This window comes from Kitasatospora sp. NPDC023120 (assembly GCF_055560835.1).
The window spans coordinates 55,410-112,143 of record NZ_JBVHHY010000028.1; the positions used below are offsets into that span (position 1 = coordinate 55,410).

The 56,734-nt window shown below is 72.9% G+C and carries 51 protein-coding genes (2 of these 51 only partly in view); 37 read left to right on the forward strand and 14 right to left on the reverse strand.

All coding sequences use genetic code 11. From position 1 onward, the window contains the following. The 3 genes from ACZ3TI_RS32620 to ACZ3TI_RS32630 form a co-directional block, all read left to right on the forward strand. Nucleotides 1-666, forward strand: partial view of a TIR-like protein FxsC gene (locus tag ACZ3TI_RS32620; protein WP_465732628.1) — the final stretch only. It extends 825 nt beyond the left edge of the window; the window shows 666 of its 1,491 coding nt (coding positions 826-1,491); its start codon lies off the left edge, out of view; the stop codon is at nt 664-666. Next, nucleotides 663-4,670 carry an FxSxx-COOH system tetratricopeptide repeat protein gene (gene fxsT, locus ACZ3TI_RS32625; protein ID WP_465732630.1) on the forward strand — a complete coding sequence of 1,336 codons (4,008 nt, stop codon included), beginning with the start codon at nt 663-665 and terminating at the stop codon, nt 4,668-4,670. Before ACZ3TI_RS32620 ends, fxsT begins: the two co-directional genes overlap by 4 nt. An 82-nt stretch (nt 4,671-4,752) precedes the next feature. After that, a complete protein-coding gene (locus ACZ3TI_RS32630; protein WP_465732632.1) occupies nt 4,753-5,715 on the forward strand; it encodes a 2-hydroxyacid dehydrogenase in 963 nt (320 codons plus the stop codon). A gap of 40 nt (nt 5,716-5,755) precedes the next feature. Here ACZ3TI_RS32630 and ACZ3TI_RS32635 read toward each other — a convergent pair whose 3' ends face one another. The 3 genes from ACZ3TI_RS32635 to ACZ3TI_RS32645 form a co-directional block, all read right to left on the reverse strand. Then, nucleotides 5,756-6,610 (reverse strand): alpha/beta fold hydrolase, encoded by an 855-nt coding sequence (locus tag ACZ3TI_RS32635; protein ID WP_465732757.1) that lies wholly within the window; start codon nt 6,608-6,610, stop codon nt 5,756-5,758. 23 nt (nt 6,611-6,633) lie between these two features. After that, entirely contained in the window at nt 6,634-7,587 is a 954-nt protein-coding gene (locus tag ACZ3TI_RS32640; protein ID WP_465732634.1) for a DUF4231 domain-containing protein, read from the reverse strand. Nucleotides 7,588-7,782: 195 nt separating this feature from the next. Then, on the reverse strand, nt 7,783-8,547 hold the full coding sequence (locus ACZ3TI_RS32645; RefSeq protein ID WP_465732636.1) for a sugar isomerase domain-containing protein: 765 nt from the start codon (nt 8,545-8,547) through the stop codon (nt 7,783-7,785). 221 nt (nt 8,548-8,768) lie between these two features. Between ACZ3TI_RS32645 and ACZ3TI_RS32650 the strand changes: the two genes are divergently transcribed. Further along, nucleotides 8,769-9,461, forward strand: a complete 693-nt coding sequence (locus ACZ3TI_RS32650; protein ID WP_465732638.1) for a metal-dependent transcriptional regulator — start codon at nt 8,769-8,771, stop codon at nt 9,459-9,461. A 420-nt stretch (nt 9,462-9,881) separates the two neighbouring features. Here the strand turns inward: ACZ3TI_RS32650 and ACZ3TI_RS32655 are convergent, their stop codons facing one another. Then, nucleotides 9,882-10,592 (reverse strand): bifunctional DNA primase/polymerase, encoded by a 711-nt coding sequence (locus tag ACZ3TI_RS32655; RefSeq protein WP_465732640.1) that lies wholly within the window; start codon nt 10,590-10,592, stop codon nt 9,882-9,884. A gap of 306 nt (nt 10,593-10,898) precedes the next feature. On the opposite strand from ACZ3TI_RS32655, the gene ACZ3TI_RS32660 reads away from it, so the two are divergent. Continuing rightward, nucleotides 10,899-12,275 (forward strand): transcriptional regulator, encoded by a 1,377-nt coding sequence (locus ACZ3TI_RS32660; RefSeq protein WP_465732642.1) that lies wholly within the window; start codon nt 10,899-10,901, stop codon nt 12,273-12,275. A 177-nt stretch (nt 12,276-12,452) separates the two neighbouring features. Continuing rightward, nucleotides 12,453-13,658, forward strand: coding sequence for a hypothetical protein (locus ACZ3TI_RS32665; protein ID WP_465732644.1), 1,206 nt, complete (start codon nt 12,453-12,455; stop codon nt 13,656-13,658). 27 nt (nt 13,659-13,685) lie between these two features. Here the strand turns inward: ACZ3TI_RS32665 and ACZ3TI_RS32670 are convergent, their stop codons facing one another. Then, nucleotides 13,686-14,987: an ABC transporter substrate-binding protein gene (locus ACZ3TI_RS32670; RefSeq protein ID WP_465732646.1), complete on the reverse strand. Its 1,302-nt coding sequence runs from the start codon at nt 14,985-14,987 to the stop codon at nt 13,686-13,688. A gap of 254 nt (nt 14,988-15,241) precedes the next feature. Here ACZ3TI_RS32670 and ACZ3TI_RS32675 point away from each other — a divergent pair, with 254 nt between their 5' ends. Both ACZ3TI_RS32675 and purU read left to right on the forward strand, forming a co-directional pair. Beyond that, nucleotides 15,242-15,676: an SCO4402 family protein gene (locus ACZ3TI_RS32675; RefSeq protein ID WP_465732648.1), complete on the forward strand. Its 435-nt coding sequence runs from the start codon at nt 15,242-15,244 to the stop codon at nt 15,674-15,676. A gap of 173 nt (nt 15,677-15,849) precedes the next feature. After that, nucleotides 15,850-16,716, forward strand: a complete 867-nt coding sequence (gene purU, locus ACZ3TI_RS32680; RefSeq protein ID WP_465732650.1) for a formyltetrahydrofolate deformylase — start codon at nt 15,850-15,852, stop codon at nt 16,714-16,716. A 27-nt stretch (nt 16,717-16,743) separates the two neighbouring features. On the opposite strand, the gene ACZ3TI_RS32685 is transcribed toward purU, so the two are convergent. Both ACZ3TI_RS32685 and ACZ3TI_RS32690 read right to left on the reverse strand, forming a co-directional pair. Then, nucleotides 16,744-17,952: a zf-HC2 domain-containing protein gene (locus ACZ3TI_RS32685; RefSeq protein WP_465732652.1), complete on the reverse strand. Its 1,209-nt coding sequence runs from the start codon at nt 17,950-17,952 to the stop codon at nt 16,744-16,746. Continuing rightward, nucleotides 17,949-18,524, reverse strand: a complete 576-nt coding sequence (locus tag ACZ3TI_RS32690) for a sigma-70 family RNA polymerase sigma factor (RefSeq protein WP_465732654.1) — start codon at nt 18,522-18,524, stop codon at nt 17,949-17,951. The genes ACZ3TI_RS32685 and ACZ3TI_RS32690 overlap by 4 nt, the downstream gene beginning before the upstream one ends. Before the next feature lie 579 nt (nt 18,525-19,103). Between ACZ3TI_RS32690 and ACZ3TI_RS32695 the strand changes: the two genes are divergently transcribed. Then, on the forward strand, nt 19,104-19,577 hold the full coding sequence (locus tag ACZ3TI_RS32695) for an ATP-binding protein (RefSeq protein ID WP_465732656.1): 474 nt from the start codon (nt 19,104-19,106) through the stop codon (nt 19,575-19,577). A gap of 419 nt (nt 19,578-19,996) precedes the next feature. Here the strand turns inward: ACZ3TI_RS32695 and ACZ3TI_RS32700 are convergent, their stop codons facing one another. Further along, the gene (locus ACZ3TI_RS32700) at nt 19,997-20,968 is read right to left on the reverse strand and encodes a GlxA family transcriptional regulator (RefSeq protein ID WP_465732658.1); all 972 of its coding nucleotides are present in this window, start codon (nt 20,966-20,968) and stop codon (nt 19,997-19,999) included. 121 nt (nt 20,969-21,089) lie between these two features. On the opposite strand from ACZ3TI_RS32700, the gene ACZ3TI_RS32705 reads away from it, so the two are divergent. The 4 genes from ACZ3TI_RS32705 (at nt 21,090) to ACZ3TI_RS32720 (ending at nt 24,737) form a co-directional block, all read left to right on the forward strand. Continuing rightward, a complete protein-coding gene (locus ACZ3TI_RS32705) occupies nt 21,090-22,544 on the forward strand; it encodes an MFS transporter (protein ID WP_465732660.1) in 1,455 nt (484 codons plus the stop codon). 10 nt (nt 22,545-22,554) lie between these two features. Beyond that, nucleotides 22,555-23,082, forward strand: a complete 528-nt coding sequence (locus ACZ3TI_RS32710) for a GNAT family N-acetyltransferase (protein ID WP_465732662.1) — start codon at nt 22,555-22,557, stop codon at nt 23,080-23,082. A gap of 169 nt (nt 23,083-23,251) precedes the next feature. Continuing rightward, on the forward strand, nt 23,252-23,596 hold the full coding sequence (locus tag ACZ3TI_RS32715; protein WP_465732664.1) for a DUF4229 domain-containing protein: 345 nt from the start codon (nt 23,252-23,254) through the stop codon (nt 23,594-23,596). Between the two features lie 37 nt (nt 23,597-23,633). Then, nucleotides 23,634-24,737: a LacI family DNA-binding transcriptional regulator gene (locus tag ACZ3TI_RS32720; RefSeq protein ID WP_465732666.1), complete on the forward strand. Its 1,104-nt coding sequence runs from the start codon at nt 23,634-23,636 to the stop codon at nt 24,735-24,737. A 158-nt stretch (nt 24,738-24,895) separates the two neighbouring features. Here the strand turns inward: ACZ3TI_RS32720 and ACZ3TI_RS32725 are convergent, their stop codons facing one another. Continuing rightward, nucleotides 24,896-26,110, reverse strand: a complete 1,215-nt coding sequence (locus tag ACZ3TI_RS32725; protein ID WP_465732668.1) for an MFS transporter — start codon at nt 26,108-26,110, stop codon at nt 24,896-24,898. Nucleotides 26,111-26,577: 467 nt separating this feature from the next. Here ACZ3TI_RS32725 and ACZ3TI_RS32730 point away from each other — a divergent pair, with 467 nt between their 5' ends. After that, on the forward strand, nt 26,578-27,912 hold the full coding sequence (locus ACZ3TI_RS32730) for a dicarboxylate/amino acid:cation symporter (protein WP_465732670.1): 1,335 nt from the start codon (nt 26,578-26,580) through the stop codon (nt 27,910-27,912). Between the two features lie 289 nt (nt 27,913-28,201). Here the strand turns inward: ACZ3TI_RS32730 and ACZ3TI_RS32735 are convergent, their stop codons facing one another. After that, nucleotides 28,202-28,405: a cold-shock protein gene (locus ACZ3TI_RS32735; protein ID WP_045692393.1), complete on the reverse strand. Its 204-nt coding sequence runs from the start codon at nt 28,403-28,405 to the stop codon at nt 28,202-28,204. A gap of 374 nt (nt 28,406-28,779) precedes the next feature. Between ACZ3TI_RS32735 and ACZ3TI_RS32740 the strand changes: the two genes are divergently transcribed. The 7 genes from ACZ3TI_RS32740 (at nt 28,780) to ACZ3TI_RS32770 (ending at nt 36,997) form a co-directional block, all read left to right on the forward strand. Beyond that, nucleotides 28,780-29,694, forward strand: a complete 915-nt coding sequence (locus tag ACZ3TI_RS32740; protein WP_465732673.1) for a menaquinone biosynthetic enzyme MqnA/MqnD family protein — start codon at nt 28,780-28,782, stop codon at nt 29,692-29,694. A 184-nt stretch (nt 29,695-29,878) separates the two neighbouring features. Further along, a complete protein-coding gene (locus ACZ3TI_RS32745; RefSeq protein WP_465732675.1) occupies nt 29,879-31,600 on the forward strand; it encodes a serine/threonine-protein kinase in 1,722 nt (573 codons plus the stop codon). A 73-nt stretch (nt 31,601-31,673) separates the two neighbouring features. Then, nucleotides 31,674-32,894: a cyclic dehypoxanthinyl futalosine synthase gene (gene mqnC / locus ACZ3TI_RS32750; RefSeq protein WP_465732677.1), complete on the forward strand. Its 1,221-nt coding sequence runs from the start codon at nt 31,674-31,676 to the stop codon at nt 32,892-32,894. 16 nt (nt 32,895-32,910) lie between these two features. Continuing rightward, nucleotides 32,911-33,720 carry an imidazolonepropionase-like domain-containing protein gene (locus ACZ3TI_RS32755; protein WP_465732679.1) on the forward strand — a complete coding sequence of 270 codons (810 nt, stop codon included), beginning with the start codon at nt 32,911-32,913 and terminating at the stop codon, nt 33,718-33,720. Between the two features lie 361 nt (nt 33,721-34,081). Further along, entirely contained in the window at nt 34,082-34,669 is a 588-nt protein-coding gene (locus ACZ3TI_RS32760; RefSeq protein WP_465732681.1) for a hypothetical protein, read from the forward strand. Nucleotides 34,670-34,786: 117 nt separating this feature from the next. After that, entirely contained in the window at nt 34,787-35,482 is a 696-nt protein-coding gene (locus tag ACZ3TI_RS32765; RefSeq protein WP_465732683.1) for a demethylmenaquinone methyltransferase, read from the forward strand. 204 nt (nt 35,483-35,686) lie between these two features. Beyond that, complete coding sequence (locus ACZ3TI_RS32770) at nt 35,687-36,997, forward strand: geranylgeranyl reductase family protein (protein WP_465732685.1); 1,311 nt, start codon at nt 35,687-35,689, stop codon at nt 36,995-36,997. An 88-nt stretch (nt 36,998-37,085) separates the two neighbouring features. On the opposite strand, the gene ACZ3TI_RS32775 is transcribed toward ACZ3TI_RS32770, so the two are convergent. The 3 genes from ACZ3TI_RS32775 to ACZ3TI_RS32785 form a co-directional block, all read right to left on the reverse strand. Continuing rightward, nucleotides 37,086-37,448, reverse strand: a complete 363-nt coding sequence (locus tag ACZ3TI_RS32775) for a MazG-like family protein (protein WP_465732687.1) — start codon at nt 37,446-37,448, stop codon at nt 37,086-37,088. Nucleotides 37,449-37,546: 98 nt separating this feature from the next. After that, nucleotides 37,547-38,260 carry a peptidylprolyl isomerase gene (locus ACZ3TI_RS32780; protein WP_465732689.1) on the reverse strand — a complete coding sequence of 238 codons (714 nt, stop codon included), beginning with the start codon at nt 38,258-38,260 and terminating at the stop codon, nt 37,547-37,549. Nucleotides 38,261-38,444: 184 nt separating this feature from the next. Further along, entirely contained in the window at nt 38,445-39,134 is a 690-nt protein-coding gene (locus tag ACZ3TI_RS32785) for a TetR/AcrR family transcriptional regulator (protein WP_465732691.1), read from the reverse strand. Between the two features lie 95 nt (nt 39,135-39,229). Between ACZ3TI_RS32785 and ACZ3TI_RS32790 the strand changes: the two genes are divergently transcribed. Together ACZ3TI_RS32790 and ACZ3TI_RS32795 are read left to right on the forward strand one after the other, a co-directional pair. Then, nucleotides 39,230-39,895, forward strand: coding sequence for a CatB-related O-acetyltransferase (locus ACZ3TI_RS32790; protein ID WP_465732692.1), 666 nt, complete (start codon nt 39,230-39,232; stop codon nt 39,893-39,895). A 173-nt stretch (nt 39,896-40,068) separates the two neighbouring features. Beyond that, nucleotides 40,069-41,034, forward strand: coding sequence for a DMT family transporter (locus ACZ3TI_RS32795; protein WP_465732693.1), 966 nt, complete (start codon nt 40,069-40,071; stop codon nt 41,032-41,034). 46 nt (nt 41,035-41,080) lie between these two features. Here the strand turns inward: ACZ3TI_RS32795 and ACZ3TI_RS32800 are convergent, their stop codons facing one another. Beyond that, nucleotides 41,081-41,656, reverse strand: coding sequence for a hypothetical protein (locus tag ACZ3TI_RS32800; RefSeq protein ID WP_465732695.1), 576 nt, complete (start codon nt 41,654-41,656; stop codon nt 41,081-41,083). A gap of 200 nt (nt 41,657-41,856) precedes the next feature. Here ACZ3TI_RS32800 and ACZ3TI_RS32805 point away from each other — a divergent pair, with 200 nt between their 5' ends. From ACZ3TI_RS32805 to nuoL, 14 genes are all read left to right on the forward strand, one after another. Then, nucleotides 41,857-43,047 carry a sensor histidine kinase gene (locus tag ACZ3TI_RS32805; protein WP_465732697.1) on the forward strand — a complete coding sequence of 397 codons (1,191 nt, stop codon included), beginning with the start codon at nt 41,857-41,859 and terminating at the stop codon, nt 43,045-43,047. Continuing rightward, on the forward strand, nt 43,044-43,739 hold the full coding sequence (locus ACZ3TI_RS32810) for a response regulator (protein WP_465732699.1): 696 nt from the start codon (nt 43,044-43,046) through the stop codon (nt 43,737-43,739). Before ACZ3TI_RS32805 ends, ACZ3TI_RS32810 begins: the two co-directional genes overlap by 4 nt. A gap of 621 nt (nt 43,740-44,360) precedes the next feature. Then, nucleotides 44,361-44,720 (forward strand): NADH-quinone oxidoreductase subunit A, encoded by a 360-nt coding sequence (locus ACZ3TI_RS32815; protein ID WP_030060100.1) that lies wholly within the window; start codon nt 44,361-44,363, stop codon nt 44,718-44,720. Nucleotides 44,721-44,832: 112 nt separating this feature from the next. Then, a complete protein-coding gene (locus ACZ3TI_RS32820; protein WP_363575516.1) occupies nt 44,833-45,387 on the forward strand; it encodes a NuoB/complex I 20 kDa subunit family protein in 555 nt (184 codons plus the stop codon). Then, on the forward strand, nt 45,384-46,097 hold the full coding sequence (locus tag ACZ3TI_RS32825) for an NADH-quinone oxidoreductase subunit C (RefSeq protein ID WP_465732702.1): 714 nt from the start codon (nt 45,384-45,386) through the stop codon (nt 46,095-46,097). Before ACZ3TI_RS32820 ends, ACZ3TI_RS32825 begins: the two co-directional genes overlap by 4 nt. Further along, nucleotides 46,097-47,449 carry an NADH-quinone oxidoreductase subunit D gene (locus ACZ3TI_RS32830; protein WP_465732704.1) on the forward strand — a complete coding sequence of 451 codons (1,353 nt, stop codon included), beginning with the start codon at nt 46,097-46,099 and terminating at the stop codon, nt 47,447-47,449. The genes ACZ3TI_RS32825 and ACZ3TI_RS32830 overlap by 1 nt, the downstream gene beginning before the upstream one ends. A 17-nt stretch (nt 47,450-47,466) precedes the next feature. Next, on the forward strand, nt 47,467-48,276 hold the full coding sequence (gene nuoE / locus ACZ3TI_RS32835; protein WP_465732759.1) for an NADH-quinone oxidoreductase subunit NuoE: 810 nt from the start codon (nt 47,467-47,469) through the stop codon (nt 48,274-48,276). Continuing rightward, nucleotides 48,276-49,637: an NADH-quinone oxidoreductase subunit NuoF gene (gene nuoF / locus ACZ3TI_RS32840; protein WP_465732706.1), complete on the forward strand. Its 1,362-nt coding sequence runs from the start codon at nt 48,276-48,278 to the stop codon at nt 49,635-49,637. The genes nuoE and nuoF overlap by 1 nt, the downstream gene beginning before the upstream one ends. After that, nucleotides 49,634-52,153: an NADH-quinone oxidoreductase subunit G gene (locus ACZ3TI_RS32845; RefSeq protein ID WP_465732708.1), complete on the forward strand. Its 2,520-nt coding sequence runs from the start codon at nt 49,634-49,636 to the stop codon at nt 52,151-52,153. Before nuoF ends, ACZ3TI_RS32845 begins: the two co-directional genes overlap by 4 nt. Beyond that, nucleotides 52,150-53,508 carry an NADH-quinone oxidoreductase subunit NuoH gene (nuoH, locus tag ACZ3TI_RS32850; protein ID WP_465732710.1) on the forward strand — a complete coding sequence of 453 codons (1,359 nt, stop codon included), beginning with the start codon at nt 52,150-52,152 and terminating at the stop codon, nt 53,506-53,508. The genes ACZ3TI_RS32845 and nuoH overlap by 4 nt, the downstream gene beginning before the upstream one ends. Before the next feature lie 6 nt (nt 53,509-53,514). Then, on the forward strand, nt 53,515-54,135 hold the full coding sequence (gene nuoI, locus ACZ3TI_RS32855) for an NADH-quinone oxidoreductase subunit NuoI (protein WP_465732712.1): 621 nt from the start codon (nt 53,515-53,517) through the stop codon (nt 54,133-54,135). After that, nucleotides 54,135-55,091 carry an NADH-quinone oxidoreductase subunit J gene (locus ACZ3TI_RS32860; RefSeq protein ID WP_465732761.1) on the forward strand — a complete coding sequence of 319 codons (957 nt, stop codon included), beginning with the start codon at nt 54,135-54,137 and terminating at the stop codon, nt 55,089-55,091. Before nuoI ends, ACZ3TI_RS32860 begins: the two co-directional genes overlap by 1 nt. Then, nucleotides 55,088-55,387: an NADH-quinone oxidoreductase subunit NuoK gene (nuoK, locus tag ACZ3TI_RS32865; RefSeq protein ID WP_465732714.1), complete on the forward strand. Its 300-nt coding sequence runs from the start codon at nt 55,088-55,090 to the stop codon at nt 55,385-55,387. Before ACZ3TI_RS32860 ends, nuoK begins: the two co-directional genes overlap by 4 nt. Before the next feature lie 14 nt (nt 55,388-55,401). Further along, nucleotides 55,402-56,734, forward strand: the 5' portion of a protein-coding gene (gene nuoL, locus ACZ3TI_RS32870) for an NADH-quinone oxidoreductase subunit L (protein WP_465732716.1). Its footprint extends 563 nt past the window's final position; 1,333 of the gene's 1,896 nt are visible here — the first part of the coding sequence; it begins with the start codon at nt 55,402-55,404; its stop codon lies off the right edge, out of view.

Consider the following 56,734-nt stretch of genomic DNA (forward strand, 5'->3'; position numbering starts at 1 on the left):
GAGTTCGACGACGAGGTCGCGTCGATCATCGACGGCAACGCCGAGGCCCCCGGCCTGCTGCTGCTCGACCGGTGGGCACTGCGCGACCCGCGCCGGCGCGAGCTGGTACGGCGCTTCGACCGCTCGGACGCCACCTGGGTGAGCGTCCTGGAGCCGTGGAACGCCGACGACCCGGAGTGCGAGGAATCCGCGGCCGAACTGGGCGAGTTGAGCGACGACACGCTGCGCATCTCCCGGCGCGCCAGCCGCCCTAGCTTCCTCGGCGTGACCGGCCCGACCGGGCTGCACTCGCTGGAGGACTTCGACGACGCGCTGCCCAGGGCCGCGATGAAGGCCAAGTACGCCTTCGAGGGCCGCACCAGGGCCGAGCCGGAGGAACCGCCGCCGCCCCGGCCGAGCCTGCGGGACGCGTTCCGGCGCGGGGGAGGCGGGTACGGACCGGACGGATCCGGGCCGGACCCCTTCGACCAGGACCAGGACCAGGACCAGGGCGACGGCCAGGGCAACGGCCGGCACCAGGGCAACGGCCAGGGCACCCAGAGCAACGGCAACAGCAACCGCACCGACAACCGCAACGACCCGTACCGCGAGCACCACCCGTACCGCGACGACGGCGATGACCCCGATGACGGGATGGCGCCCCTGGGAGGACGAGGAAACCGATGACCGAGAACCGCACCAGGAACCTCCGGCTCGGGGGCCTCACCGCCGCGGAGCTGGCCGCCCAGCGCGAGGCCGAGCGGCAGGCCGCGGAGCAGGACCGCAACGGCCGGATCATCACCTTCTACTCGTACAAGGGCGGCACCGGCCGCACCATGGCCCTCGCCAACACCGCCTGGATCCTGGCCGCCAACGGCTTCCGGGTGCTCACCGTGGACTGGGACCTGGAGGCGCCGGGCCTCGCCAAGTTCTTCCACCCCTTCCTCGACCCGGCCTCCCTCGCCGGCACCACCGGGATGATGGACCTGATCGCCGAGTACCGGGAGGAGGCGCTGCGCCCGGTCGAGCACGCCGAGGGCTGGCACCTGGACTTCGCCCGGGTGCACCCGCACGCGCTGTCGCTCTCCTGGCCGTACTTCCCGGCCGGCGGCAGCCTCGACTTCCTCTCCGCGGGCCAGTTCAACCGGGACTACTCCGAGGCCGTCACCCACCTCGACTGGGACATCTTCTACGACCGCTTCGACGGCGGGCAGTTCTTCGACGCCCTCAAGGCCGACATGGCCAAGCGCTACGACTACGTGCTGATCGACTCCCGCACCGGCCTGTCCGACATCGCCGAGATCTGCACCGTCCAGATGCCCGACGACCTGGTGGTCTGCTTCACCCTGAGCGACCAGTCCATCGACGGCGCCTCCCGGATCGCCCAGCACATCCACGACCGCTACCGCGACCGCGGCATCCGCATCCTGCCCGTCCCGATGCGCATCGACGAGGGCGAGAAGGAGAAGGCGGACGCCGGCCGGGCGCTCGCCCGGGTCCGCTTCGACGGCCTGCCCTCGGGCTACAACGGCGAGGAAATGGCCCAGTACTGGGGATCGGTGGAGATCCCGTACCGGCCGTTCTACGCCTACGAGGAGATCCTCGCGACCTTCGGCGACCAGACCGGCACCCCCACCTCGATGCTGGCCGCCTGCGAGCGGCTGACCTCGATGATCACCGAGGGTCGGGTCTCCGGACTGCCGCCGGTCGACGAGGCGGTCCGGCTGCGCTACGTGGACGCGTTCACCCGCCGCCGCCCGTCCGTGCCCGCCGACCTCTACCTCTCCTACGTGCCCGAGGACCGGATGTGGGCGGACTGGATCGAGTCCGTCCTCACCCGGGCCGGCTTCCGGGTGCTGCCCCGCGACCTCAGCGCCGGCACCGACCCGCGCGAGGAGACGGAGCGGGGCATCGACTCCGCGTTCAGGACGGTCGCCGTGCTCTCGCCCGCCTACCAGCGCTCCCCGCAGGCCCGGGCGCTGTGGGAGTCGGTGGTCAGCTCCGACCCCTCCGGCACCCGGCGCCAGCTGCTGCCCGTCCGGGTCGGCGACGTCCGGCTCACCGCGCCGTTCAGCAACCGCAACCCGGTCGACCTGGTCGGCCGCGACGAGGCGCAGTCGGTCCAGAGCCTGCTGCGCGCGCTGGGCCGCGGCGACGTGGCGCTCGGCGACGCGCCCAGCGGCGGGCCGCGCTTCCCCGGCAGCAAGCCCTCGGTGTGGGACGTCCCGCCGCGCAACCCCTCCTTCACCGGCCGCTCCGCCGTCCTGGAGCAGCTGCGCAACCAGCTGCGCGGCGGCATGGCGGCCGTCCTGCCGACCCCGCAGACCCTGTACGGGCTCGGCGGCGTCGGCAAGACCCAGGTGGCGCTGGAGTACGCCCACCGCTTCATGTCCGACTACGACCTGGTCTGGTGGATCGACGCCGAGCAGACCGAGCTGGTCGCCCCGGCGCTCGCCGAACTCGCCCGCCGACTGGGCCTGCGGGTCGGCGACTCGGTGACCGAGGCCGCCGAGGCCGCCCGGGAGGCGCTGCGCCGTGGCGTGCCCACCTCGCGCTGGCTGCTGATCTTCGACAACGCCGACGAGCCCGCCGAGATCCGCCGCTTCTTCCCCGGCGGCTCCGGCCACATCCTGGTCACCTCCCGCAACCAGGCCTGGACCGGGCACGCCGAGGCGCTGGAGGTCGACGTCTTCACCCGCGGCGAGAGCGTCGAGCACCTGTGCCGGCGTGCCCGCAGCCTCTCCCGCCCGGACGCCGACCGGGTCGCCGAGGCCGTCGGAGACCTTCCGCTGGCCGTCGAGGTCGCCGCCGCCTGGCTGGACACCACCGGCACGCCGGTGGAGACCTACGTCACCCAGCTGCACGCCGAGGCCGCCCGCGCGCTGGCCGTCGGCCGCCCCGCCGACTACCCCACCCCGGTCGCCGCGACCTGGAACGTCTCGATCGGACGGCTGCGCCAGCAGTCCCCGGCGGCGGTGCGGCTGCTGCAGCTGTGCGCGTTCTTCGCACCCGAGCCGATCTCGATGAACCTCTTCTACAGCGACCAGATGATCCGGGCGCTGGTGAAGTTCGACGCCGACCTCAGCGACAAGTTCATGCTGGGCAAGGTGATCCAGGCGATCGGCCGGTACGCGCTGGCCAAGGTCGACGCGGGCAGCAACAGCTTCCAGGTGCACCGGCTGGTCCAGGCGGTGATCCGGGCCGGGATGACCGCCGACGAACAGGAGGTCGCGGTCCACGAGGTGCACCGCATCCTCACCGGCGCCCGGCCCGTCCTCGGCGACACCGACGACCCGGCCAACTGGCCCGCCTTCGACGAGATCTGGCCGCACCTGTCGCCGTCCAAGGCGCACAACTGCGACGAGGCGGACACCCGCCAGCTGCTCATCGACCGGGTCCGCTACCTGTGGAAGCGCGGTGAGCTCGACCGCGCCCGCGACCTCGGCCACGCCCTGGACGAGGAGTGGACCCGCAAGCTCGGGGAGGACGACCGGCAGACCCTGCTGCTGCGCTTCCAGCTCGCCAACGTGCTCCGCTCGCAGGGCAGTTACGCCGAGGCGCTGGCGCTGGACGAGGCCACCCTGGAGCGCCAGCGGGCCCTGCTCGGCGAGCACCACCCGTACACCCTGATGACCGCCGGCTCGCTCGGCGCCGACCGACGGGCGCTCGGCCGGTTCCAGGCCGCGCTCGACCTCGACCGCGAGATCCTCGACCAGTTCCGCGAGCTGTTCGGCGACGACAACCCGCGCACGCTCTCCATGGCGAACAACCTGGCGATCGACTTCCGGCTGGTCGGCGAGAGCGAGTCCGCCCGCGAACTCGACCAGGAGACCCTCGACCGGCGCACCGCCGTGCTCGGCCCCAAGCACCCGTACACCCTCATCACCAAGTCCGCCCTCGCCCGGGACCTGCGCGAACTCGGCGACTACCGGGGCTCGGTGGAGCTGCTCCAGGAGGTCACCGCCGACTTCGGCGACGGGCTCGACCCGGGCCTGCCGGAGAGCCTGCGCAACGCCAAGTCGCTGGCCGTCTCGCTGCGCCGGATGGGCCAGCTCGCCGAGGCCCGCCGGATCACCAAGGAGACCTACGAGCGCTACCTGGAGCGCTACGGCGCCGACGCCCCCGACGCGCTCGCCTGCGCGCTCAACCTGGCCGCCGACCACAGCGCCTTCGGCGACAAGGAGGCCGCCCGCGACCTCTGCTCCACCGTCTTCGAGGGCCACCGGCGGCTGTTCGGCGACGAGCACCCGTTCACCCTGGCCTGCGCCAACAACCTCGGCATCTACCTGCGCGGCAGCGGCGACGTCCAGGGCGCCATCGAGCGCGGCCGGCTCACCGTCGACGGGCTGACCCGCTCGGTCGGGCCGGAGCACCCGTACACCCTCAACGCGATGATCAACCTGGCCAACGCCTACGGCGACGACGGGCAGCTGGCCCTCGCCGAGCAGCTCGGCCGGACCGCCCACCAGGGCCTGTGCACGCGCTACTCGGCGCAGCACCCGGACGCGGTGGCCTGCGAGGCCAACCTCGCGGTCACCCTGCGTGCGGCCGGCCGGCACACCCAGGCCGCCGAACTGCGCGCACGGTCGATCGCCGAGCTGATCCGGCAGTTCGGCGAGGAGCACCCCAACACGGTGTCGGCGCGCGGCTGGAAGCGGATCAACCGCGACCTGGAGCCGCAGCCGGTGTGATCGGAGCGGTGTGATCGGGAGGGGGCGGGGTACGCTGCCGAGCCATGAGTGAGCGCAGCGAGCGAATCATCGAAAGGTGCGCATGAGTACCCCGCCCCCGGTCCTGGTCACCCGGCGCCTCGCGCCCGGCGTCATCGAACGGCTCACCGCCCGCCACGCCGTCACCCAGCACGACTCCGACCTGGCGATGGAGCGGGCCGAGCTGCTCGCCGCCGTCCGCGGCCGGCAGGCCGTGCTCACCACCCTGGACGACCGGGTGGACGGCGAGTTCCTGGACGCGGCCGGCCCCGGGCTGCGGATCGTCGCCAACCACGCGGTCGGCTACCACAACGTCGACCTGGCCGCCTGCACCGAGCGCGGCGTCCTGGTCTCCCACACCCCCGGCGTGCTCACCACCGCCACCGCCGACATGGCCTGGGCGCTGCTGCTGGCCGCCACCCGCCGGCTCGGCGAGGGCGAGCGGCTGCTGCGCTCCGGCTCGCCCTGGACCTGGGCGCCCAACTTCCTGCTCGGCCTGGAGCTGTCCGGCACCCCGCTGGGCGTGCTCGGCATGGGCCGGATCGGGCAGGCGGTGGCCCGCCGGGCGCGCGCCTTCGAGATGCCGGTCAGCTACCACAACCGCCGCGAACTGCCGCCCGAGCAGGCCGAGGGCGCCGACTGGAAGCCGCTGGAGGAACTGCTCGCCACCTCCACCGTGCTGGTCGTCACCTGCCCGCTCAGCGAGGCCACCCGGCACCTGCTGGACGCCCGCCGGCTGGCGCTGCTGCCGCCCGGCGCGGTGGTGGTCAGCATGACCGCCGGGGTGGTGGACGAGGAGGCGCTGGCCGCCGCGCTGGACTCCGGCGCGCTGTTCGCCGCCGCCGTGGACAACTTCGAGCACGAGCCCGCCGTCCCGGCCGCGCTGCTCGCCCAGGAGCGCGCCGTGCTGGCCCCGCACCTGGGCAGCGCCACCGTCGCCACCCGGCAGGCGATGGGCGGCCTGGCGGTGGACAACGTCCTGGCGGTGCTGTCCGGGGCGGAGCCGGTCACCCCGGTACGGCCTTAGGGCTCTCAGGTCCGTTCCGGCGGCTCCTGTCGGACGCGCCCTAACCCGCCGCCCAGGCCAGGGCGGTGGTCATCACCCGGAACGCCCCGAAGTGCGCGGCGCCGGGCTCCAGGAACAGCTCGGCGCCCGGGACGTGGTCGGCCAGCCAGCGGGAGTGGTCGACCGGCGAGAACTGGTCGTCGGCGCCGTGCCACAGCCAGGTCGGCACCCGGATCGACCCGACCTCGAAGCCCCAGTCGGCGGTGAAGGCCAGCACGTCGTCGATCCAGCCGTCCGCGCCGTGCCGGAACGCCTCCCGGTAGTTGCTCTGCAGCATCCGCCGCAGCCCGCTGTCGGCCACCACCTCCCGGTCGGCGGCGGAGAGTTCGGTGCGCAGCCCGTTCAGCAGCCGGACCGGGTCGTCCTTGATCTGCCGGGAGCGGAACTCCATCGCGTCGGCGATCCGGCTGTGCCCGCGCTCGGCCTCCTGGTACGCCCGGACGTTGGACGGGGTCATCCCCGCGTACCAGTCCAGGCCGACCGCGTTGCGCGGTGCGAGGCCCACCAGCACCGCGACCCGGCTGACCCGCTCCGGCAGCAGCGCCGCGCAGGCCAGCGCGTGCGGTCCGCCGCCGGAGCGGCCGAGCACCGCGAAGCCGTCCAGCCCGAACTCGTCGGCGATGGCCCGCACATCGGCCGCAGCCGCGCTCACCCGGCGGCCGAACAGCCGGGTCGAGTCGCCGTAGCCGGGCCGGTCGTACGAGATCAGGCGTACGCCGAGCCGGTACAGCACGGTGCTGCGCGGGTGCGGTCCGACCCGGCTGCCGGGCATGCCGTGCAGCAGGAACACCGGCCGGCCGCGCGGATCGCCGAGGGACTCGACCGCGAGGGCGCGGTCGTCCGCGGTCTTGACCATCCGTAACGACACCTGCGGCCTCCTCAGTGCTCCCGGTCGACTGCGTGCTCCTGGTCGGTCCCCTGCTCCCGATCGGCGTCCTGCTCCCGGTCGGTGGTGGTGCGCACCTCCCGGCGGGCCTGCCAGGTGGTGTGCTCGCGGGAGATCGCGTCCTCGGCGTCCCGGGCCAGCCGGGCCCAGATCTCCTCGGCCTCCGGCGAGTCCAGGTCGAGTTCGGCGAGCTGCCGGAGGATCTGCGCCAGCTCCTCGGCGGCCAGCCCGTACGCGGCTGCCAGCGGCCGGTACTGGCGCAGCTGCGCCCAGGCGGTGGCCGAGGCGGCCACCGCCGAGACGGTGCCCAGCGCGTCGTAGCTGAACGCGCCGAGCGCCCGCAGCAGCGCGAGCACCAGCCCGAGCGCGGGCAGCAGCACGCCCAGCACCCCGGCCCAGTAGCCGGCCCGGGCGCAGTAGCGGGCCTTGGCGCGGTACCAGTCGTGCTGCAGCCGGATCCGCTCGCCGAGGTACACCTCGCGGCGCACCGCCAGCGGCTGCCCGCGCAGGTCGCGCATCGCCGCGGTGATCTCCACCCCGCTGCCCGGCACGGCGACCGGGCTGTCCCGGAAGGCGCCGAGGACCCGGCCGAGCTGGAAGCGGTACAGGCCCTCGGCGTCCGGCAGGGTGCGCGGCGGCGGCTGGTAGGCGTCGGCCCGGACGGCGTACTTCCAGGCCAGGGTCTTGACCGACTCGGCGGCGGCCCGGCCCTCGTACCAGAGGCCCTGTGGGTTCTGCCGGCTGATCACCACCGCCAGCGCGATCGCGCCGAGGTAGGCGACGGCGGCCGGCCAGGCCCAGGGCTCGCCGTCGGCCGAGCCGGTCGCGGCGGCGAGCACCAGCAGGACCAGCTCCCAGGCGGAGAGCAGCACCGAGCGCTGCTGCCCGCGCAGCGAGGCCGCGTCGGCGGCCCAGAAGAACTCGGGCAGTAGGTCCCGCTCGCGCACCCACCCGGTCCGTCCCGCACCAGACGCCATGTTCGGCCCCCACCCGTCGCTCCGGTCGCACCGCTCTCCTGCCCCGGGCGGCTTCCCGGTACGCCTGGCACGGCCCGGGGCGGCCCGCAATGGCCGGGAAGGCCCGGTGGATTGTCCGATACGCCCCGTGTTCGTTTCGGCACCCAGCGTGCGCGACGGGCGGGCTCAGTAGGTGTAGAGGACCCGCTCGGCGTTGTCGGCCATCTGCCGCGCGTTCCACTCGGTGCCGCCCGGGACGTTCCCGGAGCGGAACAGCGGCGGGGCGGGGGCCTCCCCGGCGGCCGCCCGGTCGGCCAGCCGGCCGACCGCCGAGGCGACCACGGCCTGCATCAGCGCGCTGGTCACGATGGTGGAGACCGGGCCGAAGGTGGTCTCGGCGCCCGGGTGGGTCAGCTCGCCGTCGCCGACCGCGATCTTGCTGTCCAGCACCACGTCGCAGTGGTCCTTCAGGTACGTGCCGGACGGGTGCGCCGAGGGCACCTCGGCCGGGTAGGCCAGCGAGGTCACCCCGACCACCTTCAGGCCGCGGTCCCGGGCGTACCGGGCCAGTTCGACCGGCATGACCTGACGGCCGGACAGCGAGATCACGAACAGCAGGTCGCCGGCGGTCGCCGGGGTGAGGTCCAGGGTCGCGGTGGCCAGCCCGGAGACGCGCTCGAGGGCGCTCGACAGCGGCGCGGGCATCACCGTCACCCCGGACACCCCGGGCACGTTCAGCAGGTTCACCGGGACCAGCCCGCCGGCCCGGTAGACGACGTCCTGGGCCGGCAGCGCGGAGTGTCCGGCACCGAAGGTGAACACCCGGCGGCCCGCGGTCATCGCCTCCGCCAGCAGCGCGGCGGCGGCCTCGACGGTGTCGGCCTCCTCCTCGCGGACCCGCTGGAGGTGGCCGATCGCGGCGTCGAAGTACCTGCCGACCAGGTCGTTCATCTGGTGCCTTCGCTCTCTGCCGGTGGGGGAGCCGGCCGGGTGGGGCGGTCGGGGTGGTCCAGACCGCCGGTGGAGAAAGCTACGGCGAGCACGGTCGCGCCCCGGTGGTACCGCTGTCAACAGCGACGAAATCCCGTACCCGCGGCCTCCGTGCGGGCCCGGTTGTCGCCTCGGTACGTCAGAATTGGCGATGAGGACACCGAAGAACGGAGCCAGCGGCGATGTCTGGGCTGATCGACACCACTGAGATGTACCTTCGCACCATCCTGGAGCTGGAGGAGGAAGGCATCGTCCCGATGCGCGCCCGGATCGCGGAGCGCCTGGAACAGAGCGGCCCCACGGTCAGCCAGACGGTCGGCCGGATGGAGCGCGACGGACTGCTCCAGGTGGCCGGGGACCGCCACCTCGAACTCACCGAGGACGGCCGTCGGCTCGCGGTGCGGGTGATGCGCAAGCACCGCATCGCCGAGTGCCTGCTCGTCGACGTGATCGGCCTGGAGTGGGACCAGGTGCACGAGGAGGCCTGCCGCTGGGAGCACGTGATGAGCGAGACGGTCGAGCGCAAGGTGCTCGCCATGCTCGGTCACCCCACCCAGTCCCCGTACGGCAACCCGATCCCGGGGCTGGACGAGCTGGGCGACACCAAGGCCGAGGGCGAGGGCTACGACGCCGGGCTCGTCCCGCTGGACAGCGTCAAGCCGGGCGACGCCGGGGCCGACGTGGTGGTCCGCCGGATCGGCGAGCCGATCCAGACCGACAGCGCGCTGATGAGCACCCTGCGCCGGGCCGGCGTCCGCCCGGGCTCGACGGTCAAGGTGAGCGCCGGCGTCGGCGGCGTGCTGGTCGGCACCGGGGAGAACGCGGCGGAGCTGGGCAAGGACATCGCCCAGCACGTCTTCGTCGCCCAGGCCTGAGCCGCACCGCCCGCGACCTCCGGCACACCGCCCGCACCGGAGTGGGGCCCGCTGCACTCCGTGCAGCGGGCCCCACTCGTCCTCCCCTTTCCCTCCCGTCCCTCCCTGCTCCCTCCCGGCCCCTCCGGCGCCTCGCCCGGCTTCCCCGTCCGAGCGACCCTTCCGGCGTCTCCCCGCACACCGCAATTCCTCCCCTCGGCCGATCATGGCAATCCTTGAGCGCTGTCACTCGTACGAGGGGCTTCTCGGGCTGACCAGCGGGTAGACCGAAGCCTTATCCGGACATGCGTATGACGGGCCCCGCCTCCGGTGGGAGGCAAGGCCCGTCACTCGCGCGCGTTGTGTCGCGCGGTGCGCGCCCTCGCCCGATCGGCGTAGGGCGGCTGTCCAGGGGGAGGGTGAACCGGCGAGGGGCGGACCCTAGCCCACCGCGGCCGGCTGGGCGGCCTGGGCGGCGTGGTGGGCGGGCGCCTCGCGGCCGCAGGCGTACGCGAGCGGGCTGATCAGCTCGGCGGCGTCCGGCAGCCAGCGGTTGGACTCGGAGGGGGAGCGGGCCCACTGGGCGTACCCGGTGGAGCCGATCCGGGACGGCGGGGCGACCGTCCAGTCGCCCTCGCCGCGGGCGACCAGGTCCAGCCGACCGGGCGGCCAGCCGAGCTTGCGGAGCATCTCCGGGAGCTTGGCGACGACCCCGGGCAGCACCAGGAAGTGCAGCCGCCGGCCGATCCGCCCTGGCGCGGCGGGCAGTACCGCCACCGGGCCGAGCTGGAGGTCCATCCGTTCCATCCGGGCCAGCGCCAGGCAGCCGGCCGTCTCCGGCACGTCCAGGACGTCGAAGGACCGCCCGGTGGGCAGCAGGATCGATGCCTGGGGGCGTTCCGTCCACCAGCGCCGTACCGCGCCCGGCCCGGCGCTCGCCTTGCGGGCCCAGTCCGCGTCCAGCGGGTGGGCACCCGGGAGCGCGCAGCGCGGGTCGCCGCAGGAGCAGCGGGCGGGCCCGTCGCCGTCGATCAGCCAGGCGCCCGGGGCGACCTCCCAGTGGCGTTTCTCGGCGTAGCCGACGGCTTCGAGGAGCAGCGGGGGCAGACCGGCGTTCTTGTCCGGGCCGGAGGCGTCGGGGATGTCTTCCACGCGCTGCTCAACTACCGTGCGTGAGGCTGGTTACGGCCCGACGGTGCCCGGTTGGGTGCATCCCGGCAATGTCACCCGTTCCGGTTACTCAACCGAGTTGGTGCGGCCGGAGCCCGGCGCAGCGGGGGCGCACGGGAGCATTTCCCAGGGCGCAAGGGGGGTGCGGATCGTCACCGTGGGTATCCCGCTGGCGTTGCTGATCGCTAACCTGGTGTCAGATTCCTTGGACGGTCGGACAGTCGGCAACAGATCAGCAGAATCGTCGCCCGCCGGCCGGGACCGGAGGGTGTGGGGAGGCGAAGCCCAATGGCCGCGAGACCACTCGTCGCACGACAGCCCAACGAGCGTCTGCAGCAACTGATCCAGGAGGCCAGCTGCTCCAACGCCGGCCTGGCCCGGAGGGTCAACCTCTGCGGCGCCGAGCACGGTCTGGACCTGCGGTACGACAAGACCTCCGTCGCCCGCTGGCTGCGCGGTCAGCAGCCGCGCGGGCAGGCGCCGGCGGTGATCGCCGAGGCGCTGGGCCGCAAGCTCGGCCGCAGCGTGTCGGTCGAGGAGATCGGCATGGCGGACGGCAAGAACCTCAGCTCCGGCATCGGGCTGCAGTTCGCGCCGACCCTGGGCGGCGCCCTGGAGCAGGTCTGCGAGCTGTGGCGCAGCGACGTCGGCCGGCGGGACTTCCTGACCGGGGCGACGGTCGCCGCCTCCGCGCTGGTGGAGCCCAGCCGGGACTGGCTGATCACCCCGCCGGACCCGGTGGTGGCCCGCACCGGCGGGCCCCGGGTCGGCCCGACCGACGTGGCCGCGATCAAGGCGACCACCGCGATGCTGGTCGACCTGGACCACCGCTTCGGCAGCGGGCACGTGCGCCCGGTCGTGGTGCACTACCTCAACTCGGTGGTCTCCGGCCTGCTCGGCGGCGCCTACCGGGAGGAGACCGGTCGCCAACTCTTCGCTGCGGTGGCCCGGTTGACCGAACTGGCCGGCTACATGGCGGTGGACACCGGGCAGCCCGGGCTGGCCCAGCGCTACTACATCCAGGCGCTCCGGCTCGCCCAGGCGGCCGACGACCGCGGCTACGGCGGCTACGTGCTGGCCGCGTCGATGAGCCACCTGGCGGCCACCCTCGGCAACCCGCGGGAGATCGCCCAACTCGCCCGTGCCGCCCAGGAGGGCGCCCGGTCGGTGGCCACCCCGACGGCGATGGCGATGTTCTACGCCGCCGAGGCCCGCGGCCACGCCCTGCTCGGCGACGCCCGCTCCTGCGAGGCGGTGGCGGCCAGGGCGCTGGAAATGATGGAGAAGCGCCGCGCGGAGGACGACCCGGACTGGATCGCCCACTTCGACGACGCCTACCTCGCGGACGAGCTGGCGCACTGCCACCGGGACCTGGAACAGGCCGGCCCGGCCGAGCACTACGCCCGCCGGGCGCTCGACCTGCACCCGCCGACCCGGGTCCGCCGCCGTGCGGTGGACCTGGTGCTGCTGGCCACCGCCCAGCTGCAGCAGCGGGACCTGGAACGCGCCTGCGAAACCGGCACCCAGGCGGTTCGGCTGCTCAGCGGGCTGCGCTCCAACCGGGGCGTGGAGTACCTGGACGAGTTCCGGCGCAGGCTGGAGCCGTACCGGGAGCAGCGGGTGGTCCGCGAGTTCCACGCCCGGGCGGACGCGGAGGCCGCCTGACCTGGGGCGGACCCGTAGCGTCGGGGCGGGGAGCGTGACGGATGTCCCGCCCACGTGGTCACCCGGTGAGGCGAACCGGTAGCGTGGGCGCGACGTCCAAGGAACTGTGATGCTCCCAAGAACCGACGAGATGTGGTCCGCCGTCAGTGCGCGGTCCTGCACAGGTGAGGAATCGCGTTGAGTCAGCGCCGCTCGTACCCCAACTCGGGTGACTTCAACCTGGACGACCTGTTCCGCCCCGAGCCCGGTCAGCCGCAGGGCCAGCCGCAGCCCCAGTACCAGGGACAGCCGGGCCAGCCGCAGGCCCACTCGGCGGTGCCGCCGGTGGGGCAGCCGTCCGGGCAACCGGAGTACCTCGGCGAGGGCGCGCACGCGCTGCCGACCCAGGCGATGCCCGCGCAGCCCGTGCCGGGCCAGCCCATGCCCGCGCCGGGTGCGCCGTGGGGTGCGCCGCAGCCCGGGTACGGTGTGCCGCAGGCCGACCACGCCCCGGAGACGCAGCACCTGCCGCCGTACCCGGTCGGCGACCCGCAGGGGGCGGGCGGCTACCCGGCACCGCAGGCCCAGCCCGGCTTCCCGCAGCAGCAGCCCGCGCCCGGCTACCAGGCGTACCCGCCGGCCGCGCAGCCCCAGCCGGCCTACCCGGCGCAGGACCACGGCCAGGGCTACCGGCAGGGCTACGCCCCGGAGCGCGGGCAGGACTTCGACACCCAGGCGGGCGGGTCCGGCCGCGGTGGCCGCCCGTCCAACAAGCTGATCATCGGCGGAGTGGTGGCGGGTTGCGCGGCGGCCGGCATCCTGGTCGCCGTCCTGATGAGCGGCGGCAACGACACCCACACCACCAAGGACGACAAGAAGACCACCCCGGTCGCCGCCGGCACCGGCACCGCCCCCGGCACGGCGAGCGCGAGCGGCTCCGGCGCCGCCGTCGACCCGGACGTCAAGGCGCAGGCGCAGCCGCTGTCGGACCTGCTGGGCACCGCGAGCGACAGCCGCAGCTCGGTGGTCTCCGCGGTCGCCTCGGTGCAGAAGTGCGACAAGCTCCCCGACTCCCAGCAGGCCCTCGCCGCCGCGGCCGGCAAGCGCCGCGAGCTGCAGACCAAGCTCGGCCAGCTGAAGACGGACAAGCTGCCCGGCGGCCAGCAGCTGGTCGAGCAGCTCAACGCGGCCTGGACCGCCTCGGCCCAGGCCGACGACGAGTACGCGGCCTGGGCGCAGGACGCCCAGGCCTCCTGCGATGCGAAGAAGCAGGACAACCAGCACTACAAGAACGCCGTCCAGGCCAGCGGCACCGCGACCACCGCGAAGAAGCAGGCCTCCATGCTCTGGAACACGATCGCCGGCCAGACCGGCCTGCCCAGCCGCACCGACGGCGACCTGTAGCGCGGCCGACCCGCCCGTCTCCGCGCGTCAGGCCGGCGGGCGGCCCCCGGTGAGCACCCAGCGGACGTCCACGAAGCCCGGCTGCTGCAGGGTCATCCGGCCGTTCCTGACCACCTGGTACGTGACCCAGGTGTTCACCAGCCGGGGCGACGCGGTGCTGGGCAGCATGTTGGTGGTGCCCCAGTTCAGCGGCGGGGTGAGCCCGACGTCGATGCCCTCGCCGGCGTCCAGCAGCCCGGTGACCGACTTCGGGGCGACCGGCTTGCCCGCCTCCGACAGCTTCTGCGAGACCGCCCGGAACACCTCGTACGCGACCCAGGTGGTCTGCACCCCGGGGTCGGAGACGTCGATGGTGTTGCCGCCGGTGGTGTCGGCGCGCACCACCGCGCGCAGCCCGTCCCAGACCTTCGCTGACTCCGGCGGGTACCAGCTGGTGACGTAGGCGCCGCCGAGCGGGCCGGAGTCGCCGCCGGTGGAGTCGACCACCGACTGCTGGACGCTGCCGATCACCGAGGCGAGCCGGGTGTTCTTCGGGTTGAGCCGCCGGTAGGAGTCCAGCAGGTTGCCGGTCGGCTCGGCGGCCAGCGCGCTGGTGACGCAGTTGCCCGACTCGTCCTTGCCGATCGCCTTGCGGGCCACCGGGGTGTAGTCGGAGGACTGCTCGGGCGCCTTGACGTCCAGCAGCTTGATCCCGGCCGGGCGCAGCGCGGTGCCCAGGTAGCCGAGCAGGTTGTCGCCGGCCGGGGTGTCCGGGCGGACCAGCGACACGGTCTTGCAGCCGGCGTCCACCAGCTGGCGTCCGTTGCCCGCGATCAGCGCGGGCATGCCGCCGTCCACCGGGTAGGAGAGCGGGCTGGAGAACTCGGGCTGGGAGAGCCCGTACCCGCCGATCAGCGGGATGCCGGCGCGCTCCAGCACCGGCATGAAGGCGTCGCCCCACTGGCTGTAGGAGCCGATCACGGCGACGGCCTTGGCGTCCACCGCCTGCTGGGCGCAGGCACGGGCGCCCTCGGCGCTGTTGTGCTCGTTGCAGGTGAGCACCCGCAGCCGGTGGCCGTTCAGTCCGCCCTTGGCGTTGACGTCCTGGCCGATGGCGGAGGCGAGCGCGGTCATGCCGGGGCGGTCGGCGGAGCCGGTGCCGGACGGCGCCCAGGTCATCACGGTCAGGTCGCTGCCGCTGGTGGAGGCATCGGCCGGTCCGCCGCACGCGGAGGCCGAGAAGAGGGTGGGGAGCAGCGCTAAGGTGCTCGCTGCGGTGGCGATCGGACGTCGGCGGCGGCGCCGTCCGACCGCGGGACGGACCTGGAACGAGTCCCTTCGGCTGGTCATCGGTCTCCCTCTCTGGGGCGCACTCCGGCGCACCGGAATCAGCCAAGCCCCGGTGCCGCAAGCCGAGAGGGCCGAGTTGCGAACGTTGGGCAAACGGCGGCTGAAATCCGAAGGGGTACGCGTGTAGATCGCGAGTGGAGTACGAACAGACGGGGAACGTACGATCGTTCACCATGTCCGCCAGCACAGATTCTTCGCACCGGTCCGCCCGAACCCCTTCTCGTCCGGGCCACCGCTCCAGCACGATGGGCGGCATGCCGCTCAACGACCTGCCCTGGTGGCGCTGGCGCGCCCGACTGCGCTCGGCGCTGCACATGCTGTCCGACCCCGCGTTCCAGCAGGAGGCCTGGCTGGCCGGCCGGGAGGGGTACGGCGACGTGACCGACGCCGTCTACCGGCTGGTCGAGGACACCTGGCTGGACCGCTGGTCCGCCGAGAAGTACGTGGGCACGATGTTCCGCGACTCCGCCGAGGCCGCGCTGGTCGACGTCGCGGTGCTGCGGGCGGTGCAGATGCTGCACGAGGTCGGCGCGGACGCCCCGGCCTCCGCCTACCTCGGCCACCCCGGCTGGCCGGAGGCCGTCCGGGCCGCCCGCGAGGCGCACGTGCTGCTGGCCGCCAACGACGGGGACGACCCGGACGCGGCGCCCAAGTCGCTGGACGTGCTGCGCATCCTCACCCAGGTCTGAGAACCGGACCCCCCAGGTCTGAGAACCGGACCCGGGCGCCGGGTTCGAGGGCCGGGGCCCGGTCCCGGCCGGACGGTGCCGTCCCGCAGTACGGGCAGCGGGGCGGCGGCTGTCCAGGATGTGACACGCTGGGCCGTCCACGCACGTCACGAGCTCAGAACGGGATACCCCCAGTGGAACAGCAGCCGGCCAGCGCCCAGTACGTCCTCACGCTGTCCTGCCCCGACAAGCAGGGCATCGTCCACGCTGTCTCCAGCTACCTCTTCATGACCGGCTGCAACATCATCGACAGCCAGCAGTTCGGGGACGCCGACAGCGGGCTCTTCTTCATGCGGGTGCACTTCTCCGCCCCCGAGCCGGTCACCGCCGACAAGCTGCGGGCCAGCTTCGCCGCGATCGGCGCCTCCTTCGGGATGGAGTGGCAGATCCACCCGACCGAGGAGCGGATGCGGATCGTCCTCATGGTCAGCAAGTTCGGGCACTGCCTGAACGACCTGCTCTACCGCACCCGGATCGGCGCGCTGCCGGTGGAGATCGTCGCGGTGGTCTCCAACCACACCGACCTGCAGGGCCTGACCGAGAGCTACGGCATCCCGTTCCACCACATCCCGGTCACCAAGGACACCAAGGCGGAGGCCGAGCAGCGGCTGCTGGACCTGGTCGCCAAGGAGCAGGTCGAACTGGTCGTGCTGGCCCGCTACATGCAGGTGCTCTCCGACCAGTTGTGCACCGAGCTGTCCGGCCGGGTGATCAACATCCACCACTCCTTCCTGCCGAGCTTCAAGGGCGCCAAGCCGTACCACCAGGCGCACGCCCGCGGCGTGAAGCTGATCGGCGCCACCGCGCACTACGTCACCGCGGACCTGGACGAGGGCCCGATCATCGAGCAGGAGGTGGCCCGGGTCACCCACGACGTCAGCCCGGACCAGCTGGTCGCGCTCGGCCGGGACGTCGAGTGCCAGGCGCTGGCCCGCGCGGTGAAGTGGCACAGCGAGCACCGGGTGCTGCTCGACGGCACCCGTACGGTCGTCTTCGCGTAGCTCCGGGCCCTACGGGCGCTCCGGGCCCTACGGGCGGGACAGCAGCGGGAGCGCGTGCAGCACCTCGCGGACCGCGGCCCGGTCGCCGTGCTCGCCGACCGGCAGCCGGTCCGGGTCGCGGTGCGCGGCGGCCAGCTGGCAGAGCTCCAGGCCGTCCAGCACCATCGCGGCCACCGGCTCCCCGCCGGGCGGACCGGCGTCCGGGCCTCCCGCACCGGCGGCGCCGTCCAGCGGGACCAGCCACTCGCCGCTCGCCGGGCCGTCGACCACCAGCCGCAGCTGCCGGGCGGTCCGGCTCCCGCCGTCCGGCGCGGCCGGGGCCCCGGCGTGCTCGGGACGGGCGGCGCGCAGGCCGGCCAGCGCCCGGGGGAGCAGCCCGACCACCAGCTCCACCATCTGCCGCAGGTGCTGCGGCGCCGGCGGGTCGTACGGGTAGGCGACCGCGCGGGCCACGTCCTCGCCGTGCACGTAGCACTCCAGGGCGCGGTCCACGAAGGCGTCGCGCAGCGGCAGCACGCCGCAGCCGTAGTCGACCGGGGTGCTGCCCTGCGGGGCGAGCGCGGCGCTGCGCACCAGGTCGTGGGTCTGCCGCCGCCACCGGGAGCGCACCGACTGCGGCGGCAGGGCGCCCTGGTCGGCGAGCATCCGGGCGGTGCGCGCGGTGATCGCGCGGTACGGGCCGCCCTGCGGCGGGACGTGCGGCGCCGAGGGCGGCAGGGCCGGGTCCTGCGGCGGCACCCGTCGTCCGGCGGCTTCGGCGGGTGCGCCGGGGACGGCCGGCACCGGGTCGGGCAGGCCGAGGGCGAGCGCCAGGAAGCCGTCCACGGCGGTCAGCCGGCCGAGCACCTCGGCCGGGCGCAGCCGCTCGGTGCCGCCGTGCCACGGCAGTTCGGCGACCTCCTGCCACTCCTCCGGGCCGAGGTCGCGCAGCAGCGCGTCGAGCTTGGCGGTCTCCGCGGTGTACGGCATGCCCCAGGCGGGGACGGGCAGTTCGGCCGGACGGCGGGCCAGGCACCAGTCGAGCACCTGCTGGCGCAGCGGGCCGGGCTGGTCCAGCGGCTCGTCCAGGGAGAGCCAGCCGGCCGCGTCGCGCAGCCGGACCGCCTCCTCGGCGCACTCCGGGCAGGTGCGCAGGTGCTGTTCCAGCTCGGCGGACTCGCGGGTCGGGCAGGCGCCGAGGGCCCAGGCGCCGAGCAGCGAGCGCAGGGCGTCGTGCTGCTCCTCAGTGCTGCTCACGTCTCCCCGTCCCCGGCTTCGTCCTGGCGGGCGCGTTCCTCGGCCAGTTCGGTGGCCAGCAGCTCCAGTCCGAGCCGCATCCGCTGCTTGGCGGCCTGCTCGCTGATGCCGAGCAGCCGGGCCGTCTCCCGGTAGGTGCGGCCGTCGTAGTAGGTCACCGCGATGGTCTCACGCAGGGGTCCGGGCAGTGAGTCGACCACGTACTGGACGCGCGCGGCGGTGGCGACGGCGCGGATCTCCGCCTCGGTGCCCCGGAGGTCGCCGCCCGGCCCGTGCTCGGCCACCCGCCGCGCCCGCAGCCGTTCGACGGCGCGGCGGTGGGTGAGCGCGCCGAGCCAGGAGCGCAGCGTGCCCTGGGCGGGGTCGAAGTCCTCGGGGTGCTCCCAGACGTGGGCGAAGATCTCCCGGGTGAGCTGGGCGGCGGCGGCCTGGTCGGCGAGTATCCGCCCGGCCAGGCCGTGCACCATCGGGGCGAGCTGGTCGTAAAGTTCGCCGAGCGCGGTCTCCTCGCCGCGGGCGAGGCGGCGCTGCAACTGTGCGTCCCAGCGCGGGGCCCGCTCCGGGGTGGCCATCGGGAACCACCCTCCTGCCCGGGGTCGCTGGCTTACCCAACGGTATCTTGCGGCCGGTCGGCGGCGGGAGGGAATCCGGCAAGAACGGAATCCGTCCTCGCGGATCGCACCGGTGGGACCCTCCGCTCGTGGGACCGTCCGCGGATGCCGCTGTTCGAGAGCCGCTGGACATATGTCGCACGGGTGGTTCGCGAGTGGCGGGCGGGGCGCGGGGGGCGTGCGGCGGTAGGTTCCGGACCAGGGCGTGGCCTCCGTGGCCGGCGGATCGGCCCGGGCCGGACGAGCGCCGGTACGAGGCTCGCGAGAGTGAGCGGGACAGTATGCACTGCCCTGTCCCCCGATCGCCGGAATATGCCCGAAGCGCTTGCTGTGGTCCGCCCGCCCGCCCATCCTGAGGCGTATTCGTGTCGCGGCCGGTGCGCGACCGACGAGTCGGCGCGGACGAGTGGGCGCGGGTGGACGGTCGGGCGAGCGCCCGGGTGCGGCTCGGGTGGCGCCGGGCGGAGTGCGAGGGCCCGCCGGCCGGAGGATCCGGCCAGGTCGGGACTAGGCCGAACTGCGAGTGCGGGTGGTGGAGCGGTGCAGGTTCTTCAGGTACAGCTGGCGGTGCAGGCGGACCCGGCCGAGGTCGGCCGGGCCCGTCGGTGGGTGCGCTCGCGGCTGCTGAACCACGGGGTCGACCCGGACGCGCCGATGGCCGAGACGGTGGTGCTGGTGGTCTCGGAGCTGGTGACCAACGCCGTGGTGCACACCGGCTGTCCGGCCGTGCTGCGGCTCTGCCTGCCGGTGACCGGGAGCCAGGAGGAGGCCGGGCCGACCGCTCCGCTGCGGGTGGAGGTCGCCGACGCGAGCCAGGTCGCCCCCGCCCCGCGGCACGCCGGGGCGGACGAGGACGCGACCAACGGACGCGGCCTGGAGCTGGTCGAGCTGCTCTGCGAGCGCTGGGGCTGGTACCCGGACGGCTCGGGCAAGCGGGTCTGGTGCGAGATCGGCGCCGACGCCCGCCCGGCCGATCCGCTGGCGGACGTGGACTGGGCGGCTTTGGCGCAATAGCGGCTTTCACGGCGGCCGGGAGCGCTTGGCGATCACCGGCCGAAAGGTGACGCAACCATTCCGAATTTCCGACTACCCATTGACGTGACGTATCCGACTGATCACGCTTGGGTGCGGCTCTCCGTCGCGAGGGGACGCCGAGGGGACGCCCGTCCACCACCGCGGTGCCGCTGTCCAGGGGGATCGTGTCAGCGAGGGGGCCGCGGAATGCCGGTGGCGGGCCGCTCCTCGGCGAGTGCGGAGGCCGCGGCGCGGGTTTCAGGGCCCGCGCGTCGCGATTGGATGGCGGCGTGCCGTGCCGTGCTCGGGGTGCGCGCGGCCTGCCGCCATCCAATGCGCCGTCCCGGGGCGTAGGGATCCGGCCACCCGACGGGCCGGCCACCCGACGGCCGGCTGCCCGGCCCGCCCGCGCAGCCGCCCTACCGGGGTGCCGTGCGGAAGGTGCGCCGGTAGGCGCTCGGCGCCACGTCGAGCCGGCCGCGCAGCTGCAGCCGCAGTGAGGCGGCGGTGCCGAAACCGGACTCCCGGGCGATCTGGTCGATCGTCAGATCGGTCCGTTCGAGCAGCTGGCGGGCCCGTTCGGTGCGCTGGGTGGTGATCCACTGGCCGGGGCTGGCGCCGGTCTCCTCGCGGAAGCGCCGGGTGAAGGTCCGTACGCTCATGCCCGCCCGGTCGGCGAGCCGGCGCAGGGCGAGCGGCTGGTCCAGGTGCTCCAGCGCCCAGGCGCGCACCGCGGCGGTGCCGTGGTCGTCGGCGTCCACCGGGCTCGGGGCCTCCACGTACTGCTTCTGGCCGCCCTCGCGCCACGGCGGCACCAGGCAGTTGCGGGCCACCGCGTTGGCCACCGCGCTGCCGTGGTCGCGGCGCACCACGTGCAGGCAGAGGTCCACCCCGGCGGCGACCCCGCCGGAGGTGAGGATGTCGCCGTCGTCGGTGTAGAGGACGTCCGGGTCGAGCCGCACCCGGGGGAACAGCCGGGCGAAGCGCTCGGTGTAGCGCCAGTGGGTGGTGGCCGGGCGGCCGTCCAGCAGGCCTGCGGCGGCCAGGATGAAGGATCCGGTGCAGATCGACATCAGCCGGGTGCCGGGCCGGATCCGGCCCAGCGCGTCGGCCAGTTCGGGGGTGAAGCAGGCGTCGGCAACCGTCGGGCTGGAGTCGGCGGAGGCCGGGATCACCACGGTGTCGGCCCGCTCCAGGAGTTCGGGCCCGTGGTCGACCATGACCCGGAAGTCGGTGCTGGTGGCGACCGGCCGTCCGTCCAGGGTGCAGGTGGCCACCTCGTAGTGGGGCTGTCCGGCCGGGTCCTTGGCACCGCCGAAGATGCGGGCGGGGATGCCGAGTTCGAAGGCGATCACGCCGTCCAGGGCGAGTACCGCGACCAGGTGCGCCATGTCGTCCCCTCTGGTGTCGGCGGGTCCGGGACAGCGTACGCCAGGCCGTGGCCCGATTCTTGCGAAAGCTGTCATTCAGGCCACTCGTCCGGGCCCCCGGTGGCCCGGGACACTCGTCCGCGTGACCGAACGCAGCGCCCTCGCCCCCACGCCCGGCCCCGATCCGACCGCCGCCGATCCGACCGCCGCCGATCCGACCGCCGCCGATCCGACCGGCCCCGACCCGGTGGGCTCCGACCGGGCCGTCCCCGCCAAGCGCCCCCGGGTGCACTACGCCTGGGTGGTGGCCGGCGTCGCCCTGCTCGTCCTGCTCGGCTCGGCCGGCTTCCGCTCCACGCCGAGCCTGATGATGGACGCCCTGCACAACGAGTTCGGCTGGTCGCTCGGGACGATCTCCGCCGCCACCTCCGTCAACCTGACCCTCTACGGCCTCACCGCGCCCTTCGCCGCCGCCCTGATGGACCGGTTCGGGGTGCGCCTGGTGGTGGTCTGCGCGCTGCTGACCATCTCGGTCGGCTCCGGGCTCACCATGCTGATGCGCGAGCCCTGGCAACTGGTGCTCTGCTGGGGCGTGCTGGTCGGCCTCGGCAGCGGCTCGATGGCCGGCGCCTTCGCCACCACCATCACCGGGCGCTGGTTCCAGGCCCGCCAGGGACTGGTGACCGGCGTGCTGACCGCCGCCGGCGCGGCCGGCAACCTGGTCTTCCTGCCGGTCGGCGCCTGGCTGGTCGAACAGCACGGCTGGCGCTCGGCCGTGGTCGTGGTCTCGCTCGCCGCCAGCGCCGTCGCCGTCCCGGTCCTGCTGCTGATGCGCGAACGGCCCGCCGACGTCGGCCTGCTGCCGTACGGCGCCACCGAGGAGCCTCCGGCACCCGTCACCGACGGCCGCGCCCTGGCCCGTTCGCTGCGGGTGCTGCGCGACGCCGCCCGCACCCGGGCGTTCTGGCTGCTGGCCGGCTCCTTCGCGATCTGCGGCGCCACCACCGCCGGACTGGTCGGCACCCACTTCATCCCGGCCGCGCACGACCACGGCATGCCGGTCACCACCGCCGCGAGCCTGCTCGCCCTGATCGGCGTCTTCGACGTGCTCGGCACCGTCTTCAGCGGCTGGCTCACCGACCGGGTCGACTCCCGGGTGCTGCTGACGGTCTACTACGCGCTGCGTGGCCTGTCCCTGCTCCTGCTGCCGCAGCTGCTGGCCGGCTCGCTGCAGCCGCCGATCCTCGCCTTCGTCATCTTCTACGGGCTGGACTGGGTCGCCACCGTGCCGCCGACCGTCGCGCTGTGCCGCCGGCACTTCGGCGAGGACGCCCCGATCGTCTTCGGCTGGGTCCTGGCCGCCCACCAGATCGGCGCGGCCGTCGTCGCCGGGCTGGCCGGCCTGGCCCGCGACGCGCTCGGCAACTACGACCTGACCTGGTACGGCGCCGGCGGGCTGTGCGCGATCGCGGTCGGGCTCTGCCTGGCGCTGCGCACTGGGGGGAGCGACCGGCCGGGTGCTGCCGGTGCTGCCGGTGCCGCTGCGGATGCTGCCGCGAAGGCGGTAGGCGCGAAGGAGGTTGTTGCGGAGGCATAGGCTCCGCTTCATGGCGCTCACCTTCACCCTGGACCCGAAGCTCGACCCCGACCTGCGGACGGAGATCGTCCGGCTCTGGGCCGACGTCACCAACGCCGGCGGCGCGGTCGGGTTCGTGGGGCCGGTCACGGAGGACGAGGTGTGGGACACCGCCGACCACCAGTTCGCCGGGGTCGGGCCGGACGGCCCGGACCGGCTGCTGGCCGCGCACGACGCCGACACCGGCCGACTGGTCGGCGTGCTGTTCTTCGAGTCGGTGCGCTTCGGCCCCATGGAGCACTGGCGGATGCTCAAGCGGGTCATGGTGCACCCCGACTGCCAGGGCCGCGGCTACGGCGCCGAGCTGCTCGCCGAGGCCGAGCGGATAGCCAGGGAGTGGGGTCTGGAGGCGCTGCGGCTTACCGCGCGCGGCGGCCAGGGGCTGGAGGACTTCTACGCCCGCAGCGGCTACCGCGAGGTCGGCCGGGTGCCGGCCGCGATCCGGATCGCCCCCGGCGACGACCGCGACGACATCACGATGTGGCTCGACCTGCGCTGACCCCCGCCGCCGACGGGGCCGGACGGCTCGGGTGGGCGACCCGCCCTCCTCGCCCGCCCTCCTCGCCCCACTCCGGGCAGGAGGGGCCGTCCCCACGGCGGCCGTCAGGCATGCTTGACTGGAGGACCGGCCCCGCCAGGTCCCCGCGCAACGAGAAGGATGTGTTCCAGTGAGCAGCAACGGACCGGAGAAGTCGCACGCCACGCTCCGCTACACCTCCATGCGCGTCAGCATCTTCCTCGGCTGCCTGCTGGTGGCCCTGCTGCTCGGGCACTTCCGGATCATCCCGGTCAGCGGCGAGGCGGGCATGATCTTCCTGTTCCTGCTGGCCGCGGTCGCCTCCGCGCCGCTCAGCTACGCACTGCTGAGCAAGCAGCGCGACGCGATGTCCGCCCAGATCAGCGGCAAGGTCGCGGGGATGCGCAGCCGTACCGCCGACCGGATCGCCGCGCAGAACGCCGAGGAGGACGCCGCCGACGACGCCGCCCGCGCGGCGGCCACCGGGCGGAACTGACCCCGCCCTCGACCACCGCCTCCCCGCCGCAGCCGCCGTGCCCGTCACCCCAGACCCCGCGCCGCCGTCCGAGCCCCGGTCCGAGCCCGCGTCCGGGCAGCTGCCCGAGCAGCCGCCCGCCGAGAGTGCGCTCGGGACCTGGCCGGCCCCCGTCCGCCGGCCCACCGGGCGGGACGTGGCCCGGCTCGCCGGGGTCTCCCAGGCCACCGTGTCACTGGTCTTCTCCGGCTCCGAGGCCGGCCGCAGGGTCTCCGAGGCCACCCGGCAGCGGGTCCGGGAGGCCGCCCGCAGCCTCGGCTACCGCCCGCAGGCGGCCGGCCGGCAGCTGCGGCTGGGCCGCAGCGGGATGGTCCTGCTCGCCGTGCCGAACCTCCAGGGCCCGTTCTTCGGCCGGGTGCTGGACGGCGTCCACCAGGAGGCCGGGCGCAACGGCCTTGCCGTGGTCGTCAGTTCGGGCTGGGGCAGCGCGACCCTCGCCGAGGCCGCCACCGCCGGACGCTTCGACGGCCTGCTGATCTGCTCCCCGGACGACAGCCAGCTCGGCGAGCTGCCCGCCGACACCCCCGCCGTGTTCCTGGACGCCGACCCGGGCACCGACCGCACCCGCCCGACCGTCGAGCTCGACGTGGCCGGCGGGATGCGCGCCGCCGTCGAGCACCTGGCCGCCCTCGGCCACCGCCGGATCGGCCGGCTGCGCTCCACCCACGCCGCGTACACCTTCCGGGTGCGGCAGGCCGCCTTCGAGCAGGCCGTCCGGGAACTCGGGCTGGACGTCGTGGAGTTGGGCGTGAGTCTGAACGAGGGGCACCGGGCCGCGCGGAGCGTGGCGGACCGGCTGCTGGCCCGGGCGGACCGGCCGCGCGCGGTGGTCTGCGACGACGACGTGGTCGCCTCCGGGGTCTACCAGGCCGCCACCGAGCTGGGGTTGCGGGTGCCGGAGGACCTGTCGGTGGTCGGCATGGACAACGTCGCGGTCGCCGCGCTGCTGTCCCCGCCGCTGACCACCGTCGATCTGCCCGGCGAGGAGCTGGGCCGGGCGGGCGCGGCCGCGCTGGCGGGCCTGCTGCGCGGGGAGCGGGTGGAGCCGGTGGCGCCGCTGGCCACCTCGCTGGTGCTGCGCTCCTCCACCGCGTCGGCATAGGGCGTGCGTGGTGGATCTTGCGGGGTCCGACAAGATCCACCACACCCGCCCAGGCCCCGCCGGGGCCGCCCCGGCTGATCAGCCGTGAGGGGAGCGGGAGTCGGGACTGTGCCCGCCGGCCAGACCACCGGCGGGCACAGTCGTCCGTGGGGGCGGGCTCAGCCCACCGGGACGGGCCGGGCCGGTGCGGCGGGTGCGACGGGCACCGCGCGGAACCAGCCCCGGGCGGCGAACAGCAGCAGCCCGCCGAGCGCGATCCCGCCCGCCGCGCACAGCGCGACCGGGCGCAGCGAGCCCTCGGCGAGGTTGCCGGAGACGGCGTAGCCGAGCGAGTTGCCGGTGGCGAACAGGGTGACCAGCCAGGCGAAGGCCTCGGTGACCGTGCCGGCCGGCGCCAGCTCGGCGACCAGGACGAACGCCGCCGCGAGCAGCGGCGCCAGCATGACCCCGGACAGGAAGGCCAGCGCGGCCATCGGGTACGGGCCGGGCAGGGTGACCAGCGGCAGGTAGGAGGCGGCCATCGCGAGCGCCATCACCCAGGTGCGGGTCGCGGTGGTCTGCCGCCACTTGACCGCGCCGTAGGCGAGCGCGCCGAGCAGTCCGCCGAGTGCCGCCAGCGCCAGCAGGGTGCCGGCGCCGCCCGGCAGCGCATCGGCGTGGTGCTCGGCGTAGGCGATGAACAGCACGTTCTGCGCGCCGACCGCCCACCCGGCCCCGGCCAGTCCGAGCAGCAGCAGCACCAGACCGGGGGAGCGCAGCGGTCCGAGCAGTCCGGCGGAGTGCTCGCGGACCGGGGCGCGCCAGGCCTGGGCCGGGGCGGCGGTGGCCACGATCAGTGCGCCGGCCAGGCCGAGCCCGGCGGCCACCCAGAGCGCGGCGACCGGGCTGAACAGGCCTGCGATCCCGGCGACGGCCAGCGGTCCGGCGACGTAGAGGATCTGCTGGGAGGCGGAGTCGAAGGCGTAGGCGGTGTCGAGCTGCTCCTCCTCGACGACGTCCGGCCAGAGCGAGCGCAGGCAGGGTTCCAGCGGGGGCATCGCGAGGCCGGCGATCGCGGCGCCGACCGGGGCGGCGAGCGGGGAGGCGGGGGCGAGGGCGAGCAGTGCGTATCCGCCGCCGGCCACCACGGCGGAGGCGAGCAGGACGCGCGGCTGCCCAGTGCGGTCCACGATCCGTCCGAGCACCGGCCCCCCGACGGCCGCCGAGATCGCGTACGCGGCGGTGGCCAGCCCGATCCGCCCGTACGGCGCGCCGGCCTCGCGCAGGGCGAGGGCGATCACCAGGGCGGTCATGCCGGCGGGCAGGCGGCCGAGCAGGGTGCCGAGGAGTAGGCGGGTGACGTGCGGGGCGCGGAGCAGGGCGAGGTAGCCCATCGGCGTCCTCTCCGGTCTGGGCAGGCGGGGGCGGGGACGGGTCAAAGTTATACGTATAACTGCCCGGCGGTCAATCCGACCGTCAGGCTGGTCTGATGGGGTGTCAGCTTCGTTCGTGTCCGGAGCTCAGGCTTGGGGTCGGGTGCGAACGGGGAGAGGTCTGCCATGACCTCAAACAAGTACTTTGAACATCTCAAACCTTTACTGCTAACGTATCGGCCATGACAGCCTCAGACGCATTGCGGATGCACGGCCCGGGCCAGCTGCCCGGCGCCGCCCGCCCGTGCGCTCTGACCGGTGCTGTGGACAGCCCGCGCCGTTGTCGCGCCATGAGCTGTACCGCGGCGGCACGCCCCTGACCGGGGGCCCCGACCTCTTCCGTCCGGCCCCGCGCCGTGCCGCCTGCTCCGCCTTGCTCCGCCCCACACCTCACCGTCAGCAACGCCCTCCCCCGGAGACGCTCCCCCATGTCCACAGCGCCCGAGGCGACTTCGTCGCCCTCCGTGCTCGCCCGTATCCGCAAGACGCCGTTCTGGGTGCAGATCGTCGCCGGCCTCGCGCTCGGCGTCGGCCTCGGCTACCTCGCCCGGGCCGCCGACATCTCCTGGCTGGCCACCACCCTGGAGACCATCGGCAAGATCTTCGTCCAGCTGCTCAAGCTGGCCGTCCCGCCGCTGGTGTTCACCGCGATCGTGGTGAGCGTCGCCAACCTGCGCAACGTCACCAACGCGGCCCGGCTGGCCACCCGAACGCTGCTCTGGTTCATGATCACCTCGCTGATCGCGGTCGGCATCGGCCTGGGCCTGGGCCTGCTGACCAACCCCGGCAAGGGCACCGACCTCAAGACCGAGGGCCTCAAGGCGCTCGACTCCAAGGGCACCTGGATCGACTTCCTGACCGGGATCTTCCCGACCAACATCGTCGACGCCTTCGCCAAGGTGAACGTGCTGCAGATCGTCTTCATGGCGGTCGTGGTCGGCGCCGCCGTCATCAAGCTCGGCGCCAAGGCCGAGCCGGTCCTCAAGCTCAACGAGTCCGTGCTGGAGCTGACCCAGACCGCGCTGTGGTGGGTCATCCGGCTCTCCCCGCTCGGCACCCTCGGCCTGATCGGCAAGTCCGTCGCCAAGTACGGCTGGGACCTGCTCAAGCCCTTCGCCACGCTGACCCTCGACATCTACGTCGGCTGCGCGCTGGTCCTCTTCGTCGTCTACTCGCTGCTGCTGCGTTTCGCCGCCGGCCTCAACCCGCTGCACTTCTTCAAGGGCGCCTGGCCCGCGATCCAGCTGGCCTTCGTCTCCCGCTCCTCGGTCGGCACCCTGCCGGTCACCCGCCGCGTCACCGAGCGCCTCGGCGTCCCCAGCGAGTACGCCTCCTTCTCGGTGCCGTTCGGCGCCACCACCAAGATGGACGGCTGCGCCGCGATCTACCCGGCGATCGCCGCGATCTTCGTCGCCCAGGTCTACAACATCGAGTTGGGCATCAAGGACTACATCCTGATCGCCTTCGTCTCGGTGGTCGGCTCGGCCGCCACCGCGGGCCTCACCGGCGCGATCGTCATGCTGACGCTGACCCTGTCCACCCTGGGCCTGCCGCTGGAGGGCGTCGGCCTGCTGCTCGCCATCGACCCGATCCTGGACATGATGCGCACCGCGACCAACGTCGCCGGTCAGGTGCTGGTGCCGGTCGTGGTCGCCGCTCGGGAGAAGATCCTCGACGTCGCCGCGTACAACAGCCCCTCGGGCGACCTGTACGACGCGGACGCCGCCCCGACGGCCGCCGTGCAGGGCGCGGCCGCGGCCTGATCCCCGGCGGCACTCCGCCGGCATACCGTCGGCATACCGCCGATGCGGCGAAGGGCCCTCTCCCGGTCACCGGGGGAGGGCCCTTCCGCGTTCTCCGTGGCCGTTCGGGGTTCTCCGTGGCCGTTCGGAATTGCGTTCGAGTCCGTCCGGGCGGGTTCTCCCGGATAAGGCAGGGGGCCCACCGAAAGGCGGGCCCCCTTGGGTACTGCTCTTGTGCTCACGGTGACGGCTGTCGGGAGCCGTCGGTGGACCCGTCGGGGTCCCGAGCGATCAGATCATCAGAGGATGGTCAGACGGCGGTGACGTTCTCCGCCTGCGGACCCTTCGGGCCCTGGGTGACGTCGAAGGTGACCGCCTGGTTCTCCTCCAGCGAACGGAAGCCGTTCGCGTTGATGGCGGAGTAGTGAACGAAGACGTCCGGGCCGCCGCCCTCCTGGGCGATGAAGCCGAAGCCCTTCTCAGCGTTGAACCACTTGACGGTTCCCGTGGCCATGCCGTTCTCCTTGCGAGGCGTGTCGGGGACCACACCGTGTGGCCCCCAGTCCGCTGCGCTGATCGCCCTGCCTCCGGACGAGTCCGAAGTTTTTCGATATTGCTGAAAAACTACAAAAAGCCTGCGGTTACATGCTCCGCAGGCTTCAAGTACTGCAAGGGGAATCAAACTGCAACTGAGGGCAACGCTAGCATGCGGCCGCTGTGACGACCAGAGGTCGCTTTCGGGGCCGGAGGCGCGTGTCGGAAGGCCGGGAGCGGGCGTGGAAAGGCGCGTTGGGGGCGCGTAAGGGCGTGTCGGGTGGCCGGTGCGAGCCGTCCCGAACGGCGGGCATACGCTGCGGGGAAGCGCACGAACAGCAAGGGAGCGGCGCAGTGGCAGCACCGGACGCACAAACACCGGACGCGCAAACGCGGGAGCCCCGACAGAACACCCCGGTCCGGCCTCGGGTCGGCCATATTCAGTTCCTGAACTGCGTGCCCCTCTACTGGGGCCTCGCCAGGACCGGCAATCTGCTCGATCTGGACCTCACCAAGGACACCCCGGAGAAGCTGAGCGACCAGCTCGTCGGCGGCGCCCTGGACATCGGTCCGATCACCTGCGTGGAGTACCTGCGCAACGCCGACGACCTGCTGGTCCTGCCCGACATCGCGGTCGGCAGCGACGGTCCGGTGATGTCCTGCCTGATCGTGAGCAAGGTGCCGCTCGCCGACCTCGACGGCCGCCGGGTCGCCCTCGGATCCACCAGCCGTACCTCCGTCCGGCTCGCCCGGCTGCTCCTGGAGGAGCGGGAGGGCGTGCGCCCGGACTACTTCAGCTGCCCGCCGGACCTCAGCGCGATGCTCGCCGAGGCCGACGCCGCCGTGCTGATCGGCGACCCGGCGCTGCGCGCCTACCTCGGGCAGGCGGCCGAGCTCGGGCTGACCGTCCACGACCTCGGCGAGATGTGGAAGGAGTGGACCGGCCTGCCGTTCGTCTTCGCGGTCTGGGCGGTGCGCCGCGAGTTCGCCGAGCGGTGCCCGGAGCTGACCTCGGCGGTGCACCGGGCCTTCCTGGAGTCCCGCGACCTGTCCCTGGTGGAGGCGGCCAAGGTCGCCGAGCAGGCCGCCCGTTGGGAGGCCTTCGGGGCGGACGTGCTGGAGCGGTACTTCAGCGAGGCGCTCGACTTCTCGCTCGGCGAGCGGCAGTTGGCCGGCGTCGCCGAGTTCGCCCGGCGGGTCGCGTACGACAGCGGCTTCGAGCCGGACGTGGCGGTGCGGCTGCTGGAGCCGGCGGAGCTGCCGGTGTAGCCGGGGGCTGCGGCTTCGGTGGGGGCCGTCGGTCCTGTCGGTGGGCTGAACCGGGTCGGCCCGGTACGGTCTGCTCCCGAGGCGCGTCCGGCGGGTGACCCGCGGGAGGCGCCTCGGGAGCGGCGTACGCGGCCGGGCACCCGTCCGGGGGTCGCGCGTGCGAGTGCGAGGGGAGCGTGCGGGCATGCGGGCACTGGGGTCGGACGACCCGCGCCAGGTGGGCGCCTACCGGCTGCTGCGGCAGCTCGGTTCTGGCGGGATGGGCCGGGTCTACCTCGGCCGGACGGTCGGCGGGCGCACCGTCGCGGTCAAGGTGGTGCGCCCCGAGCTGGCGGACGACGCCGAGTTCCGCGCCCGGTTCCGGCAGGAGGTGACCGCCGCCCGGCGGGTCGGCGGCACCTGGACGGCGCCGGTCCTGGACGCCGACACCGAGGGCGAGCAGCCCTGGGTCGCCACCGGATACGTGGCGGGCCCCGCGCTCACCGTCGCCGTCCGGGACTACGGGCCGCTGCCCGAACCGGCCGTCCGCGCCCTCGGGGTGGGGCTCGCCGGGGCGCTCGCGCATGTGCACGGGCTCGACCTGGTGCACCGCGACGTCAAGCCGTCCAACGTGCTGCTGACCCTGGACGGGCCGCGGCTGATCGACTTCGGCATCGCCAGGGCGCTGGACGCGACCGCCGGCCTCACTCGTTCGGGTTATGTGGTCGGCTCGCCGGGCTTCATGTCACCCGAACAGGCGAACGGGCAGCCGGTCGGGCCGGCCGGGGACGTCTTCTCGCTCGGCGCCGTGCTGGCCTTCGCCGCCACCGGCGTGCACCCCTTCGGGGAGGGGGTCAGCGCCGCCGTCCTGCTCTACCGGGTGCTGCACGAGGAGCCGGACGTGGCCGGGCTGCCCGAGCGGCTGCGGGCGATCGTCCTCGACTGCCTGGCCAAGGACCCGGCCGCCCGGCCCACCCCGCGGCAGCTGGCCGCCCGGTTGGACCCGGAGGGCGTGGGCACCGCCGCACTGTGGGCCTTCCTGCCGCCGGCGCTGGCGGCGGGGGTGGGGCGCAGCGCGGTGGAGCTGCTGGACCTGGAGGACGAGCCGCAGGGGGCGCCTGCGGGCGAGGGGGCTCCTGCGGTCGGGGCGCCTGCGCCTGAGGGGGCTCCTGCGCCTGAGGGGGAGGAGCCGGTGCCGACTCCGACCATGCCCCCGTGCTCCTATCCGCCGGGAGGTTTCGGGCCGTCCCTGCCGCCCGCCAAGCCGTGGTGGCGGCGCCGGGCCGGGCTCGTGACGGTGGCGGTGCTGACGGCCGCGGTGCTCGGGGGCGTGGGGTACGGGGTGTGGGCGCAGCTGCACCGGGACGACCCGGTGGTGCCCGCCGTGGGGCCGCTGCCGGATCCGTCCGTCGATCCGGGCGATGCGATCGCCTCGCCCGGCGCCTTCGTGCCGGGCTCCCCGACCGGTTCCGCGTCCGCTTCCGACACGGCCTCTGCCTCCGCTACTGCCGCGGCTTCTGCTTCGCCGTCGGCGTCCGCGACGGGCGGGCCGAACGCGGTGCCGGCCGCGTTCCTGGGCACCTGGAGCGGGGACATGGTCACCGAGAAGGGCCTGCCCGCCGGCACCACCACGATCACCATCCGCCCGGCGGCGATCGGCCAGGAGGGCGCCACCAGCCGCAACGCCGTCACCGGACTGATCCCGATCAGCTGCGACGGCACCTGGACGCTCAAGTCGGTCTCCGACACCAAGCTGGTGTTCCAGTCCCGGCTGGTCCGCTCCTCGATCCCGGGCGCCTGCACCGGCGGGGCCAACGCGGAGACGCTCACCCTGCAGACCGACGGGACGATCCGGTTCACCTCCGCCGATCCGCCGGCCGGGAACCCGGCCGGGACCATGCGCAGGACGAACGGGGCGGCGGGCTGAAGCTGCCCGAAAGGCCTGGCGTAGGCTGGTTCGGCCGTACCCGAGTAGCACTTGAGAGAGAGAAGGCCGCCAGGTGACCGAGCTCGCAGCGACCACCCTCGATGCGTCCAGCACCGACCTGCAGGCCGTGCTCGACCGGGCCGCCGCCGGCGGCCGGATCACTCCGGAGGAGGCGCTGGAGCTCTACCGCTCGGCGCCGCTGCACGCGCTCGGCTCCGCCGCCGACGCGGTGCGCCGCCGACGCTACGCCGGTACCGAGCACATCGCGACGTACATCATCGAGCGGAACATCAACTACACGAACGTCTGTGTGACGGCGTGCAAGTTCTGCGCCTTCTACGTACCGCCGAAGAGTGACAAGGGCTGGTCCCGCGAGCTCGACGAGATCCTGCGCCGCTGCGCCGAGACGGTCGAGCTGGGCGGCACCCAGGTCATGTTCCAGGGCGGCCACCACCCGGACTACGGCGTGGAGTACTACGAGCGCGCGTTCTCGGCGATCAAGGCCGACTTCCCGCAGCTGGTGATCCACTCGCTGGGCGCCTCCGAGGTCGAGCACATGTCCCGGATCTCGGGCGTCTCCATCGAGGAGGCCATCACCCGGATCCACAAGGCGGGCCTGGACTCCTTCGCCGGCGCCGGCGCCGAGCTGCTGCCGGAGCGCCCGCGCAAGGCGATCGCCCCGCTGAAGGAGTCCGGCGAGCGCTGGCTGGAGATCATGGAGGTCGCGCACGGCCTCGGCGTGGAGTCCACCTCCACCATGCTGATGGGCACCGGCGAGACCAACGCCGAGCGGATCGAGCACCTGCGGATGATCCGCGACGTGCAGGACCGCACCGGCGGCTTCCGGGCCTTCATCCCGTACACCTACCAGCCGCAGAACAACCACCTGAAGGGCTCGACCCAGGCCACCGTCTTCGAGTACCTGCGGATGATCTCCATCGCCCGCCTGTTCCTCGACAACGTCGCCCACATCCAGGGTTCCTGGCTCACCACCGGCAAGGAGGCCGGCCAGCTGTCGCTGCACTACGGCGCGGACGACCTCGGCTCGGTCATGCTGGAGGAGAACGTCGTCTCGGCGGCCGGTGCCAAGCACCGCTCCAACCTCACCGAGCTGATCCACCTGATCCGGGCCGCCGACCGCGTCCCGGCGCAGCGCTCGACCACGTACCAGCACCTGCGGGTGCTGGACGACCCGGCGAACGACCCGGTCGACCCGCGGGTCGCCTCGCACATCGCCTCCACGGCGATCGAGGGCGGCACGGCGCACCCCGAGCTGAAGATCCTGGACAACTGAGGACGCCTGCCCCGCCGTGCTGACCCTGCACCGGGCGGCGTTCGTGCTGCCCGACCCGGCCGATCCCACCGCCCCGCCCATCCCGGACGGGGCGGTGGTGGTGCGCGGCGAGCGCGTCGAGGCGGTCGGACCGTACCGGGAGCTCGCGGCGGCGTACCCCGGTGCGCGAGTGCGGGACTGGGGCTCGTCGGCTGCGGCGTCGGCGGTTGCGTCGGCGGCCGAGTCGTCGGCGTCGGGGGCCGAGTCGTTGGCGTTGGCGGCGGCTGCGGTGGCCGGCCCGGCGTCGGTGGCCGCCCCGGCACTGATCGCGCCGGGGCTGCGCAATCCGTACGGGCACTGGCTGTTGGAACGCGCGTACCACCCGGATCCACGGGAGGAGATCGGCGTCGAGCCGGTGGCGGACGGGCTGGCCGGGTCCGTGGACGAGGCGCGGTGCGGGGCGAGCGCGCGGCGCGGGCTGCAGCGGATGCTCGGCTTCGGGGTGACGGCGGTGGCCGGGCCGTTCGAGCGGGCGTCGGTGCGGACGGCGGTGGCGCGGTCGGGGCTGGTGGGGTTGCCGGGGGAGTCTGGGTTGCCGGGTGCTTCGGGATCGCCGGGCTCTTCGGGTGCGGAGGGTGCCGGGGGCGCTTCGGAGGCCACGGGCGCGGGGCCATTGGATCCGCTGGCCGTGCTGCCGTTCGCGGAGGCCGTGTACGGGCGGGTGGCGGTCGGTGGCCGGGCGGACTTCGCGATGTTCGCGGCCGCGGGGGAGGGGCGCCCCGAGCCGGTGGCGGGCGGGTGCCTGGCCACGGTGCTGGGCGGGCGGTTGGTGTACCGGCGGCGCTGAGCGGGCCTGGGCGGGCCCAAGCGGGCCGGGCCTGGGCGGGCCTGAGCGGGCCGGGCCTGGGCGGGCCTGAGCGGGCCGGGCCTGGGCGGGCCTGAGCGGGGCCTGGGCTGGGAGAGCGCCGGTGCGAAGTGTGACGTACCCGTCAGTATTCGGATTCCCTTGCGGCGCACGGGACTTCCTTCGTATGCCACCGAACTCCACTGCTGGCGACCGGGGGTGATTGACCCTTCGCCGTGACCTGAGGGCCCGCCAGCGGATACGATCCCGGACAGCTCACTCCATACCCTCACCACACCACCGCCCGTGCCCGCGCACGGCGGGGCCGTGCCCCCGGCCCCGAAGGCAAGCCAGGACAGGAACCATGCAAACCGCGACCGTTCCCCCGCCGCGCATCCCGCGGTTGGGCCGTGGTTGGTACCTCGCCGCCGTGCTCAGCGCCGTGCTGGCCGTCGGCATGTGCCTGCTGGGTTGGCGCCAGGCCGACCAGGCCGACCGGATCGAGGCGCACCCGGTGAGAGTCGAGGGTGTCGTCACCCAGCTCCCGACCGGTGGCGGCACCTACAGCGCCGTCAGCTACCGGGTGGGCGGGCAGTCGCACACCGCGGCCGCGCTGCCGCTCGCGGACGGCACCAAGGTCGGCGACACGGTCTGCCTGGAGCACGCCGCCGACGACGCGGGTGCGGTGCGGATCTGCGGCGACACCTACCCGCAGCCGGTCGGCGTGGGCCTCGCCCGGTTCAGCGTGCCGGTCGCCGTGCTGCTCTTCGTGGTCTGCGTGCTGCGCATCCGGCGGTACCGGAAGGCCGTCGCGGTCCGTGCCGGGCAGGGGCGGCTCGCCGTCAACCTCGCGCTGGCCACCGAGGCGCTGGCGGACGGGATGCCCGCGATCACGCACGGCAAGCGCTCCCGCCGCAAGCGGCGCGCGGGCGGGCGGCGCGGGCAGCACTGAGGGGCCTGCCTTCCGGCCGGTGCGCCCCTCGGCCGTGCCGCCTTGGTCGTGTGGTCATGCGGCCTTGGCCGTGCCCCGTGGGTCGGGGTGTCCGTGCGAGGGTGAACAATGGGGGGCGTGACCCGAGCCTCTCTGGACAAGCAGCCGCACGAAGTCGCCGCCATGTTCGACGACGTCGCGGCGAAGTACGACCGCACCAACGACGTGCTCTCCCTCGGCCAGGCCCGCGCCTGGCGCCGAGCGGTGGCCGAGGCGGTGGCCGCCGGACCGGGGGACTTCGTGCTCGACCTCGGGGCCGGCACCGGCACCTCCTCGCTGCCCTTCGTCGAGGCCGGGGCCAAGGTCGTCCCGTGCGACTTCTCGGTCGGCATGCTCGCCGAGGGCAAGGCCCGCCACCCCGAGCTGGCGCTCACCGCCGGGGACGCCACCCGGCTGCCCTTCGCGGACGACACCTTCGACTCGGTGACGATCTCCTTCGCGCTGCGCAACGTCCAGGACACCGACGCGGCCCTGCGCGAGATGCTGCGCGTCACCAAGCCCGGCGGCAAGCTGGTGATCTGCGAGTTCTCCACGCCGACCTGGACGCCGTTCCGGACGGTCTACACCGAGTATCTGATGCGCGCGCTGCCGCCGGTCGCCACGGCCGTCAGCAGCAACCCGGAGGCGTACGTCTACCTCGCCGAGTCCATCCGGGCCTGGCCGGACCAGCCCGGGCTGGCCGCCAAGCTGCAGGAGAGCGGCTGGTCGAAGGTCGCCTGGCGGAACCTGACCGGCGGGATCGTCGCGATGCACCGGGCGTACAAGGTCGCGTAGCCGGTCGCGTGGTCGGTCGTGTGGCCGGCCCCGTGGTCGGTCGCGTGGTCGGTCTCCCAGCCGGTTTCGCAGTCGGATTTTCGTCGGTGCTGCGGTGGGGCGGTCCGCTGCGCGGGGCGCGGACGCTTCCGGTGGCGTGAGCGGAACTAGACTGCCGGAGACAAAAGCCGCCGTCCCCCGCCGCAGCTCCAGGAGTGTGTCCACGTGTCCGAGACCGCAGCCGATCTGACGAAGCCGGACAGCCCCGTGGAGAGCACGGCCGACGTCATCGTGGTCGGCGCGGGCCCGGCCGGCTCCACCACGGCGTACTACCTGGCCCAGGCCGGGCTGGACGTGCTGCTGCTGGAGAAGACCGCCTTCCCACGCGAGAAGGTCTGCGGCGACGGCCTGACCCCGCGCGCCACCAAGCAGCTGGTGGACATGGGCATCGACGTCTCCACCGAGAACGGCTGGCTCCACAACAAGGGCCTGCGCATCATCGGCGGCGGCGTCCGGCTGGAGCTGGACTGGCCCGAGCTGTCCTCCTTCCCCGACTACGGCCTGGTCCGCAAGCGCGCCGACTTCGACGAGCTGCTGGCCCGTCAGGCCGAGAAGGCCGGCGCCCGGCTCTACGAGCGCTGCAACGTCAGCGGGCCGGTCCTGGACGACCGCACCGGACGGATCGTCGGCGTCACCGCCAAGCTCGGCGACGAGAAGCGGTCGGTCACCTTCCGCGCCCCGCTGGTGGTCGCCGCCGACGGCAACTCGACCCGGCTCTCGCTCGCCATGGGCCTGCACCGGCGCGAGGACCGCCCGATGGGCGTCGCCTACCGCACCTACTTCAACTCGCCCCGCCACGACGACGACTACCTGGAGTCCTGGCTGGAGCTCTGGGACACCCGCGGCGGGCAGCGCAAGCTGCTGCCCGGCTACGGCTGGGTCTTCGGCATGGGCGACGGCACCTCCAACGTCGGCCTCGGCATCCTCAACTCCTCGCCGGCGTTCGGCGAGCTGGACTGGCGTGAGGTGCTCAAGGCCTGGTGCGCCGGCATGCCGGAGGAGTGGGGCTACACCCCCGAGAACATGACCGAGCCGATCCGCGGAGCCGCGCTGCCGATGGCCTTCAACCGGCAGCCGCACTACACCCGCGGCCTGCTGCTCGTCGGCGACGCGGGGGGCATGGTCAACCCGTTCAACGGCGAGGGCATCGCCTACGCGATGGAATCCGGGCAGATCGCCGCCGGCGTCATCGTGCAGGCCCTCGCCCGGGTCACCGACGGCGGCCGCGAGCGCGCCCTCCAGGCCTACCCGCGCATCCTCAAGGACGTGTACGGCGGCTACTACACGCTGGGCCGCGCCTTCGTGAAGCTCATCGGCAACCCGAAGGTGATGCAGATCGCCGCCCAGCGCGGCCTCACCCACCCGATGCTGATGCGCTTCACCCTCAAGCTGCTCGCCAACCTGACCGACCCGCAGGGCGGCGACGCGATGGACCGCGTCATCAACGGGCTCGCCCGAGTCGCGCCGAACGCCTGAGGCCGGGCGGCTGACGGTCGGGCGCCTGAGGCCGAACGCCTGACGGTCGGCTCTCCTTCTCCGGCTCGGCTGCTCTGGCTCTGCTCCTCTAGCTCGGTTCCTCCGCCGCCTCCCCGGGCCCGTCGATCGGGCGCCGAGAGGCGGCGGAGCGCTGTTCGACGTAGGCCAGGCGGTCGGCGAAGACCCGGGCCGCGTCCGGGGTGAGCGTCCGCAGGGCGACGAGGGCGGAGAAGACGACGTCGCAGAGCTCGTGCTGGACGTCCTCCCAGCTGTGGGTGACCCCCTTGCGCGGGTTCTGGCCGGTGGCGCCGATCACCGCCGCACCGACCTCGCCGACCTCCTCGGAGAGCTTGAGGATCCGTAGCAGGCGCTCCTCCTGCGGAGACTGCGCGCTCTGCCCGTCCAGCCATGCGACCAGATGGTCGACGCTCTCCCAGATCCGGCTGTCCATGCGGTGCTGCTCCCCTGCGGTGTCGTTGGTGCTGCCACCGTACGGGAGCGGGCCTGGGTGGGCGGTTGGCGGTCGGTCGGGCCGGTCGGCTTGGTGGGTCAGCGGGTGCTGATCTTCACGTGGCGGATGTTCACGGGGAGGTTGGGGAAGCCGTCGCCGGGGTTGTTCTGGTCGTCCTCGCCGGCGGCGGCGATCTTCTGCAGGACGTCCAGGCCGGCCGTGATCCGGCCGAACGGGGTGTAGGCGGGGGAGAGCTTGGTGTCCTTCCAGACGAAGAAGAACTGGCTGCCGTTGGTGTTCGGGCCGGCGTTGGCCATGGCCACGGTGCCCGCCGGGTAGGTGGCACCGGTCAGGTTCTCGTCCGGGAAGGAGTAGCCGGGCCCGCCGCTGCCCGTCCCGGTCGGGTCGCCGCACTGCAGGACGTAGATCCGCTGAGTGGTGAGGCGGTGGCAGTGGCTGCGGTCGAAGTAGTCGTGCTCGGCGAGGAACCGGAACGAGAAGGTGGTGCAGGGCGCCTTGTCGGTCAGTGCCTCGAAGGTGATCTGGCCCTGGCTGGTCCGTAGCGTCGCGCGGTAGGGCTGGGCTGCCTTCTTGGCGTCGAAGACCGGAATCCCCTTGAAGTTGTCGGCCGGGACGGCCGGTGTGTAGGTGCAGCCGGCGGCCGGGGTGGCGGCCGCGGGGGTGGGGGTGTCCGCGAGGGCGGTGCCGGTGCTCGCGACGAGCGGGAGGACGGTGGCGGCGGCGACCAGCGCCCAGTGCGTGCGCTTCACGTGACGGGCCTTCCGGGGGGTGGTGGACGGCTGGATTGTCATGGAGGCATCATCCACGGCCCGATGGGGATGCGGTAGGGGGCGGGACGGCAGTGGTTCTCCGGGGCCCAGGTGGGTGATGGTCGGTCAGCTGCGGTGTGGGGGAGTGGGGTTCCGCCGTTTCGGGTGCTGTCCGTGGCGTCCGTGTTGTGGGTGTTGCTGGTGATGCCGGTGTTGTGTGCGGCGCCTAGGCCGGGGTCGTCGGGGTGGCCGGGGTGGCCGGGGTCGTCGGGGCGGCCGGGGTGGTCGGGGTGGAGATGAAGAGCCCGGCGCGGGCGGCCAGGGCGGCGGCATCGGCGGCCCGCTCGGCGGTGTGGGCGTCCAGTGGCTCGCCGGAGACGAAGAGGCGGTAGTAGAGCGGCGCGGTGGCGGCCCGGACCACGTCCGCGCCGTCCGTCCCGGCGGGCAGGTCGCCTCGGGTGACGGCCCGTTCGGCCGCCTCGGCGGCCTGGCGGTGGCGGGTGGCGAAGAAGGCGCGCAGGGCGGCCGCGCCGGTGTCGGAGCGCTGGGCGGCGGAGATCAGCGCGGTGGGCGTGGGGCCCAGCTCCGGGTCGGTGAAGACGCTGAACACCTCCTGGGTGATCAGGCGGAGGTCCTGTCGGAGGTCGCCGGTGTCGGGCAGGGGCCAGGGCTGGTCGGCGGAGGCGGTCAGGGCGTCGGCGACCAGACCGTCCACCCCTCCCCACCGTCGATAGAGGGTCGCCTTGTGGACGCCGGAGCGGGTGGCGACCGCCTCGACGGTGAGGCCGTCGTACCCCTTCTCGGTGACCTCGGCGAGCGTGGCGGCGACCACGTCCGCCCGGACTCGGGCGCTGCGGCCGCCCGGACGCGGGGTGGGGGTGCGGGGCGGCTGCTCGGGGTGGGTGGCTCCAGGCAAAGTCGACTCCAGTCGCATTAAGGCTTGCTGTGGGGATGGTGGTCGTGGCAAGCTCATCGTAATGCGATTTCAGTCGCATTACGAGAGGAGCCTTCGTGACCGCCACCGCCATCCCCGACTCCAGCGCGCTCCACCCGCTCGCCGGCCACGACCGGGTCGTCCTGCTGCGACCGCTCGTCACCGATCCGCGGATCGAGGTCGGCGAGTACACCTACTTCGACGACCCGGACGGCGCCACCCGCTTCGAGGAGCGCAACGTCCTCTATGCGTACGGCCCCGAGCGCCTGGTGATCGGCAAGTACTGCGCGATCGCCACCGGGACCCGCTTCCTGATGGCCGGTGCTGCCCACCCGACCGTCGGCGTCTCCACCTTCCCGTTCACGATGTTCGGCGGCAGCTGGACCGAGCGGACCCTCGACATCGTCACCGGCCTGCCCAGCCGGGGTGACACCGTGATCGGCAACGACGTCTGGTTCGGCTTCGGGGCCACCATCCTGCCCGGGGTTCGGATCGGCGACGGCGCGATCGTCGCGGCAGGGGCGATGGTCACCGCAGACGTCGAGCCCTACACCATCGTCGGAGGAAACCCCGCCCGCCCGATCCGTCGCCGCTTCGACGACGCCGACATCGAGCGCCTGCTCCGGGCCGCCTGGTGGGACTGGCCGGTCGAGCTCGTCACCGAGCACGTCCGCGCGATCATGTCCGGAACTGCGGCGGACATCGAGGCGATCGCGGTGGCGAACGGCCTGCTCGGCAGCTGACCGTCCGGTGTCCGGAACGGCATTGATCACCGGGGCCCTGTGCGCGAGGATGGCGCCCCTCGCTCCACGTTCCGCCCTGTCCACAGCCGGGCCCTGCGCCCGGCTCCTTGGCCCGTCCGACGCTGTACGGTCCTCGCGCCTGCCGGTTCCGTACGCTCGGAGGGATCCTCATCATGCCTGCCTCCCTGTCCAAGGACTCGCCCCCGTCGGTCCTTCGTGATCTTCCGGTGCTGCTCGTGGCGGTCGTGTGGGGGTCGAGCTTCCTCGCCGTCCAACGGGTGGCCGAGCCGGGGACGGTCGTGGCGATGCTCGTGCTGCGCTTCGGGCTGGTGCTGCCGCTGCTCGGGGCGGTCGCCTGGCGGTCCCTACGGAGGCTGAGCCGCGCTGAGTGGCTCGGCGGCGCCGCGCTGGGACTGGTGCTCAGCGGGATCTTCCTGCTGGAGACCTACGGTGCCGTGCACACCTCCGCGACCAATGCCGGGCTGATCATCAGCCTCGCGATGGTGCTCACTCCGCTCGGCGAGAGCGCCCTCGGCCGGACCGCGCCACCGCGGGCCTTCCTGGCGGCCGCCGGGCTGGCCGTCCTCGGTGTCGCCCTGCTCACCGGCGACGGCGGGTTGCGCCCTCCCTCGCTCGGTGACCTGCTGGTGCTGGGCGCCGCCCTCGTCCGCTCCGCGTACGTCCTCGCCATGGCCCGCACCCGGGCCCTCCGAGACACCGACATGCTGGCCGTGACCTGGGTGCAACTCGCTGCGGCCACCGGAGTGTTCGCCGTGGTCGCGCTGTCCGTGGGGCCGACGCCGTGGACCGTCGCCCGCTCGTACGGGGCCGGCCAGTGGGCCTGGCTGCTGCATCTGTCCTTGTTCTGCACGCTGTTCGCCTTCTTCGTCCAGATGTGGGCTGTGCGGGCCACCTCGCCCTCGCGGGTGAGCCTGCTGCTCGGCACCGAACCGTTGTGGGCCGCCGTCTTCGGCATCACGGTCGCCGGGAACCGGATGGGACCGCTCGCCCTGCTCGGCGGAGCCCTGGTGCTGGTCGCGACCGAATGGGGCCGGCGTACCGCCCCCGTGCCGCGCCCGGCCGCGGACGAGGTGGTTGCGGGAGCCGACGAGCCGAGGCCGGAACCCGCCCAGGCGTGACGGGTCGCGGCCGTGGCCACCACCGCTGCGGTCACTGTCGTCGTGGTCACCGGCGGCGCCGCAGGGTCCGGCGGGCGTAGTCGACGGTGACCGCGCCGAGCAGGGGGCCCCAGGCCACCAGGGGCAGGTAGGCGAGCGTCATCACCAGGCCGGCGACGCCGTGCGGGGAGTCCGGCTCGGCCATGTTCCGCGCCCAGCCGCCGAGCAGCGCGGCCGTACCGAGGCCGGTGAGTATCAGCGAGCCCAGTGCAGCCGGGACGACCGCGGCGAGCGGACGGACCCGGCGGCCGCCGACCAACGGGATCCAGCGGGGCACGACCTGCCCCCACGGCCGGACCAGGCCCATGGTCAGGAACGCCAGGGCTTCGGCCAGGGTGCTCAGCGCGATGACGTAGACGGTGCCCCAGCCCGGCTGGTGCTCGCCGTACGCGGCGGCGGTGGCTCCGGTGAAGCCGACCGGAACACCGAAGCCGAAGACGATCCGCCACACCCCCGAGGGGACGGTGGTCCACACGGCGGCCTTGGCGGCCAGCTCGGCCCAGCGCGGGGCGAGCGGGACGCCGCGGGCGGTGGTGCGGGGCTGCTCGCCGGCGCCGCGGGTGTTGATCACGAGCTTCGACATGGTGGAACTCCCTCCTGGTCCGGCCCTCCCGGCCGGTTCGATGGCTCAAGACTGGAGGTCCACCAGGGCTTCGCGGCAGTGCCGATCGGGCTGTTCTCCCTGCTCAACAGGCCTGTGAAATATGCCGATCGGCACAGGCGCACCGCCTGCCCCGCGTCGTAACGTGAGGGCAGTCGAGAGGGGCGGTGACGATGACTCAGATGCTGTCGCTGGTTGTGCCGGTCCTGCTGCTGCCGGCCTGGTCGGTCCGCGGGCGCCACGGGTCGGCTGCCGTGACGACCGCGCTCGGTGCGGTGTCGGTGGCGGTCTCGGTCACCGTCTGGTCCACCGGCCACTGGACGGCGGGGAACCGCTGGCCGGGGCTGGTCGGTCTGGCCGAGCTGGCCGCCCTGCTGCTGGCGGTGGTCCTCAGCCTGCGGGCCGAGGACGGCCCGAGGTGCGCGGCGGCGGCCTGGACGGCGGGCGGGGCGGTCGCGCTCTGGCCGTCCCGGTTCGACGGGCCCGCCGACGCGCTCACGCTCTTCGGGTTCGGGTCGATGCTGTCCCTGCCGGCCGTGCTGGTCGGGCTCTACCTGCGGGGCCTGGACGACGGCCGGGCCCGCGCGGTGGCCGAGGCGAGGCGGGCCCAGCGGCTCGAACTGGCCCATGACCTGCACGACTTCGTGGCGCACGACGTCAGTGGAATGGTCGCCCAGGCCCAGGCGGGGGCGTACCTGGCTTCTCTCGACCCCGCGCGGGCGGCCGAGATGTTCGAGCGGATAGAGCAGGCCGGGCAGCGGGCCCTGGCCTCGCTGGACCGGACCGTGCAGCTGCTGCGCAGCGAGGAGGCCGGCGGCCGCGGTCCGCAACCCGGCCTCGCCGAACTGGCGCAGGTGGCCGAGCAGTTCACCGCAGCAGGTGGCGCCGAGGTTCGGTTGGAGTTGCCGGAGGGGCCGGTGCCGCGCGAGGTGGAGGGCACCGTCCACCGGATCGCGGTCGAGTCCCTGACCAACGTCCGCCGGCACGCCCCGGCCGCGCGTACGGTCGAGGTTCGGGCACGCGCCATCGGCGGGCGGTTGGAGTTGACCGTGACCGACGACGGCGGGGTGCCGTCGCCTGGTGGGCGTCCGCGTCGGGTCGGCGGGAGCGGGCTCCCGGGGCTGGCGGCCCGGGTGGAGGCCCTCGGCGGCTCGCTGGAGGCCGGTCCGTACGAGCGGGAGGGCTGGCGGGTGAGGGCGGTGCTGCCCCTGGACGCTGCCGCCGGCGGCTCGCAGCAGTCCGGCCCGCAGCAGCCTGGACCGCAGCAGTCCGAGTCGCAGCGACCCGGGCCGCAGCACTCCGGACCGCAGGACTCCGGACCGGAAGGATCGCAGAGGCCGACGTGGGTCGGCACGGGGGAGGTGCAGGGATGAGCAGTGGCACGGGGCCGGTTCGGATCCTGATCGCGGACGACCAGGCGGACGTCCGCAGTGCGTTCCGGATGATCCTGGACGCCCAGCCGGACATGACGGTGATCGCTGAGGCGGCGGACGGCGCGGCGGCGGTGGAGGAGGCGAGGAGGCTGCGGCCGGACGTGGTGCTCGCGGACATCCGGATGCCGAAGGTGGACGGTCTGGAGGTCACCCGGCAACTGTCCGGCCAGTGCAAGGTGATCGTGGTGACCACATTCGACCTGGACGAGTACGTGCACACGGCGCTGCGGCACGGTGCGGCCGGGTTCCTGCTGAAGCGCTCGGGTCCGGTGCTGCTGATCGAGGCGATCCGGGCGGCGGTGGCCGGGGACGCGTTGATCAGCCCGCAGGTCACCGTACGGCTCCTGCGGCACATGGCGATTCCGGGAACGGAGTCGAAGCCCGGCCCGGGATCCGGTACGGGTACGGCGGGGTCACCGACAGCCGGGCCGGTGGAGGAACTGACCGCGCGGGAACGGGAGATCGCCGAGCTGGTGGCGGACGGGGCGACCAACGCCGAGATCGGCGCGGGCCTGTTCATCTCACCAGGGACGGTGAAGAACCACCTCGCCAGCATCCAGCGCAAGCTCGGTGCCCGTAACCGGGTGGGCATCGCGGCCTGGGTGTGGGAGCAGGCAGCCGGCAACCGCTGACCCGCGTCCGGCCGCCCCCACCGGGCGAGGGCAAGACGCGGGGGGCTGGGGCGAGGCCAGGACGGGGGCGAGGGCGAGGCCAGCGCCGAGAGAGAGGAAGAGGAGGAGACAGCACCGAACTCCGGCCCCCGACGCCGACCTCGCGCGCTCATGAACCTCGCGCGCTCATGAACCTCGCGCGCTCATGAACCTCGCGCGCTTGTGAACGAAGGGTCAAGCGAGCGTTCGGACCCCCGCCACCCCTCCGAGTGAGCCGCTATAACACGTCAACATGGCGCCTCGAAATTTGCCTGCGTCGACGCATAGTTGATATAGGAATGCGCCCCTGACCAGCCACTTCACAAGTAAATGCGACTGGTTGTGATCATTTGACTCCTTTGCGTTGACAAATATGGGCATGTTCACATTCGCCACCGTTCACATGGTGTCGTAGATCACAAAGATCGCAGTGAACTGCGTGTCGCAGATCACAAGCCGACGGGCATAGGATGCGCTCGTTCCAGGCTTTGTGAACTGCCTCACATGAGGTGGATCCCGGGAACCGGAAGGCGGGTTCACCGCAGCGTGACCCGCCGGTTCCGATCTGCAGTCAAGGACGACTGGACGGAGGGAGCGGGGGCTATGAATGCCTACGCGCCGATCCTCGTACTCGGTGCCATCGCGGCGGCGTTCGCGGTCGGCTCCGTCGTGATGGCCTCACTCACCGGCCCCAAGCGCTACAACCGGGCCAAGTTGGAGGCGTACGAGTGCGGCATCGAGCCGACCCCGCAGCCCGTGGGCGGCGGTCGGTTCCCGATCAAGTACTACCTGACGGCGATGCTCTTCATCGTCTTCGACATCGAGATCGTCTTCCTCTACCCCTGGGCGGTGACCTTCGACGCCCTGGGGATCTTCGGGCTGGTCGAGATGCTGCTCTTCATCGCCACCGTCTTCGTCGCTTACGCCTACGTGTGGCGTCGCGGCGGCCTGGAGTGGGACTGAGCGCGGGGCGGCCGCCCACCCGTCGGCCCGGCCGTACGACCGCTTGTGAATCGGCGGACAAGCCGGAACCGGCCGACGTATCAGAGGACTTGAGGGCATTGAGAGGGATCTGATGGGAATCGAGGAGAAGCTGCCGAGCGGCTTTCTGCTCACGACCGTGGAGACGGCCGCCGGCTGGGTGCGCAAGGCGTCACTCTTCCCGGCCACCTTCGGTCTGGCCTGCTGCGCGATCGAGATGATGACCACCGGTGCCGGCCGCTACGACCTGGCCCGGTTCGGTATGGAGGTCTTCCGGGGCTCCCCCCGGCAGGCCGATCTGATGATCGTGGCGGGCCGGGTGAGCCAGAAGATGGCACCGGTGCTGCGCCAGGTGTACGACCAGATGCCCAATCCCAAGTGGGTCATCTCGATGGGCGTCTGCGCCTCGTCCGGCGGGATGTTCAACAACTACGCGATCGTGCAGGGCGTCGACCACATCGTCCCGGTCGACATCTACCTGCCCGGCTGTCCGCCCCGTCCGGAGATGCTGATGGACGCCATCCTGAAGCTGCACGACAAGATCCGGCACGAGCCGCTGGGCGTGAACCGGCGTCGGGCCGAGGAGCTCGGCGAGGCGCTGGCCCTGCAGGCCACCCCGATCAGCGAGATGCGGGGGCAGCTGCGATGAACGAGCAGGTACCCGAGACCCGCCGCGAGCAGCCGGTCCGCGAGATCCCGGTCGAGGTGGTCGGCCGCCGCCAGGGCATGTTCGGTGCCAAGGACAGCGGCGACACCTCCGGCTTCGGCGGCCTGGTGGCCCCGATCGTGCTGCCCGGCCCGAGCGAACGCCCGTACGGCGGATGGTTCGACGAGGTCGCCGACGAGCTGGAGGGCGCCCTGGAGGAGCAGGACCTGGACCCGGCCGACGTGATCGAGAAGACCGTGGTCGACCGCGGCGAGCTCACCTTCCACATCGACCGCGAGCACCTGCTGAAGACCGTCCGCGTCCTGCGCGACGACCCGGCGCTGCGCTTCGAACTGTGCCTGGGCGTGAGCGGCGTGCACTACCCCGGCGACAAGGGCCGCGAGCTGCACGCGGTCTACCACCTGCGCTCGATCACCCATGGCCGGCTGATCCGGCTGGAGGTCACCGCGCCCGACGCCGACCCGCGTATCCCCTCCGTGGTGAGCGTCTACCCGACCAACGACTGGCACGAGCGCGAGGCCTACGACTTCTTCGGCCTGGTCTTCGACGGCCACCCGGCGCTCACCCGGATCATGATGCCGGACGACTGGCTGGGCCACCCCCAGCGCAAGGACTACCCGCTCGGCGGCATCCCCGTCGAGTACAAGGGCGCCCAGATCCCGGCTCCCGACCAGCGGAGGTCGTACAGCTGATGAGCACTCAGCACTACGAAGAGATCCACGGGGAAGCCGCGGAGGCGGACGCCCGCGAGACCACCGAGGGCCGGGTCTTCACCGTCACCGGCGGTGACTGGGGCGAGGTGGTCGAGGCGGTCGGCCGGGCCGACGACGAGCGCATCATCGTCAACATGGGCCCCCAGCACCCGTCCACCCACGGCGTGCTGCGGCTGATCCTGGAGATCGACGGCGAGACGGTGAAGGAGGCCCGCTGCGGCATCGGCTACCTCCACACCGGCATCGAGAAGAACATGGAGTTCCGCAGCTGGGTCCAGGGCACCACCTTCGTGACCCGCATGGACTACCTGACGCCGCTGTTCAACGAGACCGCCTACTGCCTGGCGGTGGAGAAGCTGCTCGGCATCACCGACGACGTCCCGGACCGGGCCAACGTCATCCGGGTGATGATGATGGAGCTCAACCGGATCGCCTCGCACCTGGTCTGCCTGGCCACCGGTGGCATGGAGATCGGCTCCACCACCCTGATGATCTACGGCTTCCGGGACCGCGAGCTGATCCTGGACGTCTTCGAGCTGGTCACCGGTCTGCGCATGAACCACGCGTACGTGCGCCCCGGCGGCCTCGCCCAGGACCTGCCGCCCGGCGCGGTCGACCAGATCCGCGAGGCGGTCAAGGTCTTCCGCTCCCGGATGCACGAGTACGACAAACTCGCCACCGGCAACCCCGTGTTCAAGGCCCGCCTGGTCGACGTCGGCTTCCTGGACCTGCCCGGCTGCCTGGCCCTCGGCGCCACCGGCCCGATCCTGCGCGCCACCGGCCTGCCGCACGACCTGCGCAAGACCGACCCGTACTGCGGTTACGAGGACTACGACTTCGAGGTCGCGATCGCCGACAGCGCCGACTCGTACGGCCGCTTCCTGATCCGCCTGGAGGAGATGAAGCAGTCGCTGCGGATCGTCGAGCAGTGCCTGGACCGGCTGCGCCCGGGCCCGGTCATGGTGGCGGACAAGAAGATCGCCTGGCCCGCCCAACTGGCCGTCGGGCCGGACGGGATGGGCAACTCCCTCGACCACATCCGCAAGATCATGGGCACCTCGATGGAGGCCCTGATCCACCACTTCAAGCTGGTCACCGAGGGCTTCCGGGTCCCGGCCGGCCAGGCGTACGCGGCGGTCGAGTCGCCCAAGGGCGAGCTGGGCGTGCACGTGGTCAGCGACGGCGGGACGCGCCCGTACCGGGTCCACTTCCGGGACCCGTCGTTCACCAATCTGCAGACGATGGCGGCGATGTGCGAGGGCGGCCAGGTGGCCGACGTGATCGTCGCGGTGGCCGGGATCGACCCGGTGATGGGAGGCGTGGACCGGTGACCAACGTCGAACTCGGACTGCCGGCGCTGCCGGCCGCACCGTACCCCGAGGAGGTGCGCACCCGGCTGGCCTCCGACGCCGCCGAGCTGATCGCCCGATACCCGCAGCCGCGCTCGGCGCTGCTGCCCCTGTTGCACCTGGTGCAGGCCGAGGAGGGCTTCGTCAGCCCGACCGGGATCCGGTTCTGCGCCGAGCAGTTGGACCTCACCACCGCCGAGGTCACCGCCGTCGCGACCTTCTACACCATGTACCGGCGCCGTCCGGCCGGGAAGTACCACGTCGGGGTCTGCACCAACACCCTGTGCGCGGTGCTCGGCGGCGACCAGATCTTCGCCGAGCTCCAGGATCACCTGGGCATCCGCAACAACGAGACCACCGAGGACGGCGAGATCTCGATCGAGCACATCGAGTGCAATGCGGCCTGCGACTACGCGCCCGTGGTGATGGTCAACTGGGAGTTCTTCGACAACCAGACCCCGGAGAGCGCCCGGCAGCTGGTCGACGACCTGCGCGCCGGCCGCGAGGCCCGGCCCACCCGCGGTGCCCGGCTGTGCGACTTCAAGGAGACCGCCCGGATCCTGGCCGGCTTCCCGGACGAGCGCCCTGGTGCCAACGACGAGTCCGGCGCCGGCGGCGCGCCCTCCCTGGCCGGCCTGCGGCTGTCCCGCGGCGAGGCCCTGCCCGGCACCCCCGGCACCCGGGTCGTCTCCCCCCGCAACGAGCCGCCGCGCAACGAGCCGCCGCGCAACGAGTCGCCGCGCAACGAGTCGCCGCGCAACGAGCCGCCGCGCAACGAGGGCACCGGCCAGGAAGGGAGCGAGGCGTGATGACCTCCGCCGAGCCGGCCGAGAAGCTGCTCACCCCCGTCCTGTCCGACTCCTGGGACGACAGCCGCCCCTGGACGCTCGACACCTACCGCCGCCACCACGGCTACGAGGGCCTCAAGGCGGCCCTCGCCATGCCCCCGGACGACGTGATCGCCCTGGTCAAGGACTCCGGCCTGCGCGGCCGCGGCGGCGCTGGCTTCCCCACCGGCATGAAGTGGCAGTTCATCCCGCAGAACGACGGCAAGCCGCACTACCTGGTGGTCAACGCGGACGAGTCAGAGCCGGGCACCTGCAAGGACATCCCGCTGCTGTTCGCCAACCCGCACTCCCTCATCGAGGGGATGATCATCGCCTCCTACGCGATCCGCTGCGACCACGCGTTCGTCTACCTGCGCGGCGAGGTCGTCCCGGTGCTGCGCCGGCTGCACGCGGCCGTCGCCGAGGCGTACGAGGCGGGCCTGCTGGGCCGGAACATCCTCGGCTCCGGCGTCGACCTCGACATCACCGTGCACGCCGGCGCCGGCGCGTACATCTGCGGCGAGGAGACGGCGCTGCTGGACTCGCTGGAGGGCCGCCGCGGCCAGCCCCGGCTGCGGCCCCCGTTCCCGGCGATCGCCGGTCTGTACGCCTGCCCGACGGTGGTCAACAACGTCGAGTCGATCGCCTCGGTGCCGCCGATCCTGGCCCGCGGCAAGGAGTGGTTCAAGGGCCTGGGCACCGAGAAGTCCCCCGGCTTCACGCTCTACTCGCTCTCCGGTCACGTCACCAACCCGGGCCAGTACGAGGCCCCGCTGGGCATCACCCTGCGCCAGCTGCTGGACCTCAGCGGCGGCATCCGCCCCGGGCACCGGCTGAAGTTCTGGACCCCGGGCGGCTCCTCCACCCCGATGTTCACCGACGAGCACCTCGACGTCCCGCTGGACTACGAGGGCGTCGGCGCGGCCGGCTCGATGCTCGGCACCAAGGCGCTGCAGGTCTTCGACGAGACCACCTGCGTGGTGCGGGCGGTGACCCGCTGGACGGAGTTCTACGCGCACGAGTCCTGCGGCAAGTGCACCCCCTGCCGCGAGGGCACGTACTGGCTGGTCCAGCTGCTCGAGCGGATCGAGGCGGGCGAGGGCGTCGAGGGGGACCTGGAGAAGCTCCTCGACATCGCCGACAACATCAACGGCAAGTCCTTCTGCGCGCTGGGCGACGGCGCGGCCAGCCCGATCGTCTCCTCGCTCCAGCACTTCCGGGCCGAGTACGAGCAGCACCTGGCCGAGCGCCGCTGCCCGTTCGACCCGGCCGCCTCCACCGTCTGGGCCGACGGCCCCCGCCCCGGCCACCAGTCCGCCACCGAAAGGGAGGTGCACGCGTGACGATCACAGAGCCAACCGCCTCCACGGGAGACAAGCCCGCGGTCGAACTGGTCACGCTCACCATCGACGGCGTCGAAGTGCAGGTCCCCAAGGGGACGTTGGTGATCCGAGCGGCCGAGACCATCGGCACCCAGATCCCGCGCTTCTGCGACCACCCGCTGCTCGATCCGGCCGGCGCCTGCCGGCAGTGCATCGTCGAGATCGAGGGCCAGCGCAAGCCGGTCGCCTCCTGCACCATCCCGGTGGCCGAGGGCATGGTGGTGCGCACCCAGCTCAGCTCGCCGGTGGCCGAGAAGGCGCAGCGCGGCGTGATGGAGCTGCTGCTGATCAACCACCCGCTGGACTGCCCGGTCTGCGACAAGGGCGGCGAGTGCCCGCTGCAGAACCAGGCGATGTCCAACGGTGCCGCCGACTCCCGTTTCGAGGGCATGAAGCGCACTTACGAGAAGCCGGTCCCGATCAGCAGCCAGGTGCTGCTGGACCGCGAGCGCTGCGTGCTGTGCGCGCGCTGCACCCGGTTCTCGCAGCAGATCGCCGGGGACCCGTTCATCGACCTGGTGGAGCGCGGCGCGCTGCAGCAGGTCGGCACCGGCGAGGGGGACGACTTCGACTCGTACTTCTCCGGGAACACCATCCAGATCTGCCCGGTGGGCGCGCTGACCTCGGCGGCCTACCGGTTCCGCTCGCGCCCCTTCGACCTGGTCTCCTCGCCGAGCGTGTGCGAGCACTGCTCGGCGGGCTGCGCGCAGCGCACCGACCACCGGCGCGGCAAGGTGCTGCGCCGGCTGGCGGGCGAGGACCCGGCGGTGAACGAGGAGTGGAACTGCGACAAGGGCCGCTTCGCCTTCCGCTACGCGCAGCAGCGGGACCGGCTGACCACCCCGCTGGTGCGGGTGGACGGCGAGCTGGTGCCGGCGTCCTGGCCGGAGGCGCTGGCGAGGGCCGCCGAGGGCCTGCGCGGCGCCCGGACGGGCGTGCTGGCCGGCGGCCGGGGGACGGTCGAGGACGCCTACGCCTACGCCAAGTTCGCGCGGGTGGTGCTGGGCACCAACGACGTGGACTTCCGGGCCCGCCCGCACAGCGGCGAGGAGGCGGACTTCCTGGCCGCGGCCGTGGCCGGGCGGGGCGTCGACGTGGACGGCGACGGCCTGACGTACGAGCGGCTGGAGCAGGCGCCGACGGTGCTGCTGGCGGGCTTCGAGCCGGAGGAGGAGTCGCCGATCGTCTTCCTGCGGCTGCGCAAGGCGGTCCGCGGCCGCGGCCAGAAGGTGTTCTCGGTGGCCGCGTTCGGTTCCCGGGGCCTGGCCAAGTTGCGCGGTGCGCTGCTGCCGGCCGCGCCGGGCACCGAGCCGGAGTGGCTCGCGGCGCTGGCGGCGGACGAGCCGCTGAACGACGACGCGGGCCGGGCGGCCGAACTGCTGCGCGCGCCGGGCGCGGTGATCCTGGCGGGCGAACGGCTGGCCGCCGTCCCGGGTGCGCTGACGGCGGTGCTGCGGCTGGCGCACGCGACCGGTGCGCAGCTGGCGTGGGTGCCGCGCCGGGCCGGTGAGCGCGGGGCCGTGGAGGCGGGTGCGCTGCCGGGCCTGCTGCCCGGTGGGCGTCCGGTGGCCGCTCCGGCGGCGCGGGCCGAGGCGGCCGCGGCGTGGGGCGTGGCGGAGCTGCCGTCCAAGCCGGGCCGGTCCACCGACCAGATCCTGGCGGCGGCCGCGCAGGGCGAGTTGGACGCGCTGCTGGTCGGCGGCGTGGACCCGGACGACCTGCCGGACCCTGCCCTGGCCGACGAGGCGCTGGCGGCGGTGCCGTTCGTGGTGTCGCTGGAGCTGCGGCCCTCGGCGGTGACGGCGCGCGCGGACGTGGTGCTGCCGGTGGCGGCGGTGGCGGAGAAGGCCGGCACCTTCCTGGACTGGGAGGGCCGGGTGCGGATGTTCGAGTCGGCGCTCAAGCCGGACCAGCAGATGGGCGGTCACCTGCAGTCGGACCTGAGGGTGCTGAGCATGCTGGCGGACGCGCTGGGCCACCGGCTGGGCCTGCCCGACGTCCGGGCGGCGCGGCTGGAGCTGGACGCCTTCGCCCCCTGGGAGGGCGACCGCGCGGCCGATCCGGCGGCGCATCCCGGCCTGCTGCCCCGTCCGGCCACCGGCCAGGCGGTGCTGGCGGGTTGGCGCCAGCTGCTGGACAACGGCACGCTGCAGCAGGGCGATCCGCACCTGGCGGGCACCCGGCACCGGGCGGTGGCCCGGATCTCGGCCGAGACGGCGAAGGAGATCGGTGCCGAGGCGTCCGCCGCGCTGCGGCTGACCGGCCCGGCCGGCTCGCTGACCCTGCCGCTGGAGGTCACCGACTCGCTCCCGGACCGCACGGTCTGGATCCCGCTCAACTCCACGCCGGGCGGCGCCCACCGCACGCTCGGCACCACCGTCGGCCACCTGGTCACGATCGCCGCGGCCGAGGCCGAGCCCGAGCCGGCGGCGCAGGCCCCGCTCGGAGCGGCCGCGGGCGAAGGGGAGGACCGATGACGACTCCGCAGCCGTACGAGACGCTCCAGTTCTTCGGCCAGGACCCGTGGTGGCTGGTCCTGCTGAAGGCGGTGTTCTGCTTCGCCTTCCTGGTCCTGACGGTGTTGGTCGCGATCGTCTGGGAGCGCAAGGTGGTGGCCTGGATGCAGCTGCGCATCGGGCCGAACCGGCACGGGCCCTGGGGCCTGCTGCAGTCGCTGGCGGACGGCGTGAAGCTGGCGCTGAAGGAAGACCTGGTGGTCAAGGGCTCGGACAAGGCGGTCTACATCCTGGCCCCGATCGTCTGCGCCATCCCCGCGTTCATGGCGTTCGCGGTGATCCCGTTCGGTCCGGCCGGCAACGAGGTGTCGATCTTCGGCACCCGGACGGCGATGCAGCTGACCGACTTCCCGGTCGCGCTGCTCTACATCCTGGCCACCGCCTCGATCGGCATCTACGGCATCGTGCTGGCCGGCTGGTCCTCCGGGTCGACGTACCCGCTGCTGGGCGGGCTGCGCTCGGCCGCGCAGATGATCAGCTACGAGATCGCGATGGGCCTGTCCTTCGCGGCGGTGTTCATCTACTCGGGCTCGATGTCGACCTCGGAGATCGTGGCGCACCAGCAGCCGACCTGGTTCGCGGTGCTGCTGCCGGTCTCGTTCATCGTCTACGTCATCGCGATGGTCGGGGAGACCAACCGAGCGCCGTTCGACCTCCCGGAGGCCGAGGGCGAGCTGGTCGGCGGCTTCAACACCGAGTACTCCTCGCTGAAGTTCGCGATGTTCATGCTGGCCGAGTACGTGAACATGGTGACGGTCTCGGCGGTGGCCTCGACCCTCTTCCTCGGCGGCTGGCGGGCCCCGTGGCCGGTGTCGACCTTCTGGGAGGGCGCCAACCACGGCTGGTGGCCGATGCTGTGGATCACGCTGAAGATCCAGCTGCTGCTGTTCTTCTTCATCTGGCTGCGCGGCACGCTGCCCCGGTTCCGCTACGACCAGTTCATGAAGCTGGGCTGGAAGGTGCTGATCCCGGTCTCGCTGGTGTGGCTGGTGCTGATCGCCAGCGTGCGGGCGCTGCGCAACGAGGGCTACGGCTTCGGCGAGGTGGTGCTGTACGTGGGCGCCCCGGTCGGGGTGGTGCTGCTGCTGGTGCTGCTGCGGGACTTCCTGAGGAAGCAGCCGGAGGCCGAAGCGGCGCCTCCGGGTGGGGGCACCTCCCGGCCGGAGGCCGGGGGAGGGTTCGACCCGATGGCGGGCGGCTACCCGGTGCCGCCGCTGCCCGGCCAGGAGCTCCCGCCGGTGCCGCGCCGACGCAGCCGCGCCCCGAAGCAACTCCAGGACGCCCTCAACGGGGCCGACCATTCCGAAGGGAGCTGAACCGAGATGTCGTCCGACCAGTCTGACAAGTCCGACCGTACGGACCGGCCCGAGCGGGCCGACCGGCCGTCGATCCTCGGCCCGGCCGCCGGCTTCGGCGTGACCTTCAAGGCCATGTTCAAGAAGCGGCTCACCGAGCAGTACCCGGAGCAGAAGAAGCCCACCGCTCCGCGCTTCCACGGCCGCCACCAGCTGAACCGGCACCCGGACGGCCTGGAGAAGTGCGTCGGCTGCGAGCTGTGCGCGTGGGCGTGCCCGGCCGACGCGATCTACGTGGAGGGCGCGGACAACCGGGACGAGGAGCGCTACTCGCCGGGCGAGCGCTACGGCGCGGTGTACCAGATCAACTACGCCCGCTGCATCCTGTGCGGCTTGTGCATCGAGGCCTGTCCGACCCGCGCGCTGACCATGACCAACGAGTACGAGCTGGCGGACTCCACCCGGCGGGACCTGATCTTCACCAAGGAGCAGCTGCTGGTGGGCCTGTCCGAGGGCATGGTCGACACCCCGCACGCGATCTACCCGGGCGCCGACGAGGGCGCGTACTACCGGGGCGAGATCACCGCGGCGGCGCCGGGGACGGAACAGCAGGAGCGCACCGACCGGGAGAAGGAGGCGCAGCAGTGATCGGGCAACTCGCAGCCGCGACCGGGACGACCTCCACGGGTGAGGCCGTCCAGTTCTGGGTGCTCGCGGTGGTCGCGGTCGGCGGCGCGCTCGGCATGCTGCTGATGCGCAAGGCCGTGCACAGCGCGCTCTGCCTGGCGGCCACCATGCTGGCGCTGGCGGTCTGTTACATGGCCCAGGGCGCGGTGTTCCTGGGCGTGGTGCAGATCGTGGTCTACACCGGCGCGATCATGATGCTGTTCCTGTTCGTGGTGATGCTGGTCGGCGTCACCAGCGAGGACTCCCTGAAGGAGCAGCTGAAGGGCCAGCGGTTCGCCGCGGTGTTGTGCGGGCTGGGCTTCGGCGTGCTGCTGATCGCCGGGATCGCCAACGCGAAGCTGGACCACTTCACCGGGCTGACCGAGGCGAACGCCGAGGGCAACGTGCCGGGCCTGGCCCGGCTGATCTTCACCCGGTACGTGTGGGCCTTCGAGGTCACCGGCGCGCTGCTGATCACCGCGGCGATCGGTGCGATGGTGCTGACCCACCGGGAGCACGTGAAGGCGCCGAAGACCCAGCGCGAGCTGGCCGCCCAGCGGGTCAAGGACAACATCCAGCTGCCGCCGCTGCCGGCGCCGGGCGTGTACGCGCGGCACAACGCGGTCGACGTCCCGGCGCTGCTGCCGGACGGCACGGTCGCCGAAGACTCGGTGATGGCGACGCTGCGCGAGCGCGGTCAGATCCGGGACGTCAGCCAGGCGATGCTGCAGCGGATGGCGGAGCTGGAGAACAGCACGGCGGACTGGCTGGGCCGTCCGTCCTCCGAGCGCCCGGCGGTGGCCGGTCCGCGCAAGTCCCTGGAGCCGGCGAACGCCAACGGCGCCAACAACGCGAACAACGCGAACAACGCCAACAACGCGAACAACGCGAACAACGCGAACAAGGCCAACGGGGCGAACGGGGAGGGCGCGAAGTGAATCCGGTCAACTACCTCTACCTCTCCGCGCTGTTGTTCACCATCGGCGCGTCCGGTGTGCTGATCCGGCGCAACGCGATCGTGCTGTTCATGTGCGTGGAGCTGATGCTGAACGCCTCGAACCTCGCGCTGGTGACCTTCTCGCGGATGCACGGCACCCTGGACGGCCAGATCATCGCGTTCTTCACGATGGTGGTCGCGGCGGCCGAGGTCGTGGTCGGCCTCGCCATCATCGTCACCATCTTCCGGACCAGGCACTCCGCTTCGGTCGACGACAGCAACCTGATGAAGCTGTAGGCGGAGGGCCTTCGGTGAACTCTCTCATTCCGCTGCTGGTGGCGGCTCCACTGGCCGGCGCCGCCCTGCTGCTGCTCGGCGGCCGGGCGCTGGACCGGTTCGGCCACTGGCTGGCCACCGCGCTCGCGGCGCTCTCGTTCGGCTTCGGCCTGGCGCTCTTCTCGGACATGCTCGGCCGCGACGCCGAGCACCGGGCGATCGGCAAGTTCCTGTACAGCTGGATCCCGGTGAACGGCTTCCAGGCCGACATGGCCTTCCGGCTCGACCAGCTGTCGATGACCTTCGTCCTGCTGATCACCGGCGTCGGCACGCTGATCCACCTCTACTCGGTCGGCTACATGGCGCACGACGAGCGCCGCCGCCGCTTCTTCGCGTACCTCAACCTGTTCCTGGCCGCCATGCTGCTGCTGGTGGTCGCCGACAACTACCTGCTGCTGTACTTCGGTTGGGAGGGCGTGGGCCTGGCCTCGTACCTGCTGATCGGCTTCTGGCAGCACAAGCCGAGCGCGGCGACGGCGGCGAAGAAGGCCTTCCTCGTCAACCGGGTCGGCGACATGGGCCTGTCCATCGCGATCATGCTGATGTTCGCCGAGTTCGGCTCCTTCGCCTTCGAGCCGGTCTTCAGCGGCGCCCACCAGGCGAGTGAGGGCAAGCTGACGGCGATCGGCCTGATGCTGCTGCTCGCGGCCTGTGGCAAGTCGGCGCAGGTACCGCTGCAGTCCTGGCTCGGGGACGCCATGGAGGGCCCGACCCCGGTCTCCGCGCTGATCCACGCGGCCACCATGGTGACCGCCGGCGTCTACCTGATCACCCGCTCCTCGGCGATCTTCGACCTGGCGCCGGAAGCGCAGACCGCCGTGGTGGCGGTCGGCGCGGTCACGCTGCTGTTCGGTGCGATCGTCGGTTGCGCCAAGGACGACATCAAGAAGGCGCTGGCCGGCTCGACCATGTCGCAGATCGGCTACATGGTGCTGGCGGCCGGGCTCGGCCCGATCGGCTACGCCTTCGCGATCATGCACCTGGTGACCCACGGCTTCTTCAAGGCCGGGCTGTTCCTCGGCGCCGGGTCGGTCATGCACGGCATGGACGACGAGGTGAACATGCGTCACTACGGCGGCCTGCGCACGTACATGCCGGTCACCTTCGTCACGTTCGGCCTCGGCTACCTGGCGATCATCGGCTTCCCCGGCCTGTCCGGGTTCTTCTCCAAGGACAAGATCATCGAGGCGGCCTTCGCCAAGGGCGGCACCGAGGGCTGGATCCTCGGCCTGTGCGCGCTGGTCGGCGCCGCCGTCACCGCGTTCTACATGACGCGGGTGATGGTGCTGACCTTCTTCGGTGAGAAGC

Excerpts from the sequence above, each read along its gene's own strand:
- nuoH (WP_465732710.1), top strand. The coding sequence starts at position 52,150 with ATGACGACTCCGCAGCCGTACGAGACGCTCCAGTTCTTCGGCCAGGAC.
- ACZ3TI_RS32725 (WP_465732668.1), bottom strand. The coding sequence starts at position 26,110 with ATGGGCTACCTCGCCCTGCTCCGCGCCCCGCACGTCACCCGCCTACTC.
- ACZ3TI_RS32735 (WP_045692393.1), bottom strand. The coding sequence starts at position 28,405 with ATGGCCACGGGAACCGTCAAGTGGTTCAACGCTGAGAAGGGCTTCGGC.
- ACZ3TI_RS32795 (WP_465732693.1), top strand. The coding sequence starts at position 40,069 with ATGCCTGCCTCCCTGTCCAAGGACTCGCCCCCGTCGGTCCTTCGTGAT.
- ACZ3TI_RS32745 (WP_465732675.1), top strand. The coding sequence starts at position 29,879 with ATGCGGGCACTGGGGTCGGACGACCCGCGCCAGGTGGGCGCCTACCGG.
- ACZ3TI_RS32815 (WP_030060100.1), top strand. The coding sequence starts at position 44,361 with ATGAATGCCTACGCGCCGATCCTCGTACTCGGTGCCATCGCGGCGGCG.
- ACZ3TI_RS32805 (WP_465732697.1), top strand. The coding sequence starts at position 41,857 with ATGCTGTCGCTGGTTGTGCCGGTCCTGCTGCTGCCGGCCTGGTCGGTC.
- ACZ3TI_RS32630 (WP_465732632.1), top strand. The coding sequence starts at position 4,753 with ATGAGTACCCCGCCCCCGGTCCTGGTCACCCGGCGCCTCGCGCCCGGC.
- ACZ3TI_RS32800 (WP_465732695.1), bottom strand. The coding sequence starts at position 41,656 with ATGTCGAAGCTCGTGATCAACACCCGCGGCGCCGGCGAGCAGCCCCGC.
- ACZ3TI_RS32820 (WP_363575516.1), top strand. The coding sequence starts at position 44,833 with ATGGGAATCGAGGAGAAGCTGCCGAGCGGCTTTCTGCTCACGACCGTG.
- ACZ3TI_RS32675 (WP_465732648.1), top strand. The coding sequence starts at position 15,242 with ATGCCGCTCAACGACCTGCCCTGGTGGCGCTGGCGCGCCCGACTGCGC.
- ACZ3TI_RS32700 (WP_465732658.1), bottom strand. The coding sequence starts at position 20,968 with ATGGCGCACCTGGTCGCGGTACTCGCCCTGGACGGCGTGATCGCCTTC.
- ACZ3TI_RS32810 (WP_465732699.1), top strand. The coding sequence starts at position 43,044 with ATGAGCAGTGGCACGGGGCCGGTTCGGATCCTGATCGCGGACGACCAG.
- ACZ3TI_RS32650 (WP_465732638.1), top strand. The coding sequence starts at position 8,769 with ATGTCTGGGCTGATCGACACCACTGAGATGTACCTTCGCACCATCCTG.
- ACZ3TI_RS32760 (WP_465732681.1), top strand. The coding sequence starts at position 34,082 with ATGCAAACCGCGACCGTTCCCCCGCCGCGCATCCCGCGGTTGGGCCGT.
- ACZ3TI_RS32690 (WP_465732654.1), bottom strand. The coding sequence starts at position 18,524 with ATGGCCACCCCGGAGCGGGCCCCGCGCTGGGACGCACAGTTGCAGCGC.
- ACZ3TI_RS32670 (WP_465732646.1), bottom strand. The coding sequence starts at position 14,987 with ATGACCAGCCGAAGGGACTCGTTCCAGGTCCGTCCCGCGGTCGGACGG.
- ACZ3TI_RS32645 (WP_465732636.1), bottom strand. The coding sequence starts at position 8,547 with ATGAACGACCTGGTCGGCAGGTACTTCGACGCCGCGATCGGCCACCTC.
- ACZ3TI_RS32830 (WP_465732704.1), top strand. The coding sequence starts at position 46,097 with ATGAGCACTCAGCACTACGAAGAGATCCACGGGGAAGCCGCGGAGGCG.
- fxsT (WP_465732630.1), top strand. The coding sequence starts at position 663 with ATGACCGAGAACCGCACCAGGAACCTCCGGCTCGGGGGCCTCACCGCC.
- ACZ3TI_RS32730 (WP_465732670.1), top strand. The coding sequence starts at position 26,578 with ATGTCCACAGCGCCCGAGGCGACTTCGTCGCCCTCCGTGCTCGCCCGT.
- ACZ3TI_RS32660 (WP_465732642.1), top strand. The coding sequence starts at position 10,899 with ATGGCCGCGAGACCACTCGTCGCACGACAGCCCAACGAGCGTCTGCAG.
- ACZ3TI_RS32825 (WP_465732702.1), top strand. The coding sequence starts at position 45,384 with ATGAACGAGCAGGTACCCGAGACCCGCCGCGAGCAGCCGGTCCGCGAG.
- ACZ3TI_RS32635 (WP_465732757.1), bottom strand. The coding sequence starts at position 6,610 with ATGGTCAAGACCGCGGACGACCGCGCCCTCGCGGTCGAGTCCCTCGGC.
- ACZ3TI_RS32775 (WP_465732687.1), bottom strand. The coding sequence starts at position 37,448 with ATGGACAGCCGGATCTGGGAGAGCGTCGACCATCTGGTCGCATGGCTG.
- nuoI (WP_465732712.1), top strand. The coding sequence starts at position 53,515 with ATGTCGTCCGACCAGTCTGACAAGTCCGACCGTACGGACCGGCCCGAG.
- ACZ3TI_RS32780 (WP_465732689.1), bottom strand. The coding sequence starts at position 38,260 with ATGACAATCCAGCCGTCCACCACCCCCCGGAAGGCCCGTCACGTGAAG.
- nuoF (WP_465732706.1), top strand. The coding sequence starts at position 48,276 with ATGACCTCCGCCGAGCCGGCCGAGAAGCTGCTCACCCCCGTCCTGTCC.
- ACZ3TI_RS32710 (WP_465732662.1), top strand. The coding sequence starts at position 22,555 with ATGGCGCTCACCTTCACCCTGGACCCGAAGCTCGACCCCGACCTGCGG.